At 63.9% G+C, this 57671-nt stretch carries 29 protein-coding genes and 1 pseudogene (1 of these 30 only partly in view); 11 read left to right on the top strand and 19 right to left on the bottom strand.

Annotated elements, in window-relative coordinates:
- Both BEN78_04555 and BEN78_04550 read left to right on the top strand, forming a co-directional pair.
- A protein-coding gene (locus tag BEN78_04555) for a porin (protein ASR42765.1) crosses the window boundary here: on the top strand, positions 1-1188 show its 3' portion. The gene continues 300 nt to the left of window position 1, outside the view; only the last 1188 of its 1488 coding nucleotides appear in the window; its start codon lies beyond the left edge, outside the window; it ends in the stop codon at positions 1186-1188.
- A gap of 100 nt (positions 1189-1288) precedes the next feature.
- Entirely contained in the window at positions 1289-3574 is a 2286-nt protein-coding gene (locus BEN78_04550) for a malic enzyme (protein ASR42764.1), read from the top strand.
- Positions 3575-4177: 603 nt separating this feature from the next.
- On the opposite strand, the gene BEN78_04545 is transcribed toward BEN78_04550, so the two are convergent.
- From BEN78_04545 to BEN78_04535, 3 genes are read right to left on the bottom strand one after another with little or no spacing between them, the layout of a single operon-like run.
- Positions 4178-4588, bottom strand: coding sequence for a hypothetical protein (locus BEN78_04545; GenBank protein ID ASR42763.1), 411 nt, complete (start codon positions 4586-4588; stop codon positions 4178-4180).
- Between the two features lie 6 nt (positions 4589-4594).
- Positions 4595-5035 (bottom strand): two-component system response regulator, encoded by a 441-nt coding sequence (locus BEN78_04540; GenBank protein ASR42762.1) that lies wholly within the window; start codon positions 5033-5035, stop codon positions 4595-4597.
- Complete coding sequence (locus tag BEN78_04535) at positions 5032-6840, bottom strand: histidine kinase (protein ASR42761.1); 1809 nt, start codon at positions 6838-6840, stop codon at positions 5032-5034. The genes BEN78_04540 and BEN78_04535 overlap by 4 nt, the downstream gene beginning before the upstream one ends.
- Positions 6841-7103: 263 nt before the next feature.
- Here BEN78_04535 and BEN78_04530 point away from each other — a divergent pair, with 263 nt between their 5' ends.
- Positions 7104-9794 carry a pyruvate dehydrogenase (acetyl-transferring), homodimeric type gene (locus tag BEN78_04530; GenBank protein ASR42760.1) on the top strand — a complete coding sequence of 897 codons (2691 nt, stop codon included), beginning with the start codon at positions 7104-7106 and terminating at the stop codon, positions 9792-9794.
- Between the two features lie 1475 nt (positions 9795-11269).
- A complete protein-coding gene (locus tag BEN78_04525; protein ASR44907.1) occupies positions 11270-13306 on the top strand; it encodes a hypothetical protein in 2037 nt (678 codons plus the stop codon).
- Positions 13307-16703: 3397 nt separating this feature from the next.
- Here BEN78_04525 and BEN78_04520 read toward each other — a convergent pair.
- Positions 16704-17060: a hypothetical protein gene (locus tag BEN78_04520; GenBank protein ID ASR42759.1), complete on the bottom strand. Its 357-nt coding sequence runs from the start codon at positions 17058-17060 to the stop codon at positions 16704-16706.
- A 472-nt stretch (positions 17061-17532) separates the two neighbouring features.
- Between BEN78_04520 and BEN78_04515 the strand changes: the two are divergent.
- Positions 17533-18339, top strand: a pseudogene (locus BEN78_04515) (transposase).
- Positions 18340-19953: 1614 nt separating this feature from the next.
- Here BEN78_04515 and BEN78_04510 read toward each other — a convergent pair.
- The gene (locus BEN78_04510; protein ASR42758.1) at positions 19954-20496 is read right to left on the bottom strand and encodes a hypothetical protein; all 543 of its coding nucleotides are present in this window, start codon (positions 20494-20496) and stop codon (positions 19954-19956) included.
- A gap of 1703 nt (positions 20497-22199) precedes the next feature.
- On the opposite strand from BEN78_04510, the gene BEN78_04505 reads away from it, so the two are divergent.
- Both BEN78_04505 and BEN78_04500 read left to right on the top strand, forming a co-directional pair.
- Positions 22200-24560 carry a TonB-dependent receptor gene (locus BEN78_04505; protein ASR42757.1) on the top strand — a complete coding sequence of 787 codons (2361 nt, stop codon included), beginning with the start codon at positions 22200-22202 and terminating at the stop codon, positions 24558-24560.
- 172 nt (positions 24561-24732) lie between these two features.
- A complete protein-coding gene (locus BEN78_04500) occupies positions 24733-26718 on the top strand; it encodes a dipeptidyl aminopeptidase (GenBank protein ASR44906.1) in 1986 nt (661 codons plus the stop codon).
- On the opposite strand, the gene BEN78_04495 is transcribed toward BEN78_04500, so the two are convergent.
- The 4 genes from BEN78_04495 to BEN78_04480 all read right to left on the bottom strand — a co-directional run bounded on the left by BEN78_04495 (position 26715) and on the right by BEN78_04480 (position 30804).
- Positions 26715-28454, bottom strand: a complete 1740-nt coding sequence (locus BEN78_04495) for a hypothetical protein (GenBank protein ASR42756.1) — start codon at positions 28452-28454, stop codon at positions 26715-26717. The two genes, BEN78_04500 and BEN78_04495, sit on opposite strands and share 4 nt — an antisense overlap.
- Positions 28454-29125: a hypothetical protein gene (locus tag BEN78_04490; GenBank protein ASR42755.1), complete on the bottom strand. Its 672-nt coding sequence runs from the start codon at positions 29123-29125 to the stop codon at positions 28454-28456. Before BEN78_04490 ends, BEN78_04495 begins: the two co-directional genes overlap by 1 nt.
- A gap of 353 nt (positions 29126-29478) precedes the next feature.
- The gene (locus BEN78_04485) at positions 29479-30102 is read right to left on the bottom strand and encodes a hypothetical protein (protein ID ASR42754.1); all 624 of its coding nucleotides are present in this window, start codon (positions 30100-30102) and stop codon (positions 29479-29481) included.
- Between the two features lie 84 nt (positions 30103-30186).
- Positions 30187-30804: a hypothetical protein gene (locus BEN78_04480; protein ASR42753.1), complete on the bottom strand. Its 618-nt coding sequence runs from the start codon at positions 30802-30804 to the stop codon at positions 30187-30189.
- A 1223-nt stretch (positions 30805-32027) separates the two neighbouring features.
- Between BEN78_04480 and BEN78_04475 the strand changes: the two genes are divergently transcribed.
- Positions 32028-32417, top strand: coding sequence for a hypothetical protein (locus BEN78_04475; GenBank protein ASR42752.1), 390 nt, complete (start codon positions 32028-32030; stop codon positions 32415-32417).
- 117 nt (positions 32418-32534) lie between these two features.
- Here the strand turns inward: BEN78_04475 and BEN78_04470 are convergent, their stop codons facing one another.
- On the bottom strand, positions 32535-32930 hold the full coding sequence (locus BEN78_04470) for a hypothetical protein (protein ID ASR42751.1): 396 nt from the start codon (positions 32928-32930) through the stop codon (positions 32535-32537).
- A 505-nt stretch (positions 32931-33435) separates the two neighbouring features.
- Between BEN78_04470 and BEN78_04465 the strand changes: the two genes are divergently transcribed.
- Positions 33436-34092 carry a hypothetical protein gene (locus tag BEN78_04465; GenBank protein ID ASR42750.1) on the top strand — a complete coding sequence of 219 codons (657 nt, stop codon included), beginning with the start codon at positions 33436-33438 and terminating at the stop codon, positions 34090-34092.
- A gap of 334 nt (positions 34093-34426) precedes the next feature.
- A complete protein-coding gene (locus BEN78_04460; GenBank protein ASR42749.1) occupies positions 34427-34711 on the top strand; it encodes a hypothetical protein in 285 nt (94 codons plus the stop codon).
- A 483-nt stretch (positions 34712-35194) separates the two neighbouring features.
- Here the strand turns inward: BEN78_04460 and BEN78_04455 are convergent, their stop codons facing one another.
- The 4 genes from BEN78_04455 to BEN78_04440 all read right to left on the bottom strand — a co-directional run bounded on the left by BEN78_04455 (position 35195) and on the right by BEN78_04440 (position 41523).
- Entirely contained in the window at positions 35195-37231 is a 2037-nt protein-coding gene (locus BEN78_04455; GenBank protein ASR42748.1) for a TonB-dependent receptor, read from the bottom strand.
- A 133-nt stretch (positions 37232-37364) separates the two neighbouring features.
- Positions 37365-38765, bottom strand: a complete 1401-nt coding sequence (locus BEN78_04450; GenBank protein ASR42747.1) for a hypothetical protein — start codon at positions 38763-38765, stop codon at positions 37365-37367.
- Between the two features lie 7 nt (positions 38766-38772).
- A complete protein-coding gene (locus BEN78_04445; GenBank protein ASR44905.1) occupies positions 38773-41004 on the bottom strand; it encodes a ligand-gated channel in 2232 nt (743 codons plus the stop codon).
- Positions 41005-41121: 117 nt separating this feature from the next.
- Positions 41122-41523: a hypothetical protein gene (locus tag BEN78_04440; protein ASR42746.1), complete on the bottom strand. Its 402-nt coding sequence runs from the start codon at positions 41521-41523 to the stop codon at positions 41122-41124.
- Between the two features lie 706 nt (positions 41524-42229).
- Here BEN78_04440 and BEN78_04435 point away from each other — a divergent pair.
- Positions 42230-46663: a hypothetical protein gene (locus BEN78_04435; protein ASR42745.1), complete on the top strand. Its 4434-nt coding sequence runs from the start codon at positions 42230-42232 to the stop codon at positions 46661-46663.
- 415 nt (positions 46664-47078) lie between these two features.
- Here BEN78_04435 and BEN78_04430 read toward each other — a convergent pair whose 3' ends face one another.
- The 5 genes from BEN78_04430 to BEN78_04410 form a co-directional block, all read right to left on the bottom strand.
- Complete coding sequence (locus BEN78_04430) at positions 47079-50258, bottom strand: hypothetical protein (GenBank protein ASR42744.1); 3180 nt, start codon at positions 50256-50258, stop codon at positions 47079-47081.
- 131 nt (positions 50259-50389) lie between these two features.
- A complete protein-coding gene (locus tag BEN78_04425; protein ASR42743.1) occupies positions 50390-51604 on the bottom strand; it encodes a chloramphenicol efflux MFS transporter in 1215 nt (404 codons plus the stop codon).
- A 280-nt stretch (positions 51605-51884) separates the two neighbouring features.
- Positions 51885-55064, bottom strand: coding sequence for a cation transporter (locus tag BEN78_04420; GenBank protein ASR44904.1), 3180 nt, complete (start codon positions 55062-55064; stop codon positions 51885-51887).
- Positions 55065-55183: 119 nt separating this feature from the next.
- On the bottom strand, positions 55184-56143 hold the full coding sequence (locus tag BEN78_04415; protein ASR42742.1) for a hypothetical protein: 960 nt from the start codon (positions 56141-56143) through the stop codon (positions 55184-55186).
- Complete coding sequence (locus BEN78_04410) at positions 56140-57444, bottom strand: cation transporter (GenBank protein ASR42741.1); 1305 nt, start codon at positions 57442-57444, stop codon at positions 56140-56142. Before BEN78_04410 ends, BEN78_04415 begins: the two co-directional genes overlap by 4 nt.
- Positions 57445-57671: the final 227 nt, after the last annotated feature.

Below are 57671 nucleotides of genomic sequence, written 5' to 3'. Positions count from 1 at the left end.
CTGCAGGCGCAGGTCGCGCAACTGGCTGCCAGCGGCGGCACCGGCGGCGGCAACACCAGCTGGCGCCGCGGCGGGCCGGAGTTCCGCAACGGTGACCGCAGCTTCACCTTCCACCCGCGTGGCCGGGTGATGATGGACTGGTCGTCGACCAACGGCTCGAACTTCGCCGACCGCAACATCGGCGGCACCGAGATGCGCCAGGTGCGCCTGGGCGCCGAAGGCACCATCGGCGCGTTGGGCTACAAGATCGACGCCGATTTCGCCGACAACGACGTCAGCATCAAGGACGCCTACCTGTCGTGGGACACGCGCCTGGGCAACCTGCCGGCGGAGTTCTACCTCGGCAACAAGCTCAAGGACCGTGCGATCGATTCGAGCACCACGCTCACCCGCACGCCCTTCATGGAGCGCAATGCGGTCGCCTCGATCGGTGCGCCCAACAGCGGCTATTTCGGCCTGGGCGCGCAGATGAAGCTCATCGGCCAGAACTGGCACTACAGCCTGGGCTTCACCGGCGACGACATCGGCAACGCCGGCGCGCAGAGCGATTCGCAGACCGTCACCACCCGCGCGCACTGGAACCCGATCAAGCGCGCGCAGGGCTTCGTGCACCTGGGCGGCTGGGCCGTGTACGAGGACTTCGGCAGCGACGTGACCAGCATCAACAAGGTCCCGCGCATCGCCTCGAGCTTCAACGACAACGTGCGCGTGTCGGCCAGTTCGATCGCCGATGTCAGCCACGAGACCATCTGGGGCGCCGAGCTCGGCGGCACCTGGCGCAGCGGCTGGGCGTTCGCCGAGTACGCCGAGCGCACCATCGCCTCGCGCACCGCCGACGACTTCACCCAGAAGGCGACCTCGGTCTATGCGGGCTGGCTGCTGACCGGCGAAAAGCCGGGCTTCAGCGCTCGCTCCGGCGTCTGGGGCACCACCCGCGTCGCACGCCCGGTCACCGACGGTGGCATCGGCGCGTGGGAACTGGCCGCGCGCTTCGACCGCATGGACTTCACCGACGCCCGGCGCGGCGGCGAGGGCGATGCCTGGACGCTGGGCGTGAACTGGTACCTCAACAACTGGTCGCGGCTGATGCTCAACTACGTGCACTGGACCACCGACAACCAGGTCGGCAGCTACCGCGGGCCGGACTCGGGCAACACCGTCAACGTCCGCGCCCAGGTCGTGTTCTGACCTGCGCGATGCGCACCATCCGCCCGCGTCGGGTCCGGCGCGGGCGCGGGGGTAGAATCACGTGCCTGCCCCCGCTTCCTTAACAGCCAAGACCAATCTGATGTCCAACGACGATTTCCGCCAGGCCGCCCTCGACTACCACCGCCTGTCGCCGCCCGGCAAGATCACCGTCAGCGCGACCAAGCCGATGCTGACCCAGCGCGATCTCGCCCTGGCCTACTCGCCCGGCGTGGCCTACGCCTGCGAGGAGATCGTCAAGGACCCCAACGCCGCCAGCGAACTCACCGCGCGCGGCAATCTGGTCGCGGTCATCAGCAACGGCACCGCGGTGCTGGGCCTGGGCGACATCGGCGCGCTGGCCGGCAAGCCGGTCATGGAAGGCAAGGGCGTGCTGTTCAAGAAGTTCGCCGGCGTCGACGTGTTCGACATCGAGATCGACGAGCGCGACCCCGACAAGCTGGTAGAGATCATCGCCAGCCTCGAGCCGACCTTCGGCGGCATCAACCTCGAGGACATCAAGGCGCCGGAGTGCTTCATCGTCGAGCGCAAGCTGCGCGAACGGCTGAAGATTCCGGTGTTCCACGACGACCAGCACGGCACCGCGATCATCGTCGGGGCTGCGATCGTCAACGCGCTGGAAGTGGCCGGCAAGCGCATCGAGGACGTCAAGCTGGCGACCACCGGCGCCGGCGCGGCCGGCATCGCCTGTCTGGACATGCTCGTCGCCCTGGGCCTGAAGCCCGAGAACATCCTCGCCTTCGACCGCGACGGCGTGATCCACACCGGCCGCGACAACCTCGACGAAGCCAAGGCCCGCTACGCCCGCGATACCCCCGCGCGCACGCTGGCCGAGATCGTCGACGGCGCCGACGTGTTCCTCGGCTTGTCGGCCGGCGGCATCCTCAAGCCCGAGATGGTTGCCACGATGGCGCCGCGTCCGGTGATCCTGGCGCTGGCCAACCCCTACCCGGAGATCATGCCCGAGGACGCCAAGCGCGCCCGGCCCGACGCGATCATCGCCACCGGCCGCTCGGACTACCCCAACCAGGTCAACAACGCGGTCTGCTTCCCCTACATCTTCCGCGGCGCGCTGGACGTGGGCGCCACCGGCATCAACGAGGCGATGAAGCTCGCCTGCGTGCACGCCATCGCACAGCTCGCCAAGGAGGAAGCCAGCGACCTGGGCACCGCGTACGGCGAGGAAATCCCCAGCTTCGGTGCCGAATACATCATCCCGCGCCCGTTCGACCCGCGGCTGCTGACCATCGTCGCGCCGGCCGTCGCCCAGGCCGCGATGGCATCCAACATCGCGCTGCGCCCGATCGAGGACATGGACGCCTACCGCGAAAAGCTCGGCCAGTTCATCCACCGCACCGGCCTGGTCATGAAGCCGGTCTACGACCGCGCCCGTGGCGACCGCCAGCGCGTGGTCTACGCCGAGGGCGAGGAAGAAATCGTGCTGCGCGCGGTGCAGACCGTCGTCGACGAAGGCCTGGCGACCCCGATCCTGATCGGCCGTCCCGACGTCATCGACATGCGCATCAAGCGCCTGGGCCTGCGCCTGGTCGCCGGCCGCGACTTCGAACTGACCAACATCAACGACGACCCGCGCTTCAATGAGTACTGGCAGCACTACCACGCCATGACCGCGCGCCGCGGCGTCACCCCCGACTCGGCCAAGAACCTGCTGCGCTCGCGCCCGACGCTGATCGCCGCGATCATGGTCGACCGCGGCGAGGCCGACGCGATGATCACCGGCATCGTCGGCCGCTTCCACAAGAAGCTCGGCTACGTGCGCAGTGTGCTGGCGCTCGACCCCGGCCTGCAGAGCACCTCGGCGATGACCGGCGTGGTCAACGACCAGGGCCTGTGGTTCTTCGTCGACACCCACGTCCAGCCCGACCCGACCGCCGAGCAGATCGCCGAGAGCACCATCCAGGCCGCCTACCGGCTGAAGCTGTTTGGCATCGAACCGAAGATCGCACTGCTCTCGCACTCCAACTTCGGCAGCCACGACGACCCCAGCGCCCGCAAGATGCGCGAAGTGCGCGAAATCCTCGTGCGCCGCGCGCCCCGGCTCGAATTCGACGGCGAGATGATGGGCGACACCGCCTGGGACGAATCCCTGCGCCGCCGCATGCTGCCCGACACCACACTGAGCGGCCGCGCCAACCTGTTCGTGTTCCCGAACATCGACGCGGCCAATATCACCTACAACATGATCCGCGTGATGACCGGCGGCGTGGCCCTGGGCCCCATCCTGATGGGCGTCAACAAGCCCGCCCACATCCTGACGCCCTCGGCCACCCCACGCCGCGTGATCAACATGACCGCCATCGCCGCCGTCGACGCCCAGATCCGCAAGGCCCAGCAACAAGGCGCCTGACCGGCAGTCCACCTCTCCCGCACCGCGGAGGAGGTGCGCGATCGCGCGATTCAGCCACCTCCCCGCACCGCGACGGAGATCGGCACGCATCGCGCAACCAGATCACCTCCCCCGCATCGCGGGGGAGGTCGACACGCGTAGCGTGTCGGGTGGGGGCGGGGCTTTTGAGCGGAATGCCGCTTCGTCCAATACGGCGCGAAAAGCACCCCCATCCCAACCTTCCACCCGTAAAGGGCGCAATGCCCCGCAGGCGGGGGAAGGAGCGAAGCGCATCGCGCGCTGATCATGCATCGCGCGAGCAGTCGCATCCTCGGAGCAGGAGAGCCAACCCCATCGCGCAATCCGCCACCTCCCCCGCACCGCGGGGGAGGTCGACACGCACAGCGTGTCGGGTGGGGGCAGGGGCTTTGAGCGGTATACCGCTTGACCAGCGCCAGCGCGAAAAGCGCCCCCATCCCAGCCTTCCACCCGTAAAGGGCGCAATGCCCCGCAAGCGGGGAAGGAGCCACGTGCATCGCGCAATCCGCCACCTCCCCCGCACCGCGGGGAGGTCGGCACGCGTAGCGTGTCGGGTGGGGCCGGGGCTTTCAGCGCAGCCCCCTCTCACTCCGCCTTGCCGTCCTCCGCCGCCAGCACCTCGGCCAGCGCCGCCGGCAGGCGGTCGAGCTGGTCCTTGTGGACCAACGCATCGCCCTGAGGCATCACGTCGCCCGGCAGGCCGTAGGCCGAGCCGGTCATGAACACCACCGGCACCCCGGGGCGCAGCCGGCGGGTGAGCGCCAGCGCTTCCGCGCCCGAGAACCCCGGCAGGTTGACGTCCGACAGCACCACGCGCGGCGCGAAGGCTTCCAGCGCCTCCACCAGCCCCGCCTCGCTGTGGACCCGCCGCGTCTCGACCGCCAGCCCTGCATCGCGCAGGGCCAGTTCGGCCAGCTCGGCATCGTCGCGCGAATCGTCGACGATCAGGACACGCAGGCGTCCAGCCCGCGCGCCATGGCCTTCATCGTCTCCCATGCGGGCTCACTCTTCCTCGGGCACTTCGTTGAGCACGGCCCAGAACTTGCCCAGCGTGCGCACCGCGTCGAAGAACTGATCGACGTCGACCGGCTTGACCACGTACGCGTTCACGCCCAGGTCCCAGCTGCGCGCCAGGTCGCTTTCCTCGCGCGAGGACGACAGGATCACCACCGGCATGCGCTTGAGCGTCTCGTGGTCGCGCAGCTGCTTGAGCACCTCCAGGCCATCCATGCGCGGCATCTTGATGTCCAGCAGCAGCACCGCCGGGTCGCCCTCGGCGCGATTGGCGAACTTGCCGCGGCGGAACAGATAGTCCACCGCCTCGACGCCGTCCTCGACATGCACGATCGGGTTGGCGAGATTGGCTTCGCGCAGCGCATCGATCGCCATCTCGGCATCGTGCGGGCTGTCCTCGGCGAGAAGGATGGTGCGGATTTCGCTCATTGCTGTTTTCCTGGTGAGGACAGAAGGCCCGGCTCCTGGGCGGAGGCGGGAAGGGTGAAGAAGAACGTGGCGCCCTGGCCCGGGGCCGACTCGGCCCAGATCCGCCCGCCGTGGCGCCCGAGCACGCGCCGCACGCTGGCCAGCCCGACGCCGGTGCCGGGAAACTCGCTGGCCGAATGCAGGCGCTGGAACACGCCGAACAGCTTGCCCGCGTACTGCATGTCGAAGCCCGCGCCGTTGTCGCGGACCGAGAACTCGTAGCCGCCGTCGTCCAGCCGCCGGCAGGTGACCTCGACCGTCGCAGGTTCGCTGCCGCTGCTGTACTTGACCGCGTTGCCCAGCAGGTTCAACCACACCTGCCGCAGCATGTTCTCGTCACCGACCACGATCGGCAGCGGCGCGATCGTCCACTCGATCCGGTGGTCGGGCTTCTCGGCCTTCGCGTTGCTGTCGAGCATCGCGCGTGCGTCGGACACCATCGTCTGCAGGTCCACGCTCTGCAGCCGCAGTGCGCTGCGACCCAGGCGCGAATACACCAGCAGATCGTCGATCAGTGTGGACATGCGCCGCGCCGAACTGCCGATGACATTGAGGTAGTGGCTGCTCTTCTCGTCGATGTTCTCGCCCAGATGGCGGCCGAGCTTGTCGGCGAAGCCGGCGATGTGCCGCAGCGGCGCGCGCAGGTCGTGGGAGACCGAATAACTGAAGGCCTCCAACTCGCGATTGACGTCGGAGACCTGCTCGATTTTGCCCTCGAGCTGCTGATTGAGCTCGCGGATCTGCCGCTCGCTGATGCTCTGCGCGGTCACGTCGGAGGCGGTGATCAGCGCCACCGCATCGTCGCGGTCGGGCAGCGGCATGCGCCGGGCGTTGAGCAGCATCGTGCGCTCCACGCCGTCGACGGTGGACTGGCTCAGGCGGTAGTCCCACAGCTCGCGGTTGCGCGCCAGCACGTCGTGCAGCCGGCGCAGCGTCTCGGCATCGTGCCAGGCGCCGTCGCCGATCTCGGCCAGCGCATGCCCGCGCGCATCGTCGTCCACGCCGTAGAGCTCGGCGAATGCGGCGTTGTGCATCACCACCCGCTGCTGGTTGTCGACCAGCACGATCGGCTCGCGCACGCTATCGAGCACCGCCAGCGCCCGGCTACTGGCACTCAGCGCCTGGCGCTCGGCGGCCACGCGGCCGGTCTGCTGGCGCAGTGCGAAGTAGCTGGCCGCCGCCAGCAGCAGCAACTGCACCACCATCGCCGCCCAGCTCGACAGCTCGGCATTGCGGTTGGCACGCGCAGCCACGGCCTTGCGGTCCGCCAGCAAGGCCTCTTCCTCGGCCACCACGTCCATCACCAGCCGCTGGATCGGGTAGAGCACGATCATCTCGTCGATCTGCCGGTTGGTCGCCGCCTCCTCGGCGTCGATCACCTGGTCGATCCGCGCCAGGCGCTGCTCGAGCATGTTGCGCAGCGCGCCCAGCCGCGCCTGCTGCGCCGGGTTGTCCCGGGTCAGCTCCAACACCGCCTCGACATTGGGCAGGATCCGCTCGCGCGCATCGCGGATCCGCTCGCGCAGCAGCGGCGAATCGATCCCGCGGGTCAGCGCGATCGCGGCGGCCTCCAGGCTGCGGGCGTCGGCCGAAACCGACTGCACCAGGGTCTGGATCTCGCGGGTGTGCACCACCTCGAGCGTCGCCTCGTCGGCCTCGCCGATCGCCGCGCGCATGATCAGGAACGGCCCGACCACGATCAGCACGATCGCCACCCCGAGCGCGGGCAGCTGCCAACGGCTGGAACGCGAGGCGGTATGGGGCATCGGGATGGGCTCGGGCGCGGGCGGGGGGCGCAATCATGCCGCATCCTCCCCTGAACACGGGATCATGGCGGACGGCCGGGCCGCCCGCAATCGGGCAATGGCTGCCGGACCCGGTCGGCGAGCCGGACCTGGGCAGACGCACCGCTGGAACGCGCTGTCCCTCCCCCGCGGCCGGCGCGCCCGGCAGAACGCGCCTGTTAGAATCGACCGTTCGACAACGACCCCTTGCACGCGGCCGCGCGCGCCGCGCTGGAGCACATCTGATGAACTGGTTGAACGACGTCCTGCAGAACGACCCCGATCCGACCGAGACCCGCGAGTGGATCGAGTCGCTCAAGGCGGTCATCGACGTCGGCGGCCCCGAGCGCGCGCACCAACTGCTCGAGAACATGGTCGAGCTGACCCGCCGCGCCGGCGCCCACCTGCCGTTCGCGCCGACCACCGAATACGTCAACACCATCCCGGCCCACCTCGAGCCGAAGATGCCGGGCAACAGCGACCTGGAATGGCGCATCCGCTCGATCATCCGCTGGAACGCGATGGCGATGGTCGTGCGCGCCAACCGCAAGCCCGGCGACCTGGGCGGCCACCTGGCCAGCTTCGCCTCCAGCGCCACGCTCTACGACGTGGGCTTCAACCACTTCTTCCGCGCGCCTTCGGCCGACCACCCGGGCGACCTGATCTGCACCCAGGGCCACAGCTCGCCGGGCATCTACGCCCGCTCGTTCCTGGAAGGGCGCATCAGCGAAGAGCAGATCGACCACTTCCGCATGGAAGTCGACGGCAAGGGCGTCTCGTCCTACCCGCACCCCTGGCTGATGCCCGACTACTGGCAGCTGCCGACCGTCTCGATGGGGCTGGGCCCGATCGCGGCCATCTACCAGGCCCGCAACTGGAAGTACCTCGAAGCCCGCGGCCTGATGCCGCGCACCGACCGCAAGGTCTGGTGCTTCCTGGGCGACGGCGAGACCGACGAGCCCGAGAGCCTGGGCGCGATCTCGGTGGCCGGCCGCGAAGGCCTGGACAACCTGGTGTTCGTGATCAACTGCAACCTGCAGCGCCTCGACGGCCCGGTGCGCGGTAACGGCAAGATCATCCAGGAGCTGGAAGGCCAGTTCCGCGGCGCCGGCTGGAACGTCGTCAAGACGATCTGGGGCAGCTACTGGGACCCGCTGCTGGCCAAGGACAAGGACGGCATGCTCAAGAAGCTGATGATGGAGACCGTCGACGGCGAGTACCAGAACTGCAAGGCCTTCGGCGGCGCGTACACGCGCGAGCACTTCTTCGGTAAGTACCCCGAGACCGCCAACCTCGTCGCCAACCTCAGCGACGACGACATCTGGCGCCTCAACCGTGGTGGCCATGACCCGCACAAGGTCTTCGCCGCTTACCAGAACGCGATGGACACCAAGGGCCAGCCCACGGTGATCCTGGCCAAGACCGTCAAGGGCTACGGCCTGGGCAGCGCCGGCGAGGCGCTCAACCCCACCCACAACACCAAGAAGCTCGACGACGACGCGGTGCGCACGTTCCGCGACCGCTTCAAGATCCCGGTCTCCGACGCCGCGCTCAAGGACGGCGATGTGCCGTTCTACCACCCCGGCAAAGATTCGGAGGAAGTGCAGTACCTGCTCGAGCGCCGCGAAAAGCTGGGCGGCTTTTTGCCCCAGCGCCGCCGCAAGAGCACCGAAAGCCTCAAGGCGCCCGAGCTCAAGGTGTTCGACCGCCTGATGCAGGACACCGGCGAACGCGAGATCAGCACCACCATGGCCTTCGTGCAGTCGCTCTCGGTGATCCTGCGCGACAAGCAGGTGGGCCCGCGCGTGGTGCCGATCGTCGCCGACGAAGCCCGCACCTTCGGCATGGAAGGCCTGTTCCGCCAGCTGGGCATCTACGCCCCGCAGGGCCAGAAGTACAAGCCGGTGGACCGCGACCAGCTGATGTACTACCGCGAAGACGCGGCCGGCCAGGTGCTGGAAGAGGGCATCACCGAAGCCGGCGCGTTCGCCAGCTGGATGGCCGCGGCCACCAGCTACAGCACCAACGACCTGCCGATGCTGCCGTTCTACATCTACTACTCGATGTTCGGCTTCCAGCGCATCGGCGACGCCGCCTGGCAGGCAGCCGACATGCGCGCCCGCGGCTTCCTGCTGGGCGCCACCGCGGGGCGCACCACGCTCAACGGCGAAGGCCTGCAGCACGAAGACGGCCACAGCCACCTGCTCTCGGGCGCCATTCCCAACTGCCGCAGCTACGACCCCACCTTCGCCGGTGAGGTGGCGGTGATCCTGCAGTACGGCATGCAGCGCATGCTCGACGAACAGCAGGACGAGTACTTCTACATCACCCTGATGAACGAGAACTACCCGCACCCGGCCGTCACCCCCGAGGCCGCCGAGGGCATCATCAAGGGCATGTACCTGCTCAAGGATGCAGGCAAGGCCAAGAAGAGCGAAGTGCGCGTGCAGCTGCTGGGCTCGGGCACCATCCTGCGCGAAGTCATCGCCGCCGCCGAACTGCTGGACAAAGACTTCGGCGTGACCGCCGACATCTGGTCCTGCCCCAGCTTCACCGAGCTGCGCCGCGACGGCTTCGACGCCGAGCGCTGGAACCGCTTCAACCCCGAAGCCAAGACCCGCCGCAAACCCTACGTAACCGAACAGCTCGAAGGTCGCCCGGGCCCGGTGATCGCCGCGACGGACTACGTACGCGCCTTCGCCGATCAGATCCGCGCCTTCGTGCCGCACACCTACACCGTGCTGGGCACCGATGGCTTCGGCCGCTCCGACACCCGCGCCAACCTGCGCCGCCACTTCGAGGTGGACCGCTACTACATCGCCCAGGCGGCGATCGACGCACTGGCGAAGGACGGCAAGATGACCGGCAAGGATGTGGCCAGGGCGATCAAGCTGTATAAGATCGATCCGGAGAAGGCGAATCCGGTTGGGGTTTGAGGTTTCATAGGTGTACTTTGGAGTAGGGAGGGCGGCCTAATGGCCGCCCTTTTGCATTAGCCTTTGAGAAATCTTTGCAATAGATCAACCGGAAAGCTATGGCTCTCAAAAAATTATCTGTGATGCTATAGGCCTGCGAATCTAGACATCTAGAAGTCTGGAATAAATAGTATCGTTTCAATAGAAAATATGACGCCAATGGAATCAGCTTGCGAGGATGGAGAGAAAAAAGCGCCCGTTGCGCGCCCTCTCATGGCAATACGGCCTCGGGATCTCCTGAGTGCTGAAGTTGCAAAATTTTTGGAGATGTCATTGGGGCGTTTGGTACGCCGGCGCGACGGAATCTTTTTTTCAAACTCCAATCTCGCTAATTATGTCTCTAGCAGAGTAAAGAATCTCCTTATATCTGGAGCTAGTGTGGCTGATCCTACGTGTGGCGCCGGGGATCTATTGCTAGCTTGCTTGAGGTACTTTCCAACAGAAGATGATGCTGCTAGTACTGCGCGTAGCTTTGCAAGGAGTATTTATGGCTATGATCTTCAGCCGGAGTTCGTCGAGGCTACGCGGCTTCGAGTCGCTGCCTTTGCTGCGCGAGTTCACAAAGTTGAGGCGGTAGATGACTATGCTTCGTTATCAAAGTTATTCAAGAATATTGTTAATCGAGATTACCTGAAAGTTGCCAAGAGTCTTGGTCGGATCGACGTTATAGTAACTAACCCGCCATTTGGTAACGTGGTTGTTTCTCGTGATTGTCAGTGGTCAAGTGGGAAAACACAGAGAGCTGCAGTATTCATAGAATCTCTGATTATTAATGCTAAGGTTGGTCAGCATATAGTTGCAATTCTTCCCGACGTGCTCCGGAGTGGGTCAAGGTATCTTCGCTGGCGAACGTTGGTCGAAAATTCATGTCAGATCCTCGACATCCATCCCTATGGCAGCTTCGGGGCTAGCGCTGACGTCGATGTATTCGTATTGCACTTGATTAAAGGAGTTTCGGATGCGAACTCAGCTCTCACCGGTGACTGGGCGCGGCATACGTCAAACCCGGGTGCCGCCAAGATCTCCGACAGATTTGACGTAAGCATTGGCTCTGTCGTGCCGCATAGACATCCCAATGAAGGGCGATGGTGTTCTTACATAGACGTATCGAGGGCGACGCCTAATTCAGAGGTTGTAAAACTAGGGAAAAGACGATTTAAAGGAAGAATTTTCGACCCTCCTTTTGTTGTCGTGCGCAGGACTTCCAGCCCATCTGATGACAGAAGGATAGTGCCGACGTTAGTAAACGCGGAAGATCCTGTGGCTGTCGAGAATCATTTAATAGTTATTTCGCCGCACGATAAAAATATTCTGACATGCAGGATTCTCATGAATTTGCTTGCGCAACAGGAAGTTGACTTGTGGGTAAATAGTGCAAATAGGTGCCGGCATCTGACGAAGGGCTTGGTCGAGAACATCCCTCTTGGAGAAGGAATGTGAAGGCAGCTTTTAAGTTTTCTCCGAAGATTTTAGCTAGATTGGGTGAGGAGCTTAATCAGACATTCGAACAAAGCATTATCGAGCTTGTAAAGAACTCGTACGACGCGGATGCTAGGAAGTGCAAAATCAGGCTGAGTTCGACATTGGCCCCTGGTGGCGAGATAGTCGTTGAAGATGATGGGGTTGGTATGCTTCCTCAGCAGATAGTGAATGGTTGGCTAGTTCTAGGAAGCTCTAGCAAAAGCTCAGATCAGAAGACCAAGAAGGGTCGATTCCAAGCAGGAAACAAGGGGCTAGGCCGGCTCGCGGCGCTTAGGATGGGGCATGAGGTGACCCTTTCTTCCGTTTCCGCGAAAAGCAAGGGCATGGAGAGCTCGCTTAGAATCGCTTGGTCCAACTATGACAACGCTCAAACAGTAGAAAATGTACCCATAGAAATAACAAGGAAGAAGGTAAGAAAGAAGAGGGGTACGGTTATTAGGCTAAAAGGAATACGGTCTGCTATCGGCGTATCCGAAGTTAAAAAGCTGGCCCGAGCGCTTGTTCTTCTTTCAAATCCATTCCAAGACTCATCTTCTGGATTTGAAGTTGAATTGCTGGCTGAAGAATACAACGATGTGGCTTCCATTGTAAGTAATAAGTACTTTGAGTTCGCCGATTTTCACCTTCAAGCCATCATGGTTGATGGTGGCTTCGTGGATTATAAAGTTCTTGATTGGCGCGGCGAGGTCCTAGCTCATTTCAGGGGTGAGGAAAAGTACGAGGCGCCGGCCCTAGTATTTGACTTATGGGCCTTCAGGCTAAGCAAGGATGGGTATAGCACCGGTAAGGTTAGTCAGAGTGAATTAAGAGGCTGGCTTGGGAACTTTGGCGGAGTTCATGTTTACGAGCGAGGAGTGCGTGTTGCTCCGTATGGAAATCAGGGCGATGACTGGTTGCAGCTAAACCTTACTCGAGCTAGAAACCCTGAAGAACGGCCCAGTACGAACAACTCAATCGGAAGACTAAGCATATCTCCGTCCCGGAGATATCGACTGGTCCAGAAGACTGATCGAACTGGGTTTATCGAAGACGAAACTTTTTTAGAAGTTAAGAGATTCGCGACAGATGCATTGGGTTGGTTTGCGAAGTGGCGGTTGAAGCAGGCTGAAGCGCGGCGTAAGAAAGCTAATGAAGACGCGCCTAAGGAGACCGTTCGCGAGCGAAGCAAAGTAGAAGCGGTTCTTTCGTCTGCACCAAAAGATCTACAGGAATCCCTCCGCGCCGCTTTTAGAGGCTATGAGCGAACGCGTGATAAGGAGGCTGAGACCTTAAGAAAGGAAATTCAGCTCTACAGGACACTAAGTACTGCTGGAATAACGGCCGCTACTTTTGCACACGAGTCGCAAGGGAATCCTCTAAAGCGGATAGATATAAGTGTAAGAGCATTGCGATCCAGAATTCCAAGAATTGTCGCCGCTGAAGACGTTCCTAAAGTAATGGGTCCTGTCGATGATATAGCTACTGCTTCAAAAGGACTTTCTATTCTTAGCGCAGCCACTTTGAGTCTTGTGCAAAGCGCCAAGCGTCGTGTGGGCCGCGTTGATATTTATACCACGATCCGAAAAATAGAAAGATTTTTTAAGCCCTTCCTTAAAGCCCGCGGGTCGGAGCTAAGGGTGGATATAGGGAGCGATAATCCATACCTTCGAGGTTCCGAGGCAGCTGTTGAGTCCATAATAACAAACCTAATAAACAATTGCCTTTCAATCTTTGAGGCGAGTGGGACAGAGAACAGAGTAATTGAGATTGTCGCGGATGTGGATGGCGAGAAAGTTGTAATTGAAGTTAATGACAGCGGGCCAGGGATTACAGGTATTGATGTGTCAGAAATATGGCTGCCTGGAGTCACTTCTAATCCTGAGGGAACAGGCCTCGGCCTCACAATCGTTAGAGATACTGTCAGGGATTTAGGAGGGGCGGCATTCGTGCAAACAAGCGGTCGTCTCGGTGGTGCGGAGTTTAAGGTTGTTTTGCCAATACTGGGGAAATGAGTATGGCGATTATAGTTGGCAATAGATCAATAAATTCGGTTGCCCTAATTGACGATGATGATAACGTCAGGAGGGGATATAGGTACTCGACAGACGATCTCGAGCTTGCCGCTAAAGACGTTGAGGGGCCAATCAGGGATCTAGATACATTGGTGAGTTCGTTTAAGGAGTCATTAGATGCGGTTATATGTGATTATAATCTTAAAACTAGCAATTACTCTTACGTTAACGGCGATGAGGTTTGTGTAAGTCTATATAAGAACAATATCCCGGCTGTTTTGTGCACTAGGTTCGATGGAAGCTTGCCTTCGCCAATCAGGAAGAATCGCAGATACATACCTATGGTGGTTGCGCCGTCTGAGCTTGATTCTGAGATATTGCGTGTAGCGTTAAGTGTGTGCGTTGATGAGTTGGCGGGTAACTACATCAAAGAGCGCAAACCGCACCGTGCCATGTTGCGAGTTGAGGGCGGGGAGCTGTATGAAGGGTCCGGGGTAATAGTCCTTAATCTACTGGTTCCATCTTGGAATCCATCGCATTTGTTTACAATGGAGATTGATCCCTCTGCTGGAAAGGCATATGAGCTCGCGTCGCGTGCGGTGAGCAGTGGCGATGTGGTTAGGATGTTTGCCGACGTTAATTTGGGCGCGGAATCTGTGGACGATCTATTTGTCTCGGAATGGAGGCTGAGCTAAACATGCAGATTGATATTCTCGATGTAGGACACGGCAACGCTGCAGTGGTTCGAGACGGCGGTGTGACGGTGGTTGTTGATGCGGCGCCTGGCGGCGCCTTGCTGGATCATCTGCATGGGCTTGAGGTTGTTAGTGTTGATTTGGTAATAATATCTCATGCGGATCATGATCATATCGGCGGACTACTAGCTGTTCTAAGCTCTGGCATAGCTGTTAGGAAGGTCATTCTTAATGCGGACGGATTGAAACATACAAAATCATGGCGGGATCTTGCTTTTGTATTACAGGATGCGCAGGTCAGGGGCGAGGTTGAATTTGTCGTTGGTCTGACAGAGGGCGAGCTAAACGTTCCTGGGACAGTTGATTCTTCTTTCTATGTGCTTTCGCCATCGCCTGCGTTGGCAGCTTTGGGAGTGGGAAATAGGGGGCGCTGTGGACGTGAAATTACTAGCAACTCCATCAGTGCCGTGATTCGGGTTTGCGATCGGGGAGAGGGCGTTGCAGTCCTAGCGGGTGACATGGACGACGTGGCGCTAACTGAGCTAGAGAGGAATGGGTCTGACATGAGTGCCGATATTCTTGTATATCCGCATCATGGAGGGTTCGCTGGAGACGCTAGTGTCGACGACTTTGTGCGGCGCATATGCGCAAAATTCCGCCCTTCTAGCGTGATATTCTCAAGCGGAAGAGGGAGGTTTGATAATCCACGTAAGGAAGTGGTTGATGCCGTTAGGCGGCACGCTGGGGATGCATATATATCCTGCACACAGCTCTCTGAGAGGTGTTCGGAGCATCACCCAGGCGATACTGTTTATAAGAAGGAAAAGTATTGCGCAGGTTGCGTGAGCATTAATATTATCAATGGGGTTGTGGATTATCCGGGGCGTGACGCGCACGCACGCTTCGTCAGGGGGCTTCGAGACTCTCCTATGTGCACCCGGTAGGTCTGGGTGGGAAAGTATAATGTGCTTTTCAGGTAATACATAATGAGGATCTCGGCTCTGTCTGGCAGTGCTTGCACTTCAGCTAGGACTCCGCATTGGAGTTCTGGTGCTCTGGTGTTGAAGCTATCTGTTTGCTTTTTCTTGGATCGTATTTGGTGGATTTATGTTAGTTAGCTCTTGTCATACAAGCTAGGTGTCCTTGTAACTAATTACAGTGTTTTAGTGTTAATTTATTGACTTTTACTTCGGACTGGGAAGATTGGGGGTGTTGAGCGAGGCGCTTGCACTGGTGTGTCCAGGAGCGACGGTTGCTTGAGCCTGAAGCGCCCAAACTTTGCGCGTGGTTTAAGAAAAGATCCAGAAAGGTTTCTGGCGGTGACTTATGAATCCGAATCTGCCCACCATATTTCGAAGGCTAGGAGGTGCTTCCATAGGTGTGCATTGATAGGTCGGGATGGCATGATGCCGTTTGCGCCATTGCGGCGTTCGGGATTCGTGGCAAGGCTTGATACGACTGGCGACCAGCAGACGCTCGTCATAGATGCTGGCCGCTTGCATCCAGAGTCTTCCAGCAGGATGCGAGTGCGGAACATGCCTTTGTTTCATGCGTGCCTTAGAGAGATGCTGGCGCTGGGCTGCGAGATGCTGCGATTGCGATCGATCTGATTGTGATCGAAGAGCAGCGAGGCGTCTGGACTGCATCCTAGACGGTGTGGCGCGACGCAAACACTGCCGTCGCTTCGATCCCCAGAAGGTCGAGCAGCCTGTGGCCCAGTGCATTCGAGATGCTTGCGAGATAGCAGCTTGAGTTGCTGTAGCCGTCGCTGCGAATAGGCGAGTGCTGCGTAGGCAGCAGCGGTGCGATGGTCGCCGCGTGCGCCGTTGGGCGGGGCGGTTTGGGCACTGGCGTGAAGTACACGTTGACCAGCCAGCCTTCATTGCCCCAAGGGGGCCCGACATCTTCGAACTCGGTCGGCTTTGGGTGGCGGATGCGGCTTCGGTCACTTGACCAATCGCGCCGATCTGCCCGTCTGCGAACGAGAACACCAGGTCGCCCGGTCGAACGAGTGTCATGTTTTCGTAGGTTTGATTGAACGCGCCATTCGCGTTTCGGAAGGGCGACCACAGGTAGCCCCCGCGAACCTCAAGATCGCGTGTCTGCTTGTGATTGACCCACCAAAACGCCATCAGCGCCTCCCCCTTGGCAGAGGATATCGCGTCATAAGAACCAGGGGCGTCGTTGGGGAAGGCGGCGATCGAAACGCGATTGCTGCCGATGACCGCCTTAGCCGCTGGCGAGTAAGGCGCCAGCAGCCGGGGTGCTCCTTGCCCCGGCCCGCGCGTCTGGCGACTGGCCCGTAGGCAAGGATCGCGCGTTGCTGACGGAGGTTAGGATGCAAGTTCCGGCTCAGGATGGGCGTCGGTGGGCGCCGCAGGGGCGTGTCAGATTTTTCTGGTTGTGGCGCCAGGGATTTCTGCGACTGCCGATGCTTTGCCGCCCTAGCGGCTTTGCGCTTGGCGCCGGCCGCGGAGTCGTGCGGTAATCCCCCGCAAGTAATTGCGCGCGCCGTGGAGCATAATCTGATTGGCCGCCAAGCTCATGACGGCCACCGGGCACTACTTACAGACTAAGCGAGGCATCACGGACAGCGACTTGCATGCTGGGACAGAAGAGGCCCAAGTCGATCTTCCGTTGGAAATGGTGATTGCATGTTCTGCATGCAAAGAGATAGGGCGCTCACGGTACGATGGGGAGCATCACCTCTCCTCCTTTCGTCGAAATCTCGCTACCCCCTTGCAGCTAAAGTCCACGTTGTAGTCCTTGTGAATCGCAAAAATCAATGCGATACCTAAACCGGCTGCCGTGATAATTGTCGCTAATTCCAATCCAGTGACTGTGGCTACAGCCGCCAACCCCAGCGTACTCATCCCCCCGGTAACCGGAGCCAAGCCAACGGCAGCGGCGATTGCAGCAACGCCCGCAGCCCCGAGTCTTGCAAGCTTTCGCGTCTTCTTCAGGTCGTCAGCCAACTTTCCCAAAACGACAATCTCCTGGGCCCTTGTGTTTTTCGCCACTTCCAGCTCATCCCTTGTCGTTACGATCACACTTTTCATGACATCCCCTGTTGTTAGCACAACCACTGATGGATACCCTCGATAGGATAATCGAGGGCTGAGTCACGTCATCGATGTCGCCCAGGCAGCGATAATAGCGCTGGACTGTCTCTCTAGGTAAGACGAGACGTCGTAATCCCACCCGCTGCCTCGGGGGGGGTAGCTGACGTCAGAAGTGGAATTTTCTCGTACCCTTTCCTGAGAAGGCTCCATGAAGAAGTCCCGATTCACCGACAGCCAGATCATCGCCGTGCTCAAGCAGGCCGAGGCCGGAACACCCGTACCGGAGCTGTGCCGCGAGCACGGCATCAGCTCGGCGACGTTCTACAAGTGGCGCCGCTGGCTTGGCGGCATGGAGGTATCCATGGTCGCGCGTATGAAAGAGCTGGAGGAGGAGAACCTGCGCTTGAAGAAGATGTACGCCGAGGCCCAGCTCAGCACCGACCTGCTGAAGGAAAGTGCTTGCAAAAAAATGGTGAGGCCATCTCAGCGACGCGAGATGGCCCGATCAGCAATTGCAAACGGGCGCACGAGCATCCGGCGCGCCTGCCAGACCTTCGTGGTGAGCGAGACCTGCTTCCGCTACCAGGCCAAGACCAGCGAAGAGAACGCTCGAATCGCAGACTGGCTGGTCGGGCTGACCACAGCCCATCGAGACTGGGGGTTTGGCCTGTGCTACCTGTACCTACGCACCGTGAAGGGCTTTGTCTGGAACCACAAGCGGGTCTACCGGATCTACCGGGAGCTGGAGTTGAACCTTCGGATCAAGCCGAAGAAGCGGCTGGTGCGCGAGAGGCCCGAGCCGCTGGCAGTGCCGGGGACGATCAATCAGGTCTGGTCGATGGACTTCATGCACGACTAACTGGCCGATGGTCGTAGCTTCCGCTTGTTCAACGTGCTCGATGACTTCAATTGCGAGGGGCTGGGCATCGAAGTCGATCTGTCGCTGCCATCGGCCCGGGTGATCCGAGCGCTGGAGCAGATCATCGAGTGGAGGGGAAAACCGACCGTCATTCGCTGCGACAGCGGCCCCGAGTACATCAGTGGGGCGTTGCTGGGTTGGGCGCAGAAACGCGGCATCCGGATCGAGCACATCCAGCCAGGCAAGCCGCAGCAGAACGCCTATGTTGAGCGCTACAACCGCACAGTACGCTACGCCTGGCTGGCACCGACCCTGTTCGACACGATCGAGCAGGTGCAGACAAGGCCACGCGCTGACTCTGGACGTACAACCACGAGCGACCGAATATTGCACTCGGTGGCACCACTCCAGCAATGAAGCTGGCGATGGCTGCATAGCTCCACTTCCGGTGGCCGTTAAAAGCGGGGGGATTACCCAAGCAGGTGGGTTTAGGAGCCTATTGTAAATGCCGAGTCCTTCGTGCACAGTCCGGCGAAAAGATGCATAAGTCCCGACCAAGCCGGCAACACTAGATGCGGCTAGACCATTTTGGCGCTGTCCGTCAACGCTTGAGTGTGCTGCGGCTGCGCATTTTTTCTAGTGAGCTTTAGTAGACGCGGCGGCGCTCCAGTCCAATCAGAAGTAGATTTTGTGAACAGCTCATTTGACGGGAATCCTTCGTGGGGCTCCGTGACCTAGTGGAGAAGAAGACGGATGTTGCTGAGCAAGGATGAGGAGGTCATGGACCTGCGCCTGACGTCAATCGAGCGAAATGGACTTGATCTGGCCGTTGCTGGCCTGCGGCGTTCACTTGGCCCGGTGGATGCATACTTGGCCAAGTACTCGACAACGAACGGAATGCAAGGTCGTCGCACGATAATTTTTGGCACCAAGGCACCAGATAAAGACGGTTGCCCATTTCTCTCAATTGGTCGCGTTGAAAAACGTCACGTGCTGCGCTTTACAATAGGCAGCAAGAAAGACCGCAAGGTGCTTGAGGCAGTTGTCCGGGGCTTGTCCCTTAGTGATGCCTTAGACAGCTTGGTCTTTCCGCTGGATACGCTTTCCGCTGAAAGCGAGCGGTTCCAAGTGGTAATGGAACAGGTAAGCGAGAAGCTGAGGAGGTACCACCCGGACCTATATAGTCGCCGTGTGAATGGGAGATCACGCATGCCCTCTGCGTATCGTGAGGCGGAGACGCCAGGCCCGCAAGCGAGCGCTCTGCTCCATGAGATGGACAAGGAAGGCAGTGAAACGACGCGGCTGCGGTTGATGGAAGCACGCCTCGGGCAAGGGACGTTCCGTCGCGAAATGCTGAAGTTGTGGAATCGCCGCTGTGCCGTGACAGGCTGTGCTGTACTGAGCTTAGTCCGTGCCTCGCATGCCCAGCCATGGGCGCACGAAGTCGCGATAGAGGAGCGGCTTCCTGGAGGTAAGGAAGCACGCCTTGACCCCCACAACGGCCTACCGCTGGTTGGTACGCTGGACCTGCTGTTTGATGCCGGATTGATGACTTTCGACGACATGGGAGATGCCATCTTTGCGGACAATGGTGTCAGGAAAATGCTGTTAAGCGCCGGCCTGATTCCAAAGAAGGTGTGTCTGCGCGCTAAGCCTAAGAAGCGCCTGCGACACTACCTCGCCATCCACCGCAACGAAGTGTTTAAGGGGAAGCTGCCTGATGGTCGGGCACGCTGACTCTACGTCAGAAGTTGGCGCCTCGCACGGCGGCCAGCTGCAGTGCACAGTCGGGGCTCGGGTCCTGGCGTCGAGCCGTGCTCCGACTCAGGAAGTCGAAAATCCTCTCTTCGCTGGGACACATCTTCATGCTCAGGCACCGGTCTCGTTCAAAACTGGGCTCTCAAGCCAGTTGGATACTTAACTGCGTAGAATGTCGTTAGCAAGAACTTCGAGCTGATGACCTCGAAGGCCGGGAGCTGAGTCAATGATTCTCGGCGCCACACAGATCGCCGATGCGCGTGAGGTTAATGCTTATGGCGGAGCTCTAGGCGCGTGCATTGAAGCATGTCGGCCTGCCCCCGGCGCTAGGTCCTTCTTATTGTCGTGCTTGTGGAGACTTGGCTGGTTGGACGCGATCAGGCGAAGCAGCCTTTCGGTAACGTCTAGCGCAGTTGCCGCCCATTCGTCGTCGTCGCCGAGATGGGGCTCTTCTTTCCCGCCGTGAAAGAGGTTGTTACGTACGCGCCGTGCTGCCTCGATCAAAGCGACGGCGTCCGTCGCGTCGAGGGCCAACCGCGTGAAAGTTGCCCGACGCGAGTGCTCAGTGACCTCAACTATCTGGACCATAGGGAGGTCGCGGGGTGCAGCTAGGATCTTTGCCCGCGTCGTATTCGCAACTCGCTCCACGAATTCGGCCTGCTGTAGCTGGGTCAACGCAGCCTCCACCGCCTGCCAGTTCACTTGGGCCATTTGGTGGGGGCCGGCCTTCAGAAAGCCGGCGTCCTGCTTAAGGTGAAATTCTAGTTGTGCAAAAGCGCGGAGCAGGTTGAAGGCGAGGTCGTCGGAGACAGGCATGGAGCCATCATATGCCCATCGACCTCAGATCGGAGGGTATGACGGCAGATGGCTACGAGGTTTCAAGAAATTGCCCCTCTGACTTGGGGAAGTGATGCCTCCAGACAACTGAGCTGGCACGCGAGATCCACGCGTTGAGCGTTGCGGATTGCCGAGGTGGCGAAGGTTCGACGCAGATTTGGATAGAGGTGGCTTTGCGCCTGTTCGAGCTTGCACCTAGCGAAGGTGAAGTTTGAAGCTTGCACTGTTCGCGAGCGAGGTCTCTTCGTGAGGGCTGGACAGATGCTTGTGCCCGAGCGGCGATCAGGCGCGACTACGTTCGCGGGGGGAAGGGGGTGCCAGCAGCCGGGGTGCTCCGTTCCCTGGCCCGCGTGTCTGGCGACCCGCTCGTGGCGGGGATCACGCGTTGCTGGCGTAAGTAGAGGATGATCTTCCCATATGGATGCCGCCATCGGTCTCCTCCGCAATGGCATGTCGGAATTTTCCTACCTAGGTACTAGGGGGCTCTAGTCTTCAGATGAAGCCAGATCGCCCAGGCGGCGGCTCTGGTTAGCGGCACGCGGGGGTGCTACATTTCATGAAGAGACTGCCGCGCAGGAATGGAGCAAGGCATGCTGATGGCCCCCGTTCTAAGCATCAGATCACGTGTCGAAGGCTTCTCCCCGAGCTATCTTCTCCGCTCGCATCAAGCAGGCGCGGGAGCTGCGTGGCATCGAAAGCCAGCGAGCACTGGGCTTGATGATGGGGCTAGATAGAGAGCGTGCCAGCAGCCGAATCAACCGCTACGAAAGAGAGTCAAGTGGGATCGACTTAGACGGGCTCGCCAAGCTTGCGGAAGCACTGCAAGTACCAATGGCTTATCTGGTGGCAGAGGATGATGCTACGGCCGACGTGGTCTTGGCGCTCTCGTCGCTTTCAGCAAAGCAGCGCAGGGATCTCGCTAACTGGATTAAAGAGAAGCTCGGCGGAGATTGAGTTACTTCGCTGCAGCTGAGCGCTTACCCTTCGACTTCAATTTCGCAGCAAGCTTCTTCTGCTCTCCAGGCGGCAGGCTTGCTGCTGCGAGGATGATGTCCGCCAGCACGTCGTTGTCCGCTAGGAGATAGGCCAACGGGACGCCGAGTACCTTGGCCATCTTGCTAGTTGTCTCAAAGTCGGGCTCGGAGGTTCCGCGCTCATACCTTGTGACTCTGTTGGCCACGACATCCTCCGACAGACCAATTCGTCTTCCAAGTTCTCTTTGTGAGAGTCCCGAGGCCAAGCGTGCCTCTTTCAGCCGCTTGGTGAACATGAGTTTGATGCGAGGCGCCATGAGCCATCGAAGTCGTTCCTGTACCAATGACAGGATGGCTTCCGTACCCGCAGCATGTATGCTACAGTAAATGTAGCAGGCAAGTTCTAGCTGGGCGGCCTGCTCTCGAGGAAGGCAAACCAGAACTTAGAAGGGATGTGTGCCGATGATGCGGACGCTGAGCTTTGGCCCTTTGTGCTACATTAAATGTAGCAATGCGCTTTGTTTCGATACGAATGGATGCGCCCATGCGCAATGCGGCAGCTGCCCGTTCCGGAGAAGTAATATGGACGGCCACGCTCTTGTACTGTCGACGCTGGAGAGACGCCCCAATGAGGGAAGCTACTTGCCGGCGAAGGCCGATACGAGCGCCGTGCCTGCACCTCGCACGAAAGTGGTTTGGCATCCTGATATGCGATTGGCGTTAGCGTGTTTGGGCGTCGCTGTTCTTTCGCTGTCGGCGCCTAACGCTCTAGCGCAGGAGACGGACGCGGCGGGTGAGTCCGATGCACCCGCAGACACCCGGGAGACCGACACCGCCGCCACCCAGCTCGACACCGTCCAGGTCACCGGCACCCGCATCCGCGGCGGCACCACGGCGTCGCCGGTGATTGCCTTCGGTGCCGAGCGGATCAAGGAGGAAGGCTTCCGTGACCTGGGCGAGGTGATCCGCAGCGTGCCGCAGAACTTCGGGGGTGGGCAGAACCCCGGTGTGGCGGCCGGGGCCACGGCTGGGGCAGGGGGCGTCGCCAACCAGAACATCACCGGCGGTTCGTCGTTGAACCTACGGGGCCTGGGCGCGGATGCGACGCTGACGCTGCTCAATGGCCGGCGCATGGCCTACGGTGGCTTCTCGCAAGCGGTGGATATCGACGCGATCCCGGTCGACGCGGTCGAGCGCATCGAGATCATGGCCGATGGCGCGTCGGCCATCTACGGCTCCGATGCCGTGGGTGGTGTGGGCAACGTCATCCTCAAGCGGGAGTACACGGGTGCGGCGGTCGGTGCGCGGTACGGGCGCACCGCCGATGGCGGGCTGTCCAGCCATGGCTACACCGCCACAGCGGGCTCGGCCTGGTCGAACGGCGGCCTGATTGCGACCTACAAGTACGCGTCTGCCGATCCCATCCTGGCCAGCCAGCGGGCCTTGACTGCGTACATGCCCGCGCCGACCACGATCTATCCGGGCAGCCACTTGCGCAGTGCGCTGGTCAGCGCGCACCAGTCGATTGGCAATGCGGTGGAACTGCGCCTGGATGCCTTACGCACCGAACGGGAGCAGCGGTCCGCGGCGTACTTCAGCGGCATCTCCAGCTACTACAGCCGGTTCTCGCCTGTGACCACCACCACACTGATCGCGCCAAGCCTGGACATCGCGTTCGCCGACGATTGGCAGCTGGCTGTCGGCGCCACGTGGGGGCGCGACCGGCGCGTCCAGGAGGAATGGATGACCATGCTCGCCACCGGCGAGGTGCTGCCGTCGCCGTACGACGATTGCTACTGCAACGAGAGCCGCGCCTATGAGGCCGGGGTGGAAGGGCCGCTGTTCGCGCTGCCCGGCGGTGAGGCGCGTCTTGCCGCAGGCGTGGGCCAGCGGGAGAACAACTTTGTCCAGCGCAATGTGGTGTCCGGCGAGCGCTTGATCGAAGGAGACGAGCGCAGTCGCTTCGCGTATGCCGAGCTGAGCTTGCCGTTGCTGGCGGGCCCCGACGGGAACGGGCCCCAGCGGTTGACGCTGACGGCTGCCGTCCGGCGTGAGTCGTACGACAGCTTCGGCAGTGTCGCCACGCCGAAGCTCGGGCTTGTGTATAGCCCCACTGGCGACTACACGCTCAAGGCTTCATGGGGTAGGTCGTTCAAGGCGCCGACGCTGCTTCAGCAGTACCAGCGCCAGAACGCCTTGCTCTATCCGGTGGCGGTGTTCGGCGGCAGTGCCGACAGCGATGCCACGGTGCTCGCGGTCTTCGGCGGCAATCCGCAGTTGGACGCCGAGCGCGCGCGGACGTGGACGGGCTCGCTGGCGCTGCATCCGCGTGCGCTGCCCGCGCTGGAGGCGGAACTGACCGTATTCGATATCGATTACACGGACCGCGTGGTGCAGCCCGTGGGCAATTACGCTGAAGCGCTGACCAATCCCATCTACGCGCCGTTCGTCGATCGCGCGCCCACCGCCGAGGGACAGGCGCGGATCATCGAGGCGGCGGCGGGCTTCTACAACTACACCGGCGCCAGCTACGACCCCACCGATGTCACGGCGCTGCTATACGCCCACTTCGTCAATGTGGCCCGCGAGCGGATCCGGGGCGTGGATCTGTCGGGCGCCTACCGGTTCGATCTCGGGCCCGGGCGGCTGACCGTCCGCGGGGCAGGCAGCTGGCTGGACAGCTCACGCGAGAACAGCCCCGCAGATCGCGCGTTCGATCTGGCCGGCACGCTGTACAGCCCGGCGAAGGTCAATGGGCGGGTCGGCGCGGTCTGGCAGCAAGGCGGCTTCGGTGCATCGCTGTTCGCGAACTACACCAGCGGCGTGCGCAGCACGGTCGAGGGCACGAAGACCGCCTCGTTCACCACCGCCGACCTCACGTTGCGCTATGCGTTCGACAGCCAGCGCGACCCACTGACCGGTTGGGATGTCTCGCTGTCCGCGCACAACCTGTTCAATCGTGCGCCGCCGTGGCATCGGCCCACCGATCCGACCTGGCTGCCTTACGACTCGACCAACTACTCGGGCATCGGGCGGCGCCTCGATCTGTCGATCACACGTCGATTCTGAGCTGCGGCACGAGTGCGCGTTGCCCCGGCGGGCGACCGCGATCGATGCCTCGTAAGGAGAGCATGGGATGGTGATGTTCTGTGTGGGCCATGGCCGCGCGGCGATGTTGTTGGCGGTGGCATTGGCAATGGTGGTGGCGCCCTTCGATGCGGCGGCAGTGTCTCCGCGTCGTCTGGTAGAAGTGGTGGACCTCTCCGGTCTGGTCGTCTCGCCGGATGGGCGACAGCTGGCCTTCCGGGCGGATCAGCCCTCTGTCGAACGCAACACCTACGATTCGGTGTGGTACGTGCAGGATGTGGATGGTCAGGCGCCGCCGCGCAGGATCGCGGAGGGCGGTGTGCCGTTGCGCAACAGTTCGGGCGGCGCGTTGCCCGCCGCTGCGCAGTGGTCTGCCGATGGCCAATGGCTCTTCTACCGTGCCTTGCTGGATGGGCGCATCGATGTGTGGCGCGCCGCTGCGGATGGATCGGGCGCGGAACCGGTGACGCGCGAGTCGGCGAACGTCCGTGACTTCAGACTCAGCGAGGACGGCACGAGCCTGCAGTACAGCGTGGGCGCACCCCGCGCGGAGATCGCCGACGCGGAGCAGGCGGAGTACGAACGCGGCATCCATGTCGATGCGTCGATTCCGATCGGGCAGGGCGTCTTTCGCTCGGGCCATCACGAGGGACGGCTGGCGACGCAGCGGTTCACGGGGCTCGGCTTCGATCGCGAGGGCCTGCTGGAGGATGTGCCGGAGCGCTGGCTGGAGATCGACCTGCGAACGGGCGAGCGCCGCGAGTTCGTGCCTCCTGTGGCGAAGGCGCCGGTCAACCCCGCGGCCGGGGCCGCGCCGCTGGAGCGAACCCTGGTTCGCGACCCGCACAGCGGCCGCACCGCCGCCCTGACGCGCGCGTTCGCGCCCGGTGGGCCGTACACCGAGCCGGTCGCGACGCTGACGGTTCTGGACCCGCGGGGACGCGAGACCACCCGCTGCACAGCGCCTGCCTGCGTCGAGGCAGACATCACGAGTGCGCAATGGCGGCCCGGGCGCAATGAGCTGCTGTTCACCACGAGTGCCGTGGAGCAGGGGCGGGCGCAGACGATCTCCCGCTGGCATGTGGAGACGGGCGCCGTGACAACCGTGGTGGCTTCGCACGGATTGCTCAATGGCGGGCGGGATGTGGCGAGTGCGTGCGGGATATCGACCGATGCGCTGCTGTGCGTGGCTGCGGACGCCGACCGTCCGCCGCGTCTGGAACGCGTCGAGATCGAGACCGGAGATCGGCAGGTGCTGTTCGATCCGAATGCGTCGCTCGCGTTCGATCTTGCGCAGCAGGTGTCGTCCCGGTTCCTGCGCTGGCGGGATGCCGAAGGCCGCGAGTTCACCGGCCAGCTGCTGCTTGGGCAGGGCGAGGCCACGTCCGCGCGCCCATTGTTCGTGACGTACTACACCTGCAGCGGGTTTCTGCGTGGCGGCACTGGCGATGAGTGGCCGCTGGCGTCCTTTGCGCAGGCCGGCATTGCCGCCTTGTGCATCACCGCGCTTCCGCACAAGCCGGACCCGATCACGCGCTACGACGAAGGCATGTCTGCGGTCCGGAGCGTGGTGGACTTGCTGGCAGGGGAGGGCGTGGTGGATCCGGCACGCGTGGGGATGGGAGGCTTCAGCTTCGGCAGCGAAGTCACGTTATGGGTGGCTGCGGAGTCGGATCTGCTGGCCGCGGCTTCGGTGACATCGCCCGCGGTCACGCCGCTGTATCACCTGATGGGCAGCTTGCAGGGCGAGCGGTTCTCGGCCGGTCTGCAGGCGGCCTGGGGGCTGGGTGCGCCGGATGCGATGCCGGACGCGTGGAAGCGGCTGTCGCTGGCGTTCAACCGGCAGAAGGTGAGGGCGCCGGTGCTGCTGCAGATGCCCGAGCAGGAGTACCTGTATGCCCTGGATTACATCATTCCGATGGTGCGCGACGATCAGGCCGACCTCTATCTGTTCCCAACCGCGCCGCACATGAAGTTCGAGCCGCAGCACAAGCTGGCGGCCTACGAGCGCAACCTGGATTGGTTCTGCTTCTGGCTGCAAGGCGTCGAGCGTGACGGCGCCGGGAAGGCTTCGCAATATGCGCGTTGGCAGCACATGAAGCAGAAGATGCAGAGGCGGCCAGCCCCGGAAGGTGACTAGTGCTGGTGGCGGAGCCAGTTCTCGATCATGCACAGGTCGAGGATGCGAAAGAAGGACTGGTCGCGGGGCGGCAAGGTCCTGCGAAAGAAGGCGTCCAGCTCGTCTGTCGCCAGGATGCCGCGGGCGTTGAGTTCGCCATCGAGTAAGAAGCGGCGCATTCGCTCGCTGTTCCGGCGGTAGACGGCGCCCAGGTACTGCGCGAAGTCGCCTTTGCTTTTGCGGTTGAGCACCTCGGCGGGCAGGCGGTCCGCGAAGGCCGCCCTCGCGACGGACCGATTTCTGCCCTGGGCCACCCACATCCAGGAGGGCACCGTCAGGCAGGCTTCGACGACCGGTTGCGACAGCAGGGGCAGGCGCAGCGCCCGTGTGGGACCGCGCCACATGCCATGTCGGTAGAGCTGGGTACCCGCCAGGTACTGGATGCGCTCCCGGTCGCCCGGGAGTGCGCCATCGGGTGCTTGAAACCAGGGGTGGGTGTCGAGCGCGATGTTCGGCACGTCCTCGCGCAGAAGCGCGCGGTCGGCGTCGTAGGCCGCCTTGGGTGGCCGCATCAGCTTGTTGAAGGTGAGACGGGCGGCCTTCCAGCGGGTGCACTGGTGTAGCTGCGACAGGTCGCCGATAGTCCGCGCTCCTGCGAGCAGGCCACGCGCCCTGACCGCATCGGCGGCGGGTGCGGCGTTGCCCAGGTAGCAGAAGATCACATCGCCCCCGCCACCCGAGTAATGGGCCGGGCTGGTCTCGCTGCCGCCGGCGACGGCCATCGCTTCGTTGAGAGCGTGCTGGAGCACGTTGATCCGCGGCGCCACGGACCACGGTGGTGGCGCAGCGTCGAAGCGGGCCGTCGGGAAGTCGAGCTCGCGGGCATGCAGCGGGGCGCCCAACATGTTCGCCACCAGGGCGGCGTAATGCCGCTCGTCCGCCCCAGGCACCGGCGTGAACAGCGTATGGCAGCTCACCTCCGCGCTTGTCGTGGTGAGAGACGCCGCGATGATCGAAGAGTCGAGGCCTCCTGATACTTCCACCAGGATGTCGCTGTCGATTTCAGACCAAGCCCGGATCGATGACAGCACGGCGTCGTGAACGTGGCGCGCGGCCTCGTCCGGATTCTGGCGGCGTCGCGCGTCGGTGACGAAATCCCAGGGTGACCAGATTTGTTCGACGTCGGTCTTCGAACCGCGCACATGCAGCGTGCAGCCCGGCAGCAGCTCGGTGATCTGCGCCAGCGCTGTGCGAGCGGTCATCGCATGGGGGTAGGTCAGACAGACCGGCAGAAAGTCCCAGTCAACCTCCTTTCGATACAGGCCGGCGCGCGTCGCCAGCGAGATATCCGAGGTCAAGAAGCCACCGCTGGCGCCAAGCGCATAGAAGCAGGGCACGCCGCCGGACGGATCGCGCGTGACGGCCAAGGCGCCGCTTGAAGCATCATCCGGCTGTACGAGCAGATAGTCGCCCCAGCAGTGCGTCAGCAGGACAGACCGCAGGTCCGCCGCACTGCCGAACTTGGGAAGGTCCGCCGGTTGGCGCACGGGCGTGCCATCCCGTCGGAACAGATGCCCGACGATCGCGCTGCCGCTCTGAAGCTTGAGAACCGGGGTGCTCTGGTCTGCGTACAGCTTCACCGTGGCGCTGGTCATACGCAGCGACAAGCCTGCCTGAGTGAGCTTTGGTCCGGCCTCGACGTGAGCCGTGGCCGCTGCGTGGTCTTCGTCCACGATGATGAGGTAACGGTAGGGCATCAGATCACCCGGATCGGCGTGTACGACATGGCGTTGCCTACGGTGTCGTTGAGCACCAGGTCGCCGGCCTGCACCCAACAATGGGCGGAGAAGGGATCGTCGATGACGCCGAAGATGATGTTCGTCGCGAACCCGCGCTTTGTCAGGAATCTTGTCATGGCGAGTGAGTCGAGCAGGCAGCAGGTCTCAATGGGCACCTGCAGCCGCGCGCTGACGAATGTGCCCGCGGCGTTGAGCAGCCGTGCTTCTTCATGCTGGGGAAGTGGGGCGCGTACGGCGTGCTGTATCCGGCTCCGCTCGAGTGCGTCGATGATGGTCTTGAGCGCCTGCGTTCGCAGGTGCCGACGTGTGCGTACGACGATCGCCGCGACCTCAAGCAGCGTCCAGAACCCGTGTGTCCGTGCCTTTGCAGGGAGCTCGAGCATGCTCCGGCTTGGCGTGGGGCATTGCGCTTCGGCGCGCTGCTCGGCGGTCGTGGCGGTGGTGAGGATTCGGCGTTCGACCAATGCTTCGAGCCCGGCCGCATCAACAGGCTTGCCGCCGGTGTGGCGAAGAAATGCAGATTCCAGGGCGGGCCCGAGCCGGAAGTAGCGATCGCTCTCGATGTCGAGGAAGATCGCCCGTCCGTCGATCAGGCAGTACGACAGGTCGTGGCGAAGGGCGTAGGCCATCGGTGGTGTCCCGGCCGTGGGCGCACCTTTCGGTGCGCCCGTTCGGTCACTCTTCCGAAATGCCCGGTGCGATACGCAGGTTCACGCCTTCGGTGGGCATGCCCGGAAAGCCCTGCGTCTCGACGCTCGCAACGCCGAGCTCGATCACGTCGTCCTGTACCTGGGTGCGGGTGTTGTCGTTGCTGTTCATGGTTCGCTCCTCGTGACGCCATGGACATCCATGGCAGCGCCAACGTAGGAACCGGCCGCGATGCTTATCAAATGATTATTAGGTGCTCACGAGGTGATATGTGCGGGTTTGTGACAGCGGTCGCGAACGCCCCGTGTTCATCTGTTTGCCTGTTGTCGGCCCGTCAGCGGGCGCTCGCCGCCTTCTTTCCCAGATGCAGCACGATCTGCGGCACCATCGCGATGCGCCGGCGATGGTAGGTGCGCACGCCGGCTTTGAGTGACGCGAGATCCCGCGCTGCCCAATGCTCGTACAACGTGGCCATTTCGTCGTGGGCGTCGTCGAGCAAGGCCTGCTTGGCATGGCGCACCGGGGCGAGCTGGTCGTTGGTGCGTTTGATTGCAGTGTTCAAGTGCGCGGACGCGGTGGCATTCGCAATGGCGTCGAATAGCCGCCAGGCGGCATTTGGGGTGTTCTGGGGGTCTGGAACCGCGGGCAGTTCCGCCGCCGGTGGGGCCGTGCCGCCTCGGTCAATCGCCTCGAGCAGCAGGCTCTTCATCCAGTGGTAGCGTTCTTCCAGGTTGGGCTCGAAGAGCATCGGCACATGGAAGTCGCCACGCGGATGCATCACGATCAAGCCAGCGCCTGCCAGCTGATGCAGCGCGTGTTGAACAGGCATGACGCTGGTGTTGAACTCACGCGCCAGTGCGACGGGATCGATCCATTCCCCAGGCAGGTAGCGGCCTTCCCGCAACGCGCGTTGGATGTGGTCGAATAGAAAGGTGCGATTCGTGGCAACCGCGTCCATGGCGGAACTCCGTTTCGGCAAAAAAAAAGGACGTTCTGTGGCGGCCTATGACAACTCGTCGTCAGCGCGATCTGCGACAAGCCGCTACCGCTGCGCATGGCGCGCCCGCAGGATCGTCGCGATGCGCGTTACCAGCATCTTGCGGCGCTCGAAGTAGACGTGCAGTTCGGCCTGCAGGTTTGCCAGATCATGTTTCTGCCAAAGCCGAACCAGCTCGGCAAGCTCGCTTGCAGCGTTGGGGATCAGGTTCAGCTTGGCGTGCCGGATGGGCGCCAGCTGGTCGTTCGTCTGCTGGATTGCGGTGCGCAGGTCCTTCAGGTCCGCCTGCTCGGCAATGCTGTCGAACAGCTGCCAGGTCTGCGTTGCGATGTCCGGCGTGCGCGCAGTGGAGATCGGCGTGGCTGAGGCGCAGGGCCGCGTGGGGGGCTCACAGGCCATCATCGTCAGACGCCGCATCCACTCGTAGCGCTGGCGCAGTTCCTCCTCGTCGAGCAGCGGCACATGCAGGCCTTCGCGCTGTTGGTCCTCGATCAGGCCCTCGCCCAGCAGCTGATGCAGCGCGATACGGATCGGGGCGCCGCTGACCCCGTGCTCGTCCGCGAGTGCCGCCACGTCCAGGTGTTCGCCCGGCGCGTATCGGCCGGCGCGCAGCGCGCGCTTGAGCGTCCGATGCAGGTAGATCCTTTTCGAATCCGCGTTCATCGCAGAAATCCCTTCGGCGTGAGGCGCTTACGGATCCTACAACGATCTGGCGGGCGAGGCTGCTTCTGGGGAAAGGCGGGCAGGCGCGCATTGACGACGCGGTCTCATTTTATTTGGAGCGGCTGATCGCTGGGGGATCACCGCCTCCCGCAGGTGCCGAGGCGGTCGGCGCACCCAGTGCGCCGGGTGGGGGCACGGGCTCGTCGTGGAGAAGCGCCTCCGAGGTGACGCTCGCAGCTGCCGCGTATGCAGTGCACGCGCATGCGCGCGTCCCGATGAACGCGCGCCTCATCGCTTGGTAGGTGCGACAAACTGTCGCGCGGAGCGGCGAGACGGGAGGCCTAAAATACAACCTTGCGATACCACTGCCCCGCCCACGCGGCGTTGCGAGGCCAACTCCGCGCCTCACGACAAGTGGCGTCGAGACCTGGACATCCTCCCATGTACGACTGGTTCCCCATCGTCTTCATCATCTTCAAGGTCGTCGTCCTCGGCGTCGGCATGTTCTACGCCATCAAGTGGCACCACGACCAGGCGAAGAAGGACGAGCAAGAGAAGAAGGACGCGCTCGAGCGGCAGCGTCAGCGGGAGGCGGGTGAGGGGTAGGGGCCTGGCGGCGCCCTGCGTTGGTGCTAGCCTTGTCGAGGACTGGCTGCGACGCAGATTGCGCAACTGCCGCGAAGTGACCAGCCAAGCGCGCTGGCTTGCATCGGCGACGACGTGATTGCAAGGGGGTACCCCGCGGCGCAGACGTTACTGCACTTCCTTAATGAGGTGCTTCGCCTCGTCGTCGGGCGCGTGGGTTGCAGTCAAGCTGCGTCCGTACAGGCTTCCCCGCAGCCTGGGGGCAGCGCCGCACCGGGTCGCCGCCTTCGATGAGGTGCAGGTAGGCATTGATCTTCCTGAGCTGATCTGCCTGCTCCGGCGCGGATGACCATTTGCGCCCTTCGATCCTGATGAGTGCGATCTCATCAGACGTGGGATCGTGCGTGAGCAGGTCTATCAAGTTTGGGTCATTAATGCCGGTGGGCGTTGATATTTCCGTATGCGCTTTAGCAGGATCCTGTTGGATCGGTCATCAATAAGCAATCCTCAGGTGACTTGGTTTGGCGTTGCGCTGGCTAGGCCTTGGGTGTAAACGCAGGTGCTGGATGGGCGCGGCAAGGGACGCTTGAGGACTTGAAGTCATGACGGCACCAAGTAGCTATCGATTGAGCTTTCATGTGTCCCATCCCGAGATCTCGGCCGATGCGATCGGGTCGAACTTTGCGTTCCCGGTCAGGTATGCGAGGTCCGCTGGAGAAGCGCGGGTTACCAGGGCAGGGAAAAGCCTCGGCGGGACGTACGCAACCACTGAGGTCAGTTTTGACATTTCCGGAGGGGTTGCTTCAGCGGAGGAGGCGCCTTTGGTAGAGCTTCTTCAGCGCTCGCTTGCGCAACTGCCATTGGGACAGGTCAAGGAACTGGTTCGCACGAAAGGCGAGTGCTTCTTTCTCGTGGGCATCTACTCGGAGAGCAACATGCTCGTCTACTTCACGGCCGAGGTCCTTGCTGCGCTAGGGGCCGTGTCAGTGGGGCTCAAGTTGGACTTTTATGGTGGTGAGGAGGCGTAGGGGGCGTAGACGCGAATGGAGCATTAGCAACGCTATGACGGGCAAGCTGCCGTGGCGTCGAATCATGCGTCGGCCCACAGTTCGAACGCCGATCGCCGTGCGGTATTCGGCTTTGGATCACAGATATCTGGCAGGCTGTGGCAGCACGAGAAAGAAGGGGCCTTTGCAGTGCTCTCTGTCCTCCTTGGTCAACGTCCTCGCCGCCGGCTCAGCATCCAGCAATGCGCCGCCGATCTCGACCGTGCGGCCGGCGGTCAGAGCCGCTCCACCGTCAGAATCGAGCACGCTCAGCTTTCCGTTCACGGTTCCCAGCCGGTAGTCGTGCGGATAGACGAGTACGACGGTGCCTCGATCGGTGGATTTCAGGCTCAGGCATCCGTGGCTCACTGTGACCGTGCCCCGAAGAGGTGCGAGGGCATAGATAAGGGGTTCGTCCGTGGGCGGGGTGCGTGCGAGCCGAACGTTGGCAATGTCGGCCTGATGCTCGAGGCGACAGCCGGGCTGCACAGCCATCGCGCATAGCGCGATCGCGAGGATTCGCGGGTCATATCGGCGCCGCTTCATGGCAAGATCTCAATGCGGCTTGCGCAAGCCAGGTCTGTCTTATGAGCAGCGATGTCGACCATGTGCACCCTTGTACGCTTACTGCCCGTCGTTGATGATGCCGGTCGAGCGGGCTGCTGTTCAGAACGTAGCAGGCACTGCGCTCGCCCTCCAATGAGCGTCCATGAAAATGCCTGATCGCCGTCTCCCAAGTGTCGTAATGGTCTTGGCGCTGGCGTTAACAGCTGCTGCGCTTCTGTACCGCAGCCTGTTGGCACCGGCGTCGCTGAATGCCGCTGCTGTAGATCAGGCGCTGCCCTCCAGAGAATCAATCTCGTCTGCTGGCGTCAATGATGCTGGCGCAGAAACCGCCTTGCCGTTGCCCGTCACTTCAAGGCCTGCTGCGCCTGACACCGCTTTCGCCAACCTCAAACGGTCCGCCACGCAGGATTTCCAGGATGCGAATCAATGCGTCATGGCGATGCGGAGGATTGCGCTGGCGGAGCATCAGGTTGGCCTTTGTAATAGCGTGAACGAGGTGGACTATCCGGATGTTGCAGCCTTCTGCGAGCGACGGATGGCGCTCATACGGGCCGCCGCGCCGGCTGACCAAGCGCAGTTGTCGTCGTGCGTCTCCCTGGGCCCAAGCGAGGCCGAGCAGAGGAACTTCGAGCGCACAATGCGCGCAGCAGAGTTGGGCGACCTGGACGCGCAGATTTGCTACGTCAATTCCAACTTCGTACTGCAAAGGCCCTGGACGGCGCAGGAGCATCGGGACTACGCAGATCGTGCGCCCAAGTACGTCGAGGCCGCCTTGTCGAGAGGGGATTGGCGGATCGTCGAGGTCCTGAGAGTGGCCGACCTTACGCTCGTCGAAGAGCGAGGCCTTCCTTTTCAGATCACCGCTGGCGATCAGCTCACGATCTACAAGATGAATCGTCTTCTCAGGATGGGGGCCGCGGATGGATTCGCCAGCTACCTCGACAACCTTCTGATGAGGCCGGCGTTTCCCCATAGCGAGGAGGAGATCGCCGAAGCTGATCGTTGGGTGAGGAAGATCTTTGATGCTCATTTCGGCATGTCGCCGAAGCTGACCGCCCCGCCTAATGTCTGTCTGCAGAACAGGCCCTAGTGTGTGGCCATTTCATCATTCTCGGAGAGTCGAAAGCGATCCGACTGTGCTGGAGTAGTCTCGTGTTCTGATGCGGCCGTGATCTATTTGGTGTCGGCTTTGGCAGGATGAAAGATGGCCATGAAGGAAAGCGTCGTGCTTTCGCCTGGCGGAGGCCGCTTGCTGAACGTAACTGGCTGCGGGATGGGGGCGGGTGCAGAGAAGGGGAGTTGCATTGTCGACGGTAGCTCACAAAGAAGTCGCCTTGATCTTTCGCGGGCTTGAATGCCCTCCGGAGCGGGTCGAAGAGTTGCTTGGTGTTCGAGCGAGCGAGAAGGGTCTTCGCGGAAGTACGATGAGGCCCGGTGTGAAGGCCACTTTGAAGCGATCGTTTGCTAGGTTCTCTTTGGCTCTTGATCCGAATGTCAGGTTAGATCAGGTCATCCCTCTTCTTCTCGATGAGCTAGGCGGGTTGGATCGATTGATTGGTGTTCGCGACTCTGTGGCGCCGGAGTTCTTGGAGATCGATATTCTGTGGCCAGTCAAGAATTCGGAGGAGCAGGAGGGTGGCTTTTTTCCTTCTTCGGTGATCTCCAACTTGGCAGGCTTGAGATGCTCCTTGTCATTCAGCTTCGCGTGAATCGACCAACAGGCTCGTATTGGCGGAGCGCATTCGGGGGCAATCGACCATGAAGCACGAGGCTCGCGATGCGGACCATGTGCGTTTGCGGGCCGCGATCGTTGCGACCAGCAATCCAGATTGTGCGAGCGACCAGTCGAGCACTTCGCTCTCGATGCGCGGTCTTGCCTTGGGCAACTGTTGGATGCGTTCAAGCTGCTGTTGCAGCTTCGAGGCTGGGTCGTCGATATGACGGGTTAGCACGACCTTCATGGACAGCGACAGATGCACTCACCGCAGCCACCGCAGCAGCTCACGCGGACGCAACCAGTGGTCGCCGGTGGCGACCAGGAACAGTATCAGCGGCGCGACTAAAGTCTGGTTGTCCGATGGGGCTAGGTCCACAGCCGACGAGTTCGGCGCGCTCAGGTCCGGTATCGAGACGCACCACGCGCGCCCACCCGGTTCGCGCGGCCAGCTGAGGCTGCGAGGTGCGTCGTTCCTTTACAGCCTCACCGTCACCGATACAAACGCACTCCGCCCCGCCGATGGCGAGAACATGGGCCGGGCCTCTTCCCAGAAGAAGCTGTCATACCAGGCGTAGACGTACTCGCGTCCGGTGACGTTGCGGAGCTGCACGTCCACGCTGGTGCGCGGGGTGAGCCGGAGCTTGGCGCTCAGATCCAGCACTGCGAAGCCGCCGAACTTGTCGGTGAGGTTCCGCTCTTCGAGGTAGTAGTCGCCTTGCGCCCGGCCTTGCAGCCCGAACTGCAGCGCATCGGTGGCGCGATAGTCGAGGCCGAGGTTGCTGATGGTGCGGGGCGTCGCGGCGACTTCGTTGCCCTCGATCGACACGCCCGGTGCGCGGCCGTCGCGTTCGATCTTCGCCTCCTGGTAGGCGTGCGAGGCCCACAGGGTCCAGTGTTCGCCGATCTGCGCATCGAACTGCAAATCCACGCCGCGTCGGCGGGTCTTGCCCAGCACCACGGTGGTGCCGGTGGCGGGCATGTTGGAGATTTCGTTCTCGGCATCCTGCTGCCACACCGCCAGGCGCCCACGGGTGCCGGCGAATGGGCTGAAGCGCAGGCCGGCCTCCATGCCGGTGTTGGTGGAGGGCCGCATCGTTGCTTGCCCGGGCGTGAGGTAGGCCGGTGACGTGCTGCCGGTGAGCACCTGGAAGGTGCGGCCCCAGTTGGCATAGAGGTTGGTGTCGGCATCGAGCCCGTAGACCACGCTGAGCTTGGGCTGGCCGATCGTGCCGTAGTCCTGCAATGGGGCGCGCACGCCGCCGGGCAGTTGGGTGGCGCCGTCGAAGCGGTCGATGCGATAGGCCGGCACGATCTTCAAGGACGCGGCCGGTTGCCAGATCGCCTGCAGGTACGCGCCTACGTTGTTGAAGGTGTGGTGGTCGTCGTTCTGGATGCGTGCGGGTGCGGCCTCGAAGTCGGTCGGCAGGCTGTAGGCGAAGCGTTCGCGCACGTAGCCGTTGTGCTGCTGCTCGTGGTTCGCGCCGGCTTCGAGGGTAAGGGCCGGGTGGGCCGCCCAGGTGAGTGTGGCGAGCAGGCCCGATTGCGTTTCGTCCCAGACGCGGCGTTGGCGCGGGGCGTTGCCGGTGGGCACGTCGCTGAAGGTAATGCGGCGGTCGTCGTGGTAGCGGTTGTGGTAGAGCTTGGTGCCCAGCACCAGTGCTTCCGTCAGGGCGAGGTCCATGTGCAGGCCGAACTGGCGCATGCTGCGGTCGTCGCCGTCATGGGCATTGCGCGGCGCCGAGTGCCGGCGGGCGGCCTGCAGTTCGTCTGCGGTCATGAAGCCGGGTTCGTCGGCCTGGTGGCGGTAGGCACGTGCGGTGAGGCCGATGCGCATGCCGTCCTCGAGGCTGCCGTAGAACCATTTGCCGCCCAGTGCGTACTTGTCCGAGTGGTCGTGGTCGCGATAGCCGTCCGAGGCCTGGACGCCGACGAAGTAGTTCTGCGCGACGTCGCCCCGCTCGCGGCCCACGGCGAGCTGTGCCTGGCGGGTGGCGAAGCTGCCGTAGGTCAGCCGGGCATCGGTGTAGGTGCCGCCCTGACGCGTGCCGAAGTTGATGTTGCCGCCGATGTTGTGCAGGCCGTAGCGCGGGTCGTTGGTGCCGCGCACGACTTCGATGTAGTCGATCTCCAGCGGAAACAGCATGTCGATGAAGCGCTGGTTGCCGCTGTTGACGTTGCTCGGGATGCCGTCGATCAGGGTCTTGATGGCGTTGAGATAGCCCTCGCCATTGAACGCACGGAAGCTGACCTTGCCCGACTCGGCGCCCTGGCGGGTCTCGGTGAGCTGCATGCCCGGCATCTGGCCGAGCAGTTCCCAGCTCTGCGCCACGGTCTGGTCTTCGATGCGTTCGGCGCCGAGCACGTCGACCGAGGTCAGCACTTCGTGTGCGGTCAGCTGCCCGCGGGCCTGGTGTACATGCAGGGCGCCCATCGTGGTGTCGACCGATTGGGCGTGGGCGGCGCCGCTCGACAGGGCGGCCATCAGGGCGAGATGCAGGGGGTGGGCGGGCATGGGGATTGCGTCGGGATGGGGGAGGTGCCCGCCTCTGGGCCGGCGCGGGCGCGCAATCTATCATGTAATAACATTACATTTCACGCATGATGAGGCCGGATGCGCATACGTCCAGCGGTCCGGCAGCGCGCACTCACCGCAGCCACCGCAACAGCGCCACACGCGGCCGCACCCAGCGGTCGAAGGCGAGCACGACGAGCAGCGAGGCGGCAAGCAGCGGCAGTGCAATGGCCGAGATCAGCAGCAGTGCGAGCAGGGCACGGGTCGGCATGCGTGTGCTGCCCGGTGCGCCGATGCGGCCAGGCGGGCGGCGGCGCCACCACATGGTGGTGCCGGTCACGACCAGTACGACCACGCCGATGCAGGCGGCGAGCATCACCAGTTGGTTGAGACGCCCGAAGTAGTTGCCCATGTGCAGTTGCACGCCCAGTTCGATCGCCTGGGCCACGACGCCGTAGTCGTCGAAGCCGGTGCTGATCAGCAGCGTGCCTTCGCGGTCGAAGTGGTAGGTCACCTGACCCTGCGGCCGCGCGGGATAGGTGTAGGCCATCAACGCACCGCGCGCTTCGCTGGGCAGGAACACGCGCAGTTCGTCGTCGGTGCCGGCGGCGCGGACGTGGGCGATCGCGCGTTCCAGGCCGGTCGTCGTCCAGTGCTGGGCGCCGGGTTCCGGTGCAAGGGTGGCATGGTCGTGGTGGGCCGATGTTGCACCGGCGGCCGGCATCGGTGCGTGTTGCAGGGTCCACGGCACATCGTTGAAGGCATCGCCGACCTGGGGTGCCTGCGGCGCGGCGTAGCGCCGGTAGACGGCGGGGTAGCCTTCGCCGATGAGTTCGGCGCCGCCGCGGATCCAGCCGCCCCAGACTACCGCCCAGGGCAGGCCAGTCGCGACCAGGAACAGCACCAGCAGTGCGACCCAGAGTCCCGTAGCGCGATGGATGGATTTCCATCGCATGCGGCCGCCGCTGCGCAGGTTGGGCAGTGCGACACGCCACCCGCGTCCGTCGGCTGCGCGCGGCCAGCCCAGATACAGGCCGCTGACGATCAGAACCACGGTCCAGCACGCCGCGAGTTCCATCACGTAGCGGCCGAAGGTGCCGAGCATCAGCGAGCCGTGCAGCCGGTCCGCGATGCCGACCAGTGTCCGCGCGGGTGCGAGGACGCCCAGTACCGTGCCGTCGCCGGGGTCGACGTAGGCGATGCGGCTCGCGCCGTCAGTGATCGCCAGATGCACCTGCGCGGCGCGTCGGGGGTCGGCCGGCAGGTCGATCCGGGTGGGCGTGGCGTCGGGTACGGCGGCGTAGGCGGCGTCGATCATGTCGCCCAGCGGCACACGCTGCGCCCAGGGCGCGGGCGTGAAGCGCAGTTGCGGATAGAACGCGTCGTTGAGTTCGTCGTTGAAGAGGTAGATCGCGCCCGTGACCGCGAGCACCAGCAGGAAGGGCGCGACGAACAAGCCGGCATAGAGGTGCCAGCGCCAGAACAGGCGGTAACGATCGTTGCCGGGGCGCAGGGCGGGTGTGGAGGTGGCCATGCGCGTCTCAGAACCGCGTGCGCAGGGTCATCTCGACGCTGCGCGGCGCACCGAGGTAGACATGGGTGGCCGGGTAGCCGGAATACTCGCCGTAGAGGGCGTCGCCGGCGTTGCGCACGCGCAGTGCAAGCGAAACGCGAGGCCAGTCGTAGCCGGCCCAGGCATCGAAGGTCGTGCGGCCGCGCACGTAGTAGGTGTTGGCGTTGTCGGTGTAGAAGCCGCCGACGTGGTGGCCGCTGGCCCCGAGCGAGAGGGGCATGGTGGCAAAGCGATACGTCGCTGCGAGCGATGCAGTGCCATTGGGCACATTACTGGGGCGCTTGCCACGGCGATCAGCGCCACCGGCCTCGATCAGTTCATCGAAGCGCGCACGACCCCAGGTGGTCGAGGCCTCCAGCCGCAGGCCGCGCGTGGCCTGCAGGTCGGCTGCCAGTTCCAGGCCCTGCGAGGATTGGCGGCCGCCCTGCACGCTGATCATCGGGTTGGCCGGATCGCGGGTCAGGATGCCGTCGCGCTCGATGCGGTACGCGGCGGCGGTCAGCGACAGGCGTGCCTCCCAGGCTTCGACCTTCAGGCCGACTTCGGCCGCGCGTGCATCGGTCAGGTCGAAGCGGCCCGAGGCGGTCTGCAACGTGAGCATGCTCGAGACCGGACTGGCGGAGGTGGAGACCTGGCCGTACAACTGCAGGTGGTCGCGCAGGTCGAACACGCTGCCCAGGCGCCACGACAGCGGCGTGTAGCGCGGCGCGAACGTCGTCCGGGTGCCGCTGATGCGGTCGTCGATGCTGCGGTCGAGGTCGATCCGCTCATAGCGCACCCCGCCGACCAGCAGCCAGCGCGGCGTGAGGTTGAAGGCGTCTTCCAGGAACACCGCATGCGTGCGCAGCCCGGTCCGGAAGATCTGGTCGCTGGTATAGGCGGCCGAGTCGGCGCCGGGGAATGTGCCCAGCACTGGGTCGATCGGCGTGACCGGCGTGGTGGCGCCGCTCTGGCGTGGATTGACGAAGTTGGTGTCGTTGATCTCCACACCGATGGTGAAGCGATTACGCCGCCCCGCAAGCGGGCCGTCGTAGGCGAGGGCCAGCCGCTCATTCCAGAAACGGTGATCGTGGAAGACGCGCTGCACGCCGCGGGCGTAGAGGCCGGTGCTGCGGTCGTAGCGCCAGTCGTCGGAATAGACGAAGTCGCGATCGGCGCGGTAATGCGCCAGGTCGTTGCGCAATTGCCAAGTCGGCGACAGCGCGAGTGTGGTGTTCCAGCGCAGCAGGTTGCTGCGAGCGCCGCTGTAGGCGCCGATCGGGTTGTAGTTGGTGTGGCGGGTGGCGCGGTCGATCACCAGGCCATCGGCACTGCGCACCACGCGCGATGGCGCGATCGCGTCTTCGATGGCGATCATCGGCGCGCCCTGATAGGTGCCGGTGCTCTTGTCCTGCGCGTGTTGCCAGGAGAGCAGCATCGACAGCGCCTCGCGCGGCGTCCATGCCGCACTCGCCGACAACGTGGACGTCTCGACCGCGTTGCGCTCGATGTCGTAGAGACTGTCGGCGCGCAGTCCACCGGCGTCGAGCCGAACCGCGAGCGTGTCGGAGACCGGTTGATTGAGGCCCAGTCCGGCGCGGCGCGTGCCGAAGCTGCCAATACCGAACATGCCGTCGATCGCGGTGCCGTCTGTGCTGGGCCGACGCGTGACCAGGTTGATCGCGCCGCCCATCGCGCCTTCGCCGTACAGCACCGAGGCCGGGCCGCGCAGGACCTCCACGCGTTCCAGTGACCAGGTGTCGAGATCGCGGGTAACGAAGGTCGATGCGCCCAGGCGCACGCCGTCGTGCAGCACCGAGACGGTGTTGCCGCTGAAACCGCGCAGGGTCACGACCGCGGGATTGCCAGGCACGTTGCCGACCATCGCGCCCTGCGCCAGCGCGAGAGCCTCGCGGGTGGTGCGAGCGCCCCGGCACGCGATCTCCTCGCGGTCGATCACCTGCAGCGAGGCCGGCGTCTCGCGCTGGGTCAGGTCGAGGCGGCTGCCGGTCTGTTGGGGCGTGTCGAGTGCGTGCAAGCGCTGACCGCGGACCTGCAAGGCATCGAGCGTGGTGGGCGAGCGATCGGAGTGCGGGCGCGATTGCGCCAGCGCGGAGGGCGACAGCGCAAGGGCCATCAGCCCGGCGAGCGGAACCGACGATCGAAAGGCGCACGGCGCGCCGCGGGCTGACAGCAGCCCGAACGGGATGGAACGAAGCATGGGCAGAATCCGGTGATGCGTGCGGCGCGGCATTGGTCACGCGCGCACGCACGACGCCGCGCACCGCGCGGCCATCGCAAACGAAAAAGGCGACCCGTCAGGTCGCGGCGGCTTGGATCAGGCCGCCAACGGTGGTCCGCGTGAGCCCAGGCCGCAGGGGTGCCGCGTATGCACGCGAGGCGTGCGCAGCACGGGGAGTGGTGAGGCGATACGCGGCGCCAGCGACCACACCAGCCACAGCACCGCGATCAGCGTGGTCGCAAGCAGCGGGCAGTAAGCGCAATCCGGCATGTCGCCGTGGTCCATCGGCGCGGGCGGTGGCGTCTCCAGCAGCGCGAACGGGTCGACCATGCTGACCAGCTTGTCGCTGCCCGTGGTGCACAGCTCCATCAGGATCGTGCGTGGGGCGTCATGGTGCGCGGTGGCGAGGCGGCCGACCGAGGGCAGCAACGCGAGCAGCAGCATGGCCGTCAGCGACAGCCATGCGAATGCGCGTCTGAAACGGCGGCTCCCGGACATGACGGAAGTCTAGCCGCGGGTGTCGGAGGTGGAAGCGCACATGAGTAGACACTGGGTGCGACTGTTTGTCGCAGTGTATGAGCGCGCACCACAGTGACGCGTAGAAATGATTTGTCTCCCAAGCTCGAGCATCTGGTTTGTTGGCCGCTTCTCGTGGTGAAGATGGCGCGCCATATGTCCGCTCGTGGGCTTTGACGCCCTATTGACATTGATGACTGGGAGGTGCAGCTTCTTGCTTGCACGCGGCGCGATGCAGGGGGCATCAGTCGGCTGTGCCAGGGAGTGGTGTATGCGCAGGATGGGCGTGCCGGCGGAAATTGGTTCCAGCAAGGCGTTTCAAGGTTTCGCTCTCGCAGCAGTAGCAGGCCTTGTGTTGGCCCCCGGGGGGGCGTTGGCAACCAAGACGTTGCAGACCGTTCGTGCGGTCGCCTATGTCGCCGAAACTACTGGCGGCGCCACCAACATGGCTGCAGTGCGTGTCACTGCGCCCCGTGTGGTCGGCAGTAGTGGAGGGATTGTCAACTTCAGCACAATGACCGTGACTGCGCCGAGGGGCGGTGGTGGTGGCGGTATTCCGACACTGGCAACAGTCAAGGCGGTCAGGCCCAATCTTGGCGATCCGGGTGAACCAAGCCAAAGCAAGAATCCTGATGCTCCGTGTAGTGAGACCGCAGGCAATCCGGTCGTTTTTTCCACCGGCAACAAGGTGGAATTCGAGTCGGATTTCGAGGCCGAAGGCGAGATGGGCCTGTTCCTCGCCCGTACCTATAACCACTACTGGAGCGGCGTGGGACTGTTTGGCCAGCACTGGCTGAGCAATTTCGACTACTCGCTGACGGCGTCCCAGACCGGTGCGGATGCGGCCAACCTATGGCTGCAGCGCCCCGATGGGCGGCGGATCAAGTTCAACCGCACCGCGTCGGGCCGCTGGGAAGAAGACAAGGCCCAGGCCATTGCCTATGTCACCTTGTCGGGCAACGTCTATACGCACAACACCGAAGAAGGGCTGGTCGAGCAGTACAACATCAACGGCTATATCACCCGGCTGGCCAGCCGCCAGGGTGTGGCGTGGACTTTCAGCTATACCAACAACTATCTGCAGCGGGTGACCCACACCTCTGGCCGCTACGTCCAGTTCACCTGGAGCAACGGCCAATTGACGAAGGTGACGGACCCGGCTGGCAACGCTTACACCTTCACCTATACCGCCAATGCGCTTGGCAGTGGCCGTCACCGGCTGGCGACGGCGACCCCGCCCGGTGCGCCTGGCACGACAGTGCAGTATCACTACGAGGACGCGCGCTTCCCGGGCGGTCTGACCGGCAAGTCGTTCAATGGCTTGCGCTACTCCAACTTCGCCTACGACGCGAATGGACGCGCCACGTTGAGCGAGCATGCCGGCGGTGTCGAGCGCTACACATTCGCCTATGAGCTCAACGCGTCGGCGCCGCCTGCGCCGCGTCCACCGCCGCCGCCGCCGTCTGGCGGCGTTTGCGACACGAGAACGCGTGTCTGCAGCGTCCCGATGTCTGTCGGCGACCGGCTGCGGACCACCGCCAGCGTGCCGACGGCGACGGCCGCGAATGCAGCAGCAGGAACGATCCGGCGTGCGATCGTCACCAATCCGCTGGGCAAGCAGACCAGCTATGAGTTCGAGAACGGCAAGCTGATCGCGACCATCGGGCTCGCCTCAGCGCACTGCGCGGCGGCCAGCAAGGCCATCATCTATGACGCAAATGGCTATCCGTCGATTGCCGAGGATTTCAACGGCAACAAGACGTACACCACTTACAACGCGAGGGGGCAACTGCTGGAGCTGCGCGAGGCGGTCGGATCGCCCGTGGAGCGCACGACGACTTACGCCTGGAGCGTAACCAACCGGATGACCCGTCAGACCCTGGTCGGCCAGGTCGAAACCACATGGACCTACGACAGCAAGGACCGGCCGACATCGATTGCGATGAAGAACCTCAGCGCGAATGGTGTTGCCGGGCAGGTGCGCAAGACAACGTTCGCCTACACCGTGCATGGCAATGGCATGCTCGCCTCGACCACCGTCGATGGTCCCATTGCAGGCACCGGTGACCAGGTCATCAGCCGCTACGATGCGACGGGTGCACAGATTGCTGAGGAAAGCAGCATTGGCGCCGTGACGTTCTCGGATCACAACGCGCTTGGGCAGCCGGGCAAGGTCACCGGCTTGAATGGTGACGTGGCGGAGTTCGCCTACGACCCGCGCGGCCGGCTGGTCCGTGCCCGCCGTTTCCCGACCGGCACCCCGGCTGATACCACGTATCGGTACCTCTCCAGTGGGCTGCTGGGCGCAGTCACTCAACCCGATGGTCAGGTGCGGACCTACGCCTACGACGCCGCGAGACGCCTGGTGGCCGAGTCCGAGCCGGAGGATGGTGGCAGCCATGCCGTGATCGAGTACACCCTGGATCCCATGTCGTTGGTGACGCAGACCGTCGTGCGTAGCGGTGCGCGACCGGCACCGCCGGACAGCACCATCCGTGGCGTCATCGATGGCGTGTTCGGCAACGAAGGGGCCGGCTACTCGGTTTCGGGATGGGCGTGTGCTTCCTACTATGACGCGCCGATCCCGGTGCACATGTACCTGGGCGGTCCGGCGGGATCGGGCACTGGGTTCAGCGGCTATAACGCCAACCTGCCGAGCGAGTCAGCCGTCGCGGCATCCTGTGAATCGCAAGGAAGCGCGCATCGGTTCACCATCTCCATCACCACCGCCATGCGCCAGCAGCACGGCGGCAAGACGATCCACATCCATGGCATTTCGCCGTCAGGCGGTACAAACCTGCAAATCGCGGCTTCTGGTAGCTTCCGGATCCCGGCGATGCCGAGTACGAATCCGCCACCGACACGGCCGGACCCGCCGGAGAGGGGATGGTGCGATCCCCGTACAGGCATCTGTTACGACCCCATGGGCATCGAGATCGATATCGTGTCCGGCCCTCGGACATCGGTAGACGCGCTGTCGTCCAATGACGGTATCGCCTACCGTCGAATCGTCGACTACGACGAACTCGGCCGCGTGCGCGGGGTCCGAGGCAACAACGGTCAGCTGACGACCTACACCTACGATCTCAACGGCAACGTACTGATCGAGAAGAACGCCTACAACCATGTCACCACGCATCACTATGACGCGCTGAACCGTCGGATTCGGACAGACGATGCGCTGGGGAATTCGACCGACTACCAATACAACGCTCTCGATCTGCCAACCAAGGTCACAGACCCGCGGGGAAACGCCACCGTCTATGTGGTCGACGGCTTTGGCCAAGTGCTGAAGCAAACCAGTCCCGACACTGGCGTCACGTCATTCCAATACAACGCGGCGGGGCTGAACACCCGGATGACACGTAATGACGGCAGCTGGCTGGCCTACACCTACGACGGGCTGGGCCGGTTGATCGGAACGAGCAGCGGTACTGCGAGCCTCGCGTACGGATACGACTGGTGCGACAACGGAAAAGGTCGTCTGTGCAATGCCGACTCCCCGACGAGCACCCGTCACTTCGGTTACACGGCCGAGGGCGCGATCACCGTTACACGAGATGTGACGCCCAATTCGGATGATTGGACACACTACGCCTACGATGCGTTCGGTCGCCTTGGCGGCGTCAGCTACCCAGGCGGTACATCGATCGGTTACGGCTATCACCTCGGCAAGCTGGCAGTGATCCAAGCCACGATCAATGGCGTCACCCGCACTGTGGCCGATCAGTTCAAGTACTCGCCGACAGGGGCAATGACACGGCTGGTCTACGGTAATGGTTTGCCCAAGGAGCGTGTCTACGATCTGGATGGGCGGCTTGTTCAGACGCATGATCATGCCATGCTGGGTCACGACTACGGCTACAACGCCATTGATGAGCTCGTGACTGTGGGTAATTGGTCGCGCCCCCAGTTCAACCAGGAATTTGGCTATGACGCACTGTCGCGGTTGACCAGCATCAGTGCCCCGGTGGGCAATCAGAGCTTCGCGTTCGATGCCAACGGCAACCGGACTCGCCATCAGTGGCCGATGTCGAATGAGACCTACCTGGTCGACGCAGGTAGCAATCGCCTGCTGTCGTCGGATCTGCAGTTCACGTATGACGGCCGAGGAAACCGCACGTCTCAGTCCCTAGGCGGGGCGGCCGCGACATACCGTTATGACAGCTTCAACCGATTGTCAGCGGTGACGCGAAGTACCCCGAGCACCTACGCCAATCCAAATTATGTCACCACAACATTCCCTGCGGGCACCACCACGTACACGGTGAACGCACTAGGACAGCGGACCAGCAAAAGCGGCCCCTTGGGTAGCAGTCGTTTCGTTCATGGCGGCCAGAACACCCTGATGTCGGAGCTGACCAACGGGCAATGGACTGACTACATCTGGATGGGAAGCGAACCGATCGGTTTGGTGCGAGGCGGGCGGCTCTATTTCACCCACGCTGACCGGTTGGGGCGGCCAGAAGTCGTGAGCGATGGCAACCAGACAGCGCGCTGGATTGCCGCCAATCACGCCTATGATCGTGCTGTACTGGGCAACTCGTTGGGCGACTACAACCTGGGATTCCCCGGGCAGTACTACGATGCTGAGACCGGCTTCTGGTACAACGGCTTCCGCGACTATGACGGCCGTACTGGGACGTACTTGCAGAGTGACCCGATTGGTCTGGCGGGCGGCTTGAATACCTACTCCTATGTTCGTAACAACCCCGTCCGTCTAGTGGATCCTCTCGGACTTGACGCACTAGTTTGTACTTATTCTGGAAGTGGCCCCAACATCTGGGGCCATATTGGAATTGGTGTAGGGAGTAACCCAACTTCAACTGTGGGCTACTATCCGAAGGCGGCTAGTGGGCGGGCTATTACTGGGACGCCCGGTGTGGTAAAGCCGGACTCAGGTAGCGCGGAGGAATGTAAAACTATTAAAACGTCGCCAGAGCAGGACAAAACCATGCAATCCGTGATTGATGGAGTGGCGGCAAATCCTGGGAGCTACACTTTCACAGGTAATAATTGCGTCAGTTTTGTTCGAAGCGTTCTTGGTAGCGTGGAGATAGAGACGCCAAGCTCAATTCGTCCGCGTGCATTTCTGGATGGGATTGAGGGAGGCGGGAATTGACTTCTGATCTCAAAGCTGCGGTGGTCGGATTGTTATTTGGAATGCTGATGCCGTGCACCATTATTTCAGCGCAATATTTATCGCCCCAGAGCCTTTCACGTTTGATGCGTATTGGGTTCGTTGAGGAGTTCGTAGTTGTAGCTTGGCCAAGTTCTTTGCTTTTGCTTGGGTCTCAGGGCGGGGGATTCCTTGTCCCGGTAATTTCTGTGGCCTTGAATGGCTTATTATACTCATTAATGTTTTTTATTATAAAACACTTCCTTTTAAAATAGATGAATTAAGCATTGGGGTGGTGGATTTTGATAAATTAACATGGTTTAATTTAATTATTAAATTTGGTGCTAATTCGAGCGCCCTGGAATCTGAGCAAATTATTGCTTTAAGCTGGCCGTGTACTCCTTGTCAACACGTAATCCTACGGCTCCAGCACCCAATCGTTATGCCCTGGATGATAGGTCGGGTGCTCCTTCATGTAGGCCTTCACCTCGTCCATGGCGTCGGCTTCGCGCTTGAAGTCCGCCTTGCGCTTGTCGGGGTCGAGGAAGGTGACGTAGGTCGGGGCGCCACGGTTCTTCTCCCACTCCTGCTTGAAGTGCGCGAACTCGTCGCGGTGGAAGTCGAAGATGCTGCGGTCTTCCGGTGCCTGACGGCCGCCCCAATCGGCGCTCTTGAGTGCCCGGGCGTTCTTGACGTGGTCGTTGTGCAGGTTGTCGAACTCGCCCAGCGTGGTGCGTGCGTAGTCGTACTTGACGTTCCAGTCCGACTGCATGACGCCGTCGTCGGCCAGTGCGTTGAACCAGTCGTGCTGTTCGTTGGCGGTCTTCTTGGCCTTGGCGTTGCCGGTGAATACCGAGACCAGCTCGGAGACGGCGGTGAGCACGAAGCCCACCGGGCCTGCGCCGCGCGCGATCGCGCCGGCGATGCGCTGGCCGGCCACGGCGGCGCCTTCGCCACCGGCGGCGGCCAGGAACCGGTTCACGCCGGGGCGTAGCTGGCCGTCCTTGGTCAGTTCGCCGACGATGCCGGTGAGCGCATCGGCCGAGCCGGAGATGACGCCGAGCACGCCGGCGGCGCGGTCGGCATCGGAGTCGGCGTCGCCAAGGCCCATGCCGCCGGTGACGACACCGAGCATACCGGTGGCGTGGCCGTTGAGCTTGGAGGCGACCTTCATCGTCGCGTCCACGCGCCGGTCGAACTTGCTGTCGCTGGCATCGCCCAGTCGGTCCTTGAGGCCGTCGGCGATCTTGTCCTGGTCGGGGACGGCGAGTTTGCCTGGGCCGTGCGGTGCGTCGGCGACCGCATCGCGGTAGGCGCGGGTGGCCTGGTTGGTGTGGACGCTGTCCAGGCCCAGGCGCTTGGTGTCTTCGCTGCGCATGCCGAGCAGATCGGTCGCCGAGCCGTCGAGGGTCGACGCCACATTCTTGAGCAGGGTGGGCCCGCTTTCGAGCGATGCGGCCATGCCCAGCACGCCGCCGACGGTGCCGAGGATCTCCTCGGGCGTTTCGCCCAGGCCGTCGCTCACCAGTGAGCGGATCGTCTGGGTCATGCCGATGGCGCCGGTGATCGCGGGCAGCAGGCCGTTCGAGGACAGCTCGCCGACCAGGCTGCGCATATCGGCCTGGGCGCGCTTGTCGCTGGCGAACATGGTGTCGGAGAAGACCTGGTCGATGTCGTCGTGCCCGCCGTTGCGCATGCCGTCGAGCAGCTTGGAGAAGTCCTGTTTGACGGTGTCGTCGGCCTTCAGCACGCTGTCGAGCTTGTCGGCCATGTCGAAGGGCAATTTGGCCTTGTCGATGCCGTTCTTGATCGCGCCCAGGCCCGCATCCACGGCGTCGACGCGTGCCTCCGACGTCACGAGCTCGGGATCGGCGAAGACGGTGTCGATTTCGCCCGCCAGCGCGTTGAGCGCGAAGGTCTGGCCGGCTTCGCCGGCGCGTTCGGGGTCGATCAGTGCCAGTTGCGAGAGCGCGTCCTCGACGTCGGCTTTGGCCAGCGGGCGTTCGCTCGCGTCGAGCTGGTTGGCTTCCTTTACGTAATCGGCGCTGCCGACCACTTTCTCCAGGCGGTCGGCCAGCTTGTTGCGCTCGCCTTCGGGCACCTTGCCGACCGCCTCGGAGAGCTTGGATTGGTAGAGCTCGGCGACCTGTTCGTTGCGCATCGCCGAATCGAGTTCGCGGTTGACGGCGCGCTCGTCGAAGATTTCCTGCATGTCCGCCTGCTCGAGCCGGACGAGGTTTTCGGTGCGGGTCCGGGTGCTCTTGAACGCACCGCTAATGCGGTCCTCGTAGACCGGATGGATTGGGCGTCCGTTGGTGACCGCGCTGCGGGCCTCGACCAGGCGCAGGAACTGGGCTTGGGCACTGCCGTCGTAGAGGTCGCTGCGTCCCTTGATTTCGTCGATCGTCAGCTTCATCGCCGCCTCGCCGACGCTGAGCTTTTCGCCATCCTGCTCGACGTCGGTCTTCATGGCGAACAGGTCGGTGTCCTTGGTGGCGGGCAGGCGCGCGTTCTCGCGGGTCTGGTCCACGGTGCCCTGGCCGTCGTCGAGATACTTGCGCTCGGCCAGCGCATGCAGGTCGGGGGCGTCCGAGGGGCCGACCGCCAGCTTGTCGCCACCCTTGGTATCCACGCGCAGCCAGCCGTCGTCGAACTCGCCGGGGTAGGACACCTGCTTGATGTCGTCGTAGACCACGTCCTCTTTGGCGCCGGCCACCTTGTAGCCGTCCTCGGTGACAGACTTCGGCGCGGCCTTGTCCTTGTCTTTGTCCTTGTCGTCGCCGGCTGGCGGTGTGCGTGTGCGTTCGTCGACCTTGCCGGTATCGATGAATTCCGATGCGCGGCTCTCGTCGATGTGGCCGTCGGCATAGCCGCGTTCGACACTGTCGACGACGCGTTTGCGATCGCTGTCGTCGATGCGGCCCTGGTCGACCAGCTTGTCGAGGCGGTCGCTTTGCAGCCAGGAATCGAGCGCGCCCTTGTCGCGCTCGAACACCACGCCCATGAACCGGCCGCGGTCGTTGTCGTCCAGTCCACTGAGGAACCGGTCGTCGCTGGCCAGCGCGGCGAGGCGCTTGTCGTAGTCGTCCTTGCGGGCGCGGCGTTCGCCGACGTCGTGCAGCGACTTGTGCAGGTCGACGAGGTCGTCCTTGCTCGGTGCGTCCGATGGCCGGTCGCTCGCCTTGTCCACCTTGGCGGTGTCGATGAACTCCGACGCCTTGTCCGGCTCCACATGCTGGTCGGCATAGCCGCGCTCGACGGCATCGACCACCCGCTGCCGGTCGTTCTCGCTGAGCCGGCCGTCGTCGACCAGCTTGTCGAGACGATCGCTCTGCAGCCAGGATTTCAGCGCGCCCTTGTCGCGGTCCAGGATCGCGCCCAGAAAGCGCCCGCGGTCCTCCTGGCTGAGCGTGGGCAGGAATTCGGACGCCAGCGCCTGCAGGCGGCGGTCGTAATCATCCTTCTTGCCGCTGCGCTCGCCGACATCGTGCAGCGCTTTCGCCAGTTCGGTGAGTTCGGCGCGACTGGGCGAGGTGTAGTCGGCGGGGACGCTGGAGGCGTCGGAGACGCGGGCTGCGTTGATACCATCGATCGCCATCGGTTCGCTCCCTGGCAGGAATGGGCAACGCGCCCATCAGGGCGCGTGCACCATTGTCCAGAGGCGTGCGTGGCACGGGAGCTAGGGGCGTCCCCTAACCCAGACGTCGTAGTTCGCCAAACGCGTCACATTCAGTCTCTCGGACGCGGTCTCAAGGCCGATGTCCGCCGCAGGACTGCGAAGCCGGCGAGGCTGACCGTGGGCATGACCAGGCCGTACGCCACCAGCGGCCAGGGCGTCGCGCCATTGAACATCAGCACCGACAGGGTCCCCACGCCGCTGACGATCAGGCTCTGGATGGCGTAGTACAGCGCGACGGCGGTGCCGGCCGCATCCGCGAAGTCGCCAAGGGCGCCATTCGCGGTGACGGCCACGACCAGCACGATGCCCACGCACATGAACCACATCGGCATGACGAAGGTGACGAAGCTGGGCGCAGTGCATGCAGACAGTGCGGCCAGCACCATCGCGCCCGCGGCCAGGGTGCAGCTTCCCCGCACAAAGCAGCCCTGGATCCCCCATCGCTTGACGCAGTGCGGGATGACGCGCGTGGTGAGGATCATCGCCAGTGCCGCCGAGGCGAAGGCCAGACTGAAGGCCATCTGGCCCCAGCCTGCGCCGTCGATCAGGACCCGCGGCGCGATGGAGAAGAACACGAAGAAGCTGCCCATCGCGGTGCCAAAGCCGATCGTATAGACCCAGAAGGCCCCGTTACGCAGGATGGATGCAAGGCGCGGGCCTTGCTTCGATGCCGCCCTGGGGCGGGTTTCATGCCAGCGCGGCCAGGCGCGCACCAGTGCGAGAACCGCCATCGCGCCGAGCAGGACGAAGATCGCCCGCCAGCCCAAGGCCAGCGCCACCACTGCGCCCAGAATCGGGCCCAACGCGGGCACGAACGCCAGGATCGCGCTGAACAACCCGTAGATCGTCGTGCTCTCGGGTCTGTCGGCATACACGTCGCGCACTGTGGCGAACGTGCCGACGAGCGCGGCGGAGGCGCCCAGGGCCTGGATCACGCGCAGCACGAGGAACTGGCCGCCACTGCTGGTGATGGCCAGCAGCAAGGAGGCCAGCGCAAAGACCCCTGCACCGCCCAGCACGACGGGGCGTCGCCCGATCCGGTCCGAGAGCGGGCCGAAGATGAGCTGGCCCAGGCCGAGGATCAGCATGTAGGCGCTGAGCGTGAGTTGGACGATCGTCGGCGTGGTGGCCAGCGCGGCCGGCATCTGCGGCACCACCGGCAGATAGACATCCATCGCCAGCGAGGCGAGCAGATCGAAGGGGACCATCAACAGCAATGTCGATGGCAGGGAGTAGGCCCAGTTGGGGGATTTGGTTTCGGACATGGCAAAGCACCCGCGCAGAGTGGAATCTGGCGGCGGTCTGCCTGCTCGGTGATTCGAGATCGAGGAAAGACCGCCGCAACGACTGGTGGAACACGTCGCTGCGGCTTAGCGATCTGTGGACGGGCCTGCTGCCATGTCGGAATGCTGGAACGCGCGGTTGATCTGCAGACTCTAGTCAACCTCGACGGCGAACGCCAGGCAGCATGCTGTCGATTGGGCTGGTGCTGCCCGGCTGTGGCCGACCCGCGCCGATGCGACCTTGCATCGGCGCGGGTTCCGATCACACACCCGTCTCCGCGGTTCGGTGCTCGCGTCGATGCGCCCAGCGGTACAGCACGGGCAGTACCAGCAGCGTCAGCAGGGTCGAGGAGACGATGCCGCCGATGACGACGGTGGCCAGCGGGCGCTGCACTTCCGCGCCGGCGCCGACGTTGAAGGCCATCGGCACGAAGCCGAGCGAGGCGACGAGGGCGGTCATCAGCACCGGGCGCAGGCGGGTCAGGGCGCCGTCGCGGATCGCGGTCGCGAGCGGCAGGCCGTCGGCGCGCAGGCGGCGGATGAAGCCCACCAGCACCAGGCCGTTGAGGACCGCCACGCCCGACAGCGCGATGAAACCCACGCCGGCGGAGATCGACAGCGGGATGCCGCGCACCGCCAGCGCGAGCACGCCGCCGGTCAGTGCCAGCGGCACGCCGCTGAACACCACCAGCGCATCGCGCAGTGAGCCGAACGCCAGGAACAGCAGGACCAGAATCGCGGCCAGCGTCGCCGGCACCACCAGGCGCAGGCGCTGGCTGGCCGAGACCAGTTGCTCGAAGGTGCCGCCGTAGTCGATCCAGGTGCCGGTCGGCAGGGGCACGCGCGCGCGCACCTGTGCCTGCAGGTCTTCGACGAAGCCGCCGAGGTCGCGGCCGCGCACGTTGGCGGTGACCACGATGCGGCGCTTGCCGTTCTCGCGGGTGATCTGGTTCGGGGCCAGCCGGGTCTGGATGTCGGCGACTTCGCGCAGCGGCACGGTGCGGGGTGCGCCCGAGGCCCAGGCCTCGTCACGGCCGGCCTCGTCTGGCGAGGGCGCCGTACCGAGCGGAATCGGCAGGTCGGCGAGCGCAGCCGGGTCGGTACGCCGGTCCTCGGGCAGACGCACGACGATGTCGAAGCGGCGGTCGCCTTCGAACAACTGCCCGGCGGTCTGGCCACCGATCGCGGCGGCGACCACGCGTTGCACGTCGCCGGGGTTGAGGCCGTAGCGGGCCATCGCGCGCGGGTCGGGGGCGATCTCCAGCAGCGGCAGGCCGTCGACGGCCTCGGTGCGCACGTCGGCGGCGCCGTCGATGCTGCGCAGCACGGTCTCGACCTGACCGGCCAGGCGTTGCAGCACGTCGAGGTCGTCGCCCTGGATGCGCACCGCCACGTCGCTGCGCACGCCGGAGATCAACTCGTTGAAGCGCATCTGGATCGGCTGGGTGAACTCGTAGTTGCTGCCGGGCATCGCTTGCGCCAGCGCTTCGATCTCGGCCACCAGCGTGGCGCGCGGTTTGCGCGGCTGTGACCAGTCGCTACGCGGATGCAGGATGACGAAGGTGTCGGCGACCGAGGGCGGCATCGGGTCGTTGGCGACTTCGGCGGTGCCGATGCGCGAGAACACGTGCGCGACCTCGGGCGCCTGCAGCAGGCGCCGTTCGAGCGCGCGCTGCATCGCCACCGACTGCTCGATACCGGTGCCGGGGATGCGCATCGCATGCAGCGCGATGTCGCCCTCATCCAGGCTCGGCACGAACTCGCTGCCCAGGCGGGTGGACAGCCAGCCGCAGCCCAGCACCAGCACCGCGGCGCCGGCGACCAGCCAGCGGCCGTGGCGCAGGGCGGCGTCGAGCAGCGGCGCGTAGCCGCGACGCGCGGCGCGCATCGCGCGGTTCTCGTGCTCGGCCACACGGCCGCGCAACAGCAATGCGATCGATGCCGGCACGAAGGTCAGCGACAACAGCATCGCGCCGGTCAGCGCCAGCACCACGGTGATCGCCATCGGGTGGAACATCTTGCCTTCGACGCCGTCGAGCGCGAACACCGGCACGTAGACCGCGGCGATGATGCCCAGGCCGAACAGACTGGGACGGATGACCTCGGCGGTGGCGCTGGCCGCGAGCGCATGACGCTCGTCGGTGTCGAGCAACCGGCCCAGCCGCTGCTGGGCCTGGCCGAAGCGGCGCAGGCAGTTCTCGACGATGATCACCGCGCCGTCGACGATCAGTCCGAAGTCGAGCGCGCCCAGACTCATCAGGTTGCCCGAGACCCCGCCCTGGCGCATACCGATGACGGTGAACAGCATCGTCAACGGAATCACCAGCGCGGTGAGCAGGGCGGCACGTGCGTTGCCCAGCAGCAGGAACAGCACCACGATCACCAGCAGCGCGCCTTCGATCAGGTTGCGGGCGACGGTGCGCACGGTGCGGTCGACCAGGGCCGTGCGGTCGTACACGGCGGTCGCGTGCACGCCGGCCGGCAGGCTGGCGTTGGCGGCCTCCAGCCGCGCGGCCGCGGCGCGTGCGACGGTGCGGCTGTTCTCGCCGACCAGCATGAACACTGTGCCCAGTACGACCTCACCGCCGTCCTTGGTCGCAGCGCCCGTGCGCAGTTCGCGGCCTTCGCCGACCTCGGCGACATCGCGCACGCGCAGCGGCACGCCGTCGCGCCGGACCAGCACGATGTTGCCGATCGCCTCGATGTCGGCGACCTGTCCGGGCACGCGCACCAGCAACTGCTGGCCGTTGCGCTCGATGTAGCCGGCGCCGACATTGCGGGTGTTGGCTTCGATCGCGGCGACGATGTCCTCGAAGTGCACGTCGAGTGCGACCAGCCGCGCCGGGTCGGGTGTGACGTGGATCTGGCGTTCGAAGCCGCCGACGGTGTCGACCTCGGTGATCCCAGGCACGGTGCGCAACTGTGGGCGGATCACCCAGTCCTGCAGCGTGCGCAGGTCGGTCGCGGTGTAGGCGCTGCCGTCCGGCTTGCGCGCGCCGGCCTCGGCCTCGACGGTGTACATGAAGATCTCGCCAAGACCCGTGGCTGCGGGGCCGAGCGTGGGCTCGATGCCGTCGGGCACCTGGCCGCGCACCTGTTGCAGCCGTTCGGCCACCTGCTGACGTGCGAAGTACAGGTCCGTGCCGTCCTCGAACACAACGGTCACCTGCGACAGGCCGTAGGCCGACAGCGAGCGGGTGTGGTCCAGCCGCGGCAGACCGGCCAGTGCGGTCTCGATCGGGAAAGTGATGCGTTGCTCGGTCTCCAGCGGCGCGTAGCCGGGTGCGGCGGTGGTGACCTGCACCTGCACGTTGGTGATGTCGGGCGTGGCGTCGATCGGCAATCGCAGAAAACTCCAGACGCCGGCGGCGATCAGCGCGAGTGTGGCCAGCAGGACCAGCCAGCGATGGCGGATGGCCAAGCGGATCATCGACTCAAGCATCCGGGCATCCTCCGTGCAGGGCGGGTGCGGCGGCGTGCGGCCCTGCGCATGCGCACAAGGCGGATGCAGTCGCGCGATGGACATGTCCGCGGACGCGGCACAGCGTGGGAGGGGTCATATCAGTGCGCATGGGTCGCGCCCCCTTTCTCGAGGTCGGCCTTGAGCGTGTAGCTCTGCGCGATCACCACGTCGTCGCCGGCGGCGATTCCATCGAGGATCTCGACCTGCTGCGCATCGCGGCGGCCCAACGACACCGGCCGCGCTTCGTAGCGCTCGCCTTCGCGTACGAACACCACATCGCGCGCGTCCATGCGCTGCAGCGCGCTCAGCGGGACCACGAGGGCGGCCTGCTGCAGCGAAACGGTGACCTGCGCGCGGACCGCGGCGCCGGGGCGCCACTGGCCATCGGCATTGTCCAGGCGCGCGCGCGACACCGTGCTCTGGCTGGCGGTCGCGGTCGCGGGCAGCACGCGCTCGATGCGGGTCTGCGCGGTGGCGCCGTCGCCCAGACGGGTGATCGTGACCGGCGAGCCGGGGGCGAGGTGCTCGGCGTCGCGGCCGTAGACGTGCAGGTCCACCCACAGCGTCGACAGGTCGGCGATCTCGTAGAGCACCGCGCCTTCGCCGGCGATCTGGCCGACCGCGGCGTCGCGCGCGAGCACGGTGCCGCCGATCGGCGCGGTCACGGTGTAGGACGACAGACTGAGGTTGCTGTCGATGGTCGCCAGCGGCTGGCCGGCACGCACGACATCGCCCAGTTCGGCATGCAGGCGACGGATCGGTCCGGGAAAGCGTGCGGTGACGCGGGCATTGCCGGTCTCGAGCGTGGTCAGCAGGCCCTGCACTTCGTGCTGGTCGGCGATCGTGCCCGGCCCGGCGGGCGCAGTGCGCAGGCCGATGTCGCGCGCGATGGCGTCGGGCACGACGACGGCGGTGTCGTGGCCGTGTGCATCTTCGTCGCCGTCGGCATGTTGATCGCGCTGGTCTGCCGTGGCGGGCGTGCCTTCGGGCGCGCCGCAGGCGGCCAGCGCCGCCAACAGCAGCAGGGACAGCGCGCGGGCGGGGAGCTGGATCGTCATCGGGTGTCTCCGGTCGTGGCGGACCGCGCGAGCGGCTCGCCGGTCAGGCGCTGCAGTTCGATCAGCGCGCGTTGGGCGGCTTCGGCGGCGTCGAGCTGCTGGCGCAGTGCGTCGCGGCGGGCGTCGAGCAGTTGCGCCCATTCCAGGTAGGTCGCGGCGCCGGCGGCCCAGGCGCGCTCGGTCTGACGCAGGGCGCGCGCCAGTTGCGGCAGCACGTCGGCCTGCAAGCGCTGCACCTGCGCGCGCTCGACCAGATAACGGCCGTGCGCCTCGGCGAGTGTGGCCTGCAGTGCGAGATCACCGGCCTCGCGTTCGACCGAGAGCAGCGCCAGTTCGGCTTCGGCGGCGCGGATCTCGGGCTGCGCGCGCGCCCGGCTGCCCAGCGGCACGGTGATGCCGCCCAGCAGCGAGACATCGCGGCTGTCCTGGTCGTGGCGAACGCCCAGTCGCCAGCCGATATCGGGGGTGCGTGCGCTGCGTGCCAACTGCACACGGGCCTCGGCGATGCGGCGCTGGTCGCCGAAGCGGCGCAGTTCGGGGGTGCGCTCGAGCAGCGCGCGCAGTTCGGCGAACGTGGCGATCTCCGGCAGGGCCAGCGGGTCGGCGTCGGTCACCGCGAAGTCGGTTTCGGGCGTGCCCCAGAGCATCGCCAGGCTGCGTCGTGCGGCCTCGCCTTCGGCCTGTGCGCGCGCGCGGCGCAGTTCGGCCTGGGCCTGCATCGCTTGGGCGGCGAGCGCGACCGCTTCGGGCGCGGCGCCGGCCTCGAAGCGACGGCGCGCGGCCGCGACCACGCGGGCCTGCTCGGCGATCTCGTCGTCGGCGAGGCGCTCTTGTCGTGCAGCGACCACGGCGTCCAGGTAGCGGCGTGCGGTTTCGGCGAGCAGGTCCACGCGCGCGGCTTCGCGCTCGAGTGCGAGCGCATCGATCCGGGTCTGCGCCAGCGCGCGACGCGCGTCCGGCTTGCCGCCGCGCTCGAACACGCCGGCCAGCGACAGAGTCGCTTCCAGCGTGCGCCCGGGTGCGTCGGGCACCAGGTTCTCGAGCTCGAAGCCTGCTTCCAGCGGCGGGCGCAACGCGGCGAGGTCGCGCTCGGCGGTGAGCACCGCGCCGCGGCCATCGACCAGGCGCAGGCCGGGGTGGGCCTGCGCAACGCGTACGAACGCCGCGTCCAGGGTCAGGATCTGTGTGGTCGTGGGGCCGGGCGTCATCGATACAGCGGGCGCAGCAGGGGGCGCCGCCTGCGCCGGCACGAGGCACGGCGCGGCGGCGAGGACGGCGCAGGCCGTCAGTCGCAACAGCATGGGACACACTCCGATCGTGGTCGCCGCCGGCAATCGACCGGCAGCAGTGCGAGGGTCAGGATCGGCCCCGCGCGGACGCGCGCCGGGCCTCAGCAGCGCTGGCGGGCGCGTCGGGCGACGTGTCGGGAGCGGGACGGGTGCGGACGGACGCTCAGGTCGGCACCGTGTGCATGCGCACGGTGACCTGCGATGGTGCGCCTTGGCGTCGGTCGTGGCTTGGCCTGTCG

It is taken from the genome of Xanthomonas citri pv. mangiferaeindicae (assembly GCA_002240395.1).
In the GTDB taxonomy this organism is placed as follows: domain Bacteria; phylum Pseudomonadota; class Gammaproteobacteria; order Xanthomonadales; family Xanthomonadaceae; genus Luteimonas; species Luteimonas citri_A.
This window is presented reverse-complemented; position numbering and strand designations above follow the sequence as displayed.

What these genes read in the sequence shown, in the direction of transcription:
- BEN78_04450 (ASR42747.1), bottom strand. Translation starts at nt 38,765, where the DNA reads ATGGCCACCTCCACACCCGCCCTGCGCCCCGGCAACGATCGTTACCGC.
- BEN78_04480 (ASR42753.1), bottom strand. Translation starts at nt 30,804, where the DNA reads ATGAACGCGGATTCGAAAAGGATCTACCTGCATCGGACGCTCAAGCGC.
- BEN78_04550 (ASR42764.1), top strand. Translation starts at nt 1,289, where the DNA reads ATGTCCAACGACGATTTCCGCCAGGCCGCCCTCGACTACCACCGCCTG.
- BEN78_04540 (ASR42762.1), bottom strand. Translation starts at nt 5,035, where the DNA reads ATGAGCGAAATCCGCACCATCCTTCTCGCCGAGGACAGCCCGCACGAT.
- BEN78_04490 (ASR42755.1), bottom strand. Translation starts at nt 29,125, where the DNA reads ATGGCCTACGCCCTTCGCCACGACCTGTCGTACTGCCTGATCGACGGA.
- BEN78_04520 (ASR42759.1), bottom strand. Translation starts at nt 17,060, where the DNA reads ATGAAAAGTGTGATCGTAACGACAAGGGATGAGCTGGAAGTGGCGAAA.
- BEN78_04510 (ASR42758.1), bottom strand. Translation starts at nt 20,496, where the DNA reads ATGCCTGTCTCCGACGACCTCGCCTTCAACCTGCTCCGCGCTTTTGCA.
- BEN78_04415 (ASR42742.1), bottom strand. Translation starts at nt 56,143, where the DNA reads ATGACGATCCAGCTCCCCGCCCGCGCGCTGTCCCTGCTGCTGTTGGCG.
- BEN78_04485 (ASR42754.1), bottom strand. Translation starts at nt 30,102, where the DNA reads ATGGACGCGGTTGCCACGAATCGCACCTTTCTATTCGACCACATCCAA.
- BEN78_04470 (ASR42751.1), bottom strand. Translation starts at nt 32,930, where the DNA reads ATGGCTGTGCAGCCCGGCTGTCGCCTCGAGCATCAGGCCGACATTGCC.
- BEN78_04505 (ASR42757.1), top strand. Translation starts at nt 22,200, where the DNA reads ATGCGATTGGCGTTAGCGTGTTTGGGCGTCGCTGTTCTTTCGCTGTCG.
- BEN78_04425 (ASR42743.1), bottom strand. Translation starts at nt 51,604, where the DNA reads ATGTCCGAAACCAAATCCCCCAACTGGGCCTACTCCCTGCCATCGACA.
- BEN78_04440 (ASR42746.1), bottom strand. Translation starts at nt 41,523, where the DNA reads ATGTCCGGGAGCCGCCGTTTCAGACGCGCATTCGCATGGCTGTCGCTG.
- BEN78_04430 (ASR42744.1), bottom strand. Translation starts at nt 50,258, where the DNA reads ATGGCGATCGATGGTATCAACGCAGCCCGCGTCTCCGACGCCTCCAGC.
- BEN78_04460 (ASR42749.1), top strand. Translation starts at nt 34,427, where the DNA reads ATGAGGCCCGGTGTGAAGGCCACTTTGAAGCGATCGTTTGCTAGGTTC.
- BEN78_04420 (ASR44904.1), bottom strand. Translation starts at nt 55,064, where the DNA reads ATGCTTGAGTCGATGATCCGCTTGGCCATCCGCCATCGCTGGCTGGTC.
- BEN78_04545 (ASR42763.1), bottom strand. Translation starts at nt 4,588, where the DNA reads ATGGGAGACGATGAAGGCCATGGCGCGCGGGCTGGACGCCTGCGTGTC.
- BEN78_04410 (ASR42741.1), bottom strand. Translation starts at nt 57,444, where the DNA reads ATGCTGTTGCGACTGACGGCCTGCGCCGTCCTCGCCGCCGCGCCGTGC.
- BEN78_04445 (ASR44905.1), bottom strand. Translation starts at nt 41,004, where the DNA reads ATGCTTCGTTCCATCCCGTTCGGGCTGCTGTCAGCCCGCGGCGCGCCG.
- BEN78_04535 (ASR42761.1), bottom strand. Translation starts at nt 6,840, where the DNA reads ATGCCCCATACCGCCTCGCGTTCCAGCCGTTGGCAGCTGCCCGCGCTC.
- BEN78_04530 (ASR42760.1), top strand. Translation starts at nt 7,104, where the DNA reads ATGAACTGGTTGAACGACGTCCTGCAGAACGACCCCGATCCGACCGAG.
- BEN78_04495 (ASR42756.1), bottom strand. Translation starts at nt 28,454, where the DNA reads ATGCCCTACCGTTACCTCATCATCGTGGACGAAGACCACGCAGCGGCC.
- BEN78_04465 (ASR42750.1), top strand. Translation starts at nt 33,436, where the DNA reads ATGGCGATGCGGAGGATTGCGCTGGCGGAGCATCAGGTTGGCCTTTGT.
- BEN78_04455 (ASR42748.1), bottom strand. Translation starts at nt 37,231, where the DNA reads ATGCCCGCCCACCCCCTGCATCTCGCCCTGATGGCCGCCCTGTCGAGC.